The sequence below is a fragment of the Ensifer sp. NPDC090286 genome (genome assembly GCF_044769565.1).
GTDB lineage: Bacteria > Pseudomonadota > Alphaproteobacteria > Rhizobiales > Rhizobiaceae > Ensifer.
Genome location: NZ_JBIVYF010000003.1, coordinates 1 through 56141, shown reverse-complemented (window position 1 = coordinate 56141; position 56141 = coordinate 1). Strand labels below are relative to the sequence as shown.

Here is a 56141-nt window from a genome sequence, read left to right as displayed (position 1 = left end):
GATGATCTCGCCGCTCCTGGCAAAGCGCACGAGCAGTGCAGCCATGACGTCGGTAATCGTCGTCGACGACGGCGTCTGTGGAATATCGCGCGAACGGGCGCCGGCAAGCGCCTTGATCTCGCGGCGAAGCGCTTCTTCGCGCGCCGAGCGCAACGAGGCGGCCTCGTCTTCCTGGCTCGCTTGTTCGGCTTCTGCCGCTTTCACGGCGCTGCTGCGCGCTGCCAGTCCCGGCGGGTTGTGATGTTCGACGAGCGCATCGACGACGAGGGGAGAGAGGTTCGGGCGGCGGCCGATGGCGGCGGCATGTTCCGGCCCGCGCGCGCGGATGATCGTTATCAGCGTCCGGTCCGCGATCGCCTTCGAGCGGGTCAGGAAAATCGCTGCGATGGCAATCGGCATGCCGCCGATCAGCGCTGCGACAGTCTCCGGAATTTGCTGGCATTGCGAAAGGGCTGCTGCCGCCTGGCGGCGGGCTTCGTTGCTGGAGCCGAGGAACAGCGGCTCGAACAGCTCGGCAAATTGCTTCATGTCGGACTTGCGGGGGAAACGCAGGCTTTCGAAACCGGTGACGGTCGCCATCAGGACGACGTCCTTCAAGCGGCCAGTCTGTGGCCTTTCCAACTCACGAAAGCGATCCGTCACGATAATTCCCTGCACGCAAAACATGATCGCCATTGCCGGCGATCCGGAACGGCACACGTCGCAAAAATTAGAAGAAAAGCGTTAGCGCACTGTTAACTATGGATGTTGGAGCTTTATTCAGGCTTGCGGCACCCCCAGGGCGCGCGATGCGCCCACGGATCGCGCTATCGCACGGCAAAACTCGGGGACATCCGCAGCCGTAGCCTTAAAAAATCCACATGCTGTCATGAGTTATCGCGGCGACGGTGAAGGGCCCGGACGCCCGCCGACGTTTGGGGCCATGTGAAGAGGGGCCTCTCCATGGGAGATATGGAACTGTGAAGAAATTTATTCTGCGCGCAGCGGCGGTCTGCGCGCTCCTTGTGGCCCCGGCGATTGCGCAGGCTGCCGAGGGTTTTGCCACCGCCAACGTCAACATGCGCTCCGGCCCGAGCACGCGCTACCCGGCGGTATCGATGATCCCGGTGGGCGAATCAGTCGAAATCCACGGCTGCCTTGCCGACCTTCCCTGGTGCGACGTGTCGTTCTATGGCGGCCGCGGCTGGGTTGCCGGGCGTTACGTCCAGGCCGACTATCGCCGCAACCGCGTCTATGTCGAGCCGCGCTACTATCGCCCGCTCGGCATTCCGACTGTCGTATTCCAGTTCGACAGCTATTGGGATCGCAACTACCGCGGCCGCGACTTCTATCGCGAGCGCGACCGTTGGCGCCGCGGACCGGATTGGGTCGATGACCGGCGTGATCGCCGCGACTGGGAGCGGCAGCGCGAGCGCGACCGCCGTGACTGGGAGCGCGATCGCCGAAAGGAACAACGCGACTGGGAACGCAAGCAGCGCGACGAGGACAAGTGGCGCGACGACGACTGGCGCCGTCAGCGGACGGAACGCGAGGACCGCCGTGACTGGGAACGCCGTAGCGATGGCGGCGTGCGCGTCCGGCAGGACGACGGCACCGTTTATGAACGCGCTCGCCCGGCTCCGATGGTGCGCTGCCAGATCGACGATCCCTACTGCGAGAACTGATCCTTGCGCCGCGCATCGACGCGGCCCGGTCTGATGAAAAGTCTGAGTGGAAAGAGCGGGCGGCCCTGGTCGCCCGTTTTGCGTTTCGCAAGACCCGCTTTCAACCGACTTTGGCGGAACCAAACGCCAGCCGGCGCGTTGAGCCCGCGCAGACAAGGGAGCGTTGTAATGGTCGAAAAGAAACTGCAGGCGGTGGAAAAAGTTGCCGTGAGTGAAGCGGAATCAGGCGCTCGCGCCGAGGTCGATGCACAGATCGCCGAGTTGCGCGCGGAAATCGCCCGGCTGACGGAAACGGTCTCGGCGATCGGAACGAGTACGAAAGCGGTTGTGCAGAGCGAGGCGGATCTCCTCGCAGAGCGCGTGAGAGAGCGTGTGCGCGACGAGCCGCTATCGACCCTGGTCGCCGTTGCGGGTGTATCCTTCCTGTTCGGTTTGATGTCCCGCCGTTAGCGGGAGAGGCGAGGCTTCGCCCGGATTGCCGCTGTTACCTTGGATACATCGCCAGGGCCGGTCGGCAGACATACTGAACGCAGGTTGGGGTTGCAGAGCGTGTATTAGTAATCTGTTAACCAACCTGTGGCTCAATCGAAGTGGACCCGGTATTATCGGGCTGTGTCGTGAACCAGAACAGCAACATCCGGGCGACCGGAAGAAGGAGCAAACGAGAAAGGCGCGCCTGTCCAGGGAAGATCTGGGAAAATGCGCTGGCCCGAGAAGGGCAGGGTGAAATCTGTACGGTAGTTCATCCGTCTCAAGACTTTGTGGAGACGAGCATGGCAGACGTGATCAGAATTCAGGACCGCAAGGTCCGTATACCGCCGCACCGGCCTCCGGCCATTTCGGGTGGAGCGAAAGTGCTGCTGTTCACCGGCATCCGCTACGAGCGCCTCGATCGCGACCCGCAGCCGACCGCACCGGACGGACGCCGCATCAAGAAGCAGTGAGCCCCAGCGCTCCAGCGCAATAGGCGACCGAAACGGTCGCGTTAAAGTCACTGTTCTTGCCCGGTACCTCGGGCCTATCCCCATGCACCGCTGCGCTTGACGCGGAATCGGATCGTCGCCGCGTATCTCGGCGCAGATTTTAAGCTTGCTGCTGTTGCCCGACGTCCATCCAAGGATCGTCTAGCGACGGAACGGTTCGCAGGTCGATTCCGCAAGGAAGTTGCGGACCTGCTCTTCGAAGCTGTCGACCGGCGCCATCGCTCTCAGCACGGCGAAGCCATCCTGTTCCTTCATCTCGATCATGATCGATTGTGCAAGCGCCTGCGGCGGAGACTTTCGCAGCTCGACCAACTGGATCGGCGTTGCGACGACGAGGTCGAGCTTGCCGTTGACCGCCGTGTGGTCGTTCATGCTGAAGACTTCGTTCGAATTGCCGTCGAAGACGGCGAGCGACCAGAACGGCACGTTGCCGCTGGCGAGGAAACGCGCCGGTCCGTCCGAGATCGAGAAGCTGCAGACCGCGGTTCTCAGATAAGGATCGTCGTTGGCAAGGCCGGTCGGACCTGGCGTGCTGGTCAGCGCAAAGAAACTGTCCATCTCCAAAAGCCCGAGGACGCGGGTATAGGCGTCACGGCCCGTGAACTGCGGCAGCGCCAGCACGATGATGATGTGCAGCAGCGCAGCGCCGACCAGGCCGAGGATCGTGGCAAAGAGAACGCTACGCATCGCCGCAACCCGTCTTGGTGATCACCGGCATGGCGAGATCGATCAGGCCGGACGAGCCGGCCGTCGGCGTATCGAGCAGCGTCAGCACCAGCCGGAACGTGCCCGCGTGGCGCACGGCCAGCCAGTTGTCGGGCTGCGCGTTCGGCGACACATGGATGGTGAAGTTGCTGTTTTCACCGCGCAGCACTGTCCAGGAGTTGAGCGCGGAGGGGAGGTCGGAGCCGGGCCGCAGCGGCAGGCCCTCTGCATTCGCGGCGTAAAGCGTCCAGAAGCGGGCCTGTGGGGTCAGCCCAGCAACATCATAGGAGCAGGCCGCCTGGAGCTTTTCGCCCTTGCTGTCGGCCTGGGCGCTGAACATCAGCCCTTCGGCGCCGCCATAGAGCAACTCGCCCGCGCGCGCCCGATGCGCCTTGGCATAGGGGTCGGCATTGGCCGTCTGCGCCTCGGGAAAGGCGACCCAGGGGCCGATCGCGATCGAGCCGAAGCCAACGGTCGCTTTCAGCGCCCATACCGCCGAGGCAATGCCGCCGCCGAAGGCGATGGCAAGGGTAAGCGCGACGAGGAAGGGGATTCGAAACAAGGGCGACTCTACCGGATATGGTCCCGCGGCGTAGCACCGCCGGGCTGATCCACTATGTCGCCGAAATCCGCGGCCGGCGCAACGGCGACGGCCTCGAACCGGACATCGCAACCGGGATAGGAAAGCAAGGCGGGCATGCCCGAAACGTCAGTTGCTGGCTGCATCGGGCTTTGCCTGTCCGGACCTTGGTTCTTCCGCGCCGAGAGAGGCAAGCTTGCCGCCGGCCTTCTCGGGTGCCTTCAGTGCTGGTGCCTTTTCGAAGGTCTCGCCGATGCTGCGCAGCAGCCGGGTGACGTCGGTCGAAAGCGACCGCGGCCGCACCAGCGGCGGCAATGCGTTTTCATCCGGCTTCGCTGACGCCACCTGCGGCGGCTGCTTTGCCGGCGCCGTCGGCGCGGTGATCCCCGGGATCGTCCGGTGTTCGATGCCCTGCTCGGCGTAATCCATCAGCCGCTTGAAGGTCATTGCCGGCAGCGAACCGCCGGTCATGTTGTTGGTCGAGGTGTAGTCGTCGTTACCGAACCAGACCGCGGTCGTATAGTCGCCGGTGAAGCCCACGAACCAGGCGTCGCGATAGGCTTGCGTCGTACCGGTCTTGCCGCCAACGACGATGCCGTTGTCGAGCGCGGCCTTGCGCGCCGTGCCGATGATCGGGATCTGCGTCAGCATGGAGTTCATCGACGTGTTGGCGGTTTCGGAGAGGATGCGCCGCGCCGGCGGCGCATCGCGTCCGAAGTCGTAGAGAATGTCGCCGTCATAGTTGAGGATCTGGCTGATCCCGTGGCGGCGTGACTGCATGCCGCCGGCCGGGAACACCGCATAGGCGGTCGCCTGGTCGAGCACGGTCACTTCCGATGTGCCGAGCGGCATGGTCTTGTCGGTCCGGATCGGGGTCTCGATGCCCATGTCCTTGGCCGTCTGGGCGATCAGGTCCGTGCCGAGCTTGTCCTTGGCGAGGCGCACGGGAATGGTGTTGATCGACTTGGCGATGGCCGTCAGGATGGTGATGCGGCCGGCATAGCTGCGGCCATAATTCTGCGGCGACCATCCGCGCCAGGTGATCGGCGCGTCGACGACGACCGTCTCCGGCGTCATGCCTTTTTCCATCGCTGCCGCGTAGGTATAGACCTTGAAAGATGAACCCGGCTGGCGCAATGCGCGGGTGGCGCGGTTGAACTGACTCTCGCCATAGTCGCGGCCGCCGACCATGGCGCGCACGGCGCCGCCGTTTTCGACCATCACCAGCGCACCCTGCTTGACGCGGAAGCTCTCGCCATATTGGCGCAGGCTCGATTCCACCGAATCCTCGGCGGCATTCTGCAGACCCATGTCGATAGTGGTGCGCACGATCAGCGAATGCTGCGCGAAGGGGCGGGCGATACGCTGGACTTCGTCGAAGGCCCAGTCGAGGAAGAAGTCGGGCGCCTTCACCTGGGCGCGATCGATGACTGTCGCCGGATTGAGCCGCGCGGCTATCACCTGGCCCTCGGTCATCAGGCCGCCCTGGACGAGGTTGGTCAGAACCTCGTTGGCGCGCCCGCGTGCGGCCGGCAGGTTGACGTGCGGCGCGTAGCGCGCCGGCGCCTTGAAGAGGCCGGCAAGCATCGCCGATTCCGCCAGGCTGACATCGGTGATCGACTTGCCGAAATAGAACTGCGCCGCGGCCGCCGCACCGAAGGTACCGCCGCCCATATAGGCGCGGTCGAGATAGAGCCGGAGGATTTCCTTCTTCGACAGGTTGCATTCCAGCCAGACGGCGAGGAACGCTTCCTTGATCTTGCGTTCGATCGTCCGCTCGTTCGACAGGAAGAGGTTCTTGGCGAGCTGCTGCGTCAGGGTCGAGCCGCCCTGAACGACACCACCGGCGCGCGCGTTCTCGGTCATGGCGCGGGCAAGCCCCAGGAAGTCGATGCCCCAATGGTCGAAGAAGCGCCGGTCCTCGGTCGCCAGCACCGCCTTGATCAGGTGATCCGGCAGCTCGTCGATCGGTACGGAGTCTTCGTGGATGATGCCGCGATGGCCGATCTCGTTGCCGTAGCGGTCGAGGAAGGTGACGGCGAAATCGCTCTGGGCGCGCCAGTTGCCCTTGGTTTCCTCGAAGGCCGGAAGGGCGAGCGCCAGCATCAGCACGGAGCCGACCGTGCCCCAGTTCATGCCTTCGCCGAGCACCTCGAAGACGGCCTTCTTCCAGCCCGTGACGCGGAAGCGGCGGAAGAAGATGGTGGTGTCTTCCCACCATTGCCCCAGCTTGAAGCCCGCATTCCAGACCGTGGAATCGATCCAGGAGTCGATCCTGAGAAAGATGTGCCGTTTCTTCGGCCGATTATCGTCTTTCCTCGGTTCCCGCACGGTCTCAACCACCTGAAGGCTCTACGGCATCATGCCGGCGCCATGTAATATTTGCACGGCGTCAAATTCCAATCTACTTGCATATCGCGCCACCGGCCTTAAAAAACCGGCAATTTTCTGCGAAATTTCTGTATCGCGAGCGATTTGACGAAAGTGTGATGACGATGGGCGAAATGCCTTTCTGGAAGGCGAAAAGCCTTGAAGACATGACCGATACCGAGTGGGAAAGCCTCTGTGACGGCTGCGGCCTCTGTTGTCTCAACAAGCTCGAGGATTGGGACACGGGCGAGATCGCCTGGACCTCGATCCGCTGTACGCTTCTCGACGGCGAGAGCTGTCGCTGCAAGGACTATCCCAACCGCCAGGCGACCGTACCCGACTGTATCCAGCTGACGCCGAAGGCCGTGCGCGAAATCACCTGGCTGCCGCCGACCTGCGGCTACCGGCTGGTGGCCGAAGGGCGCGATCTCTACTGGTGGCATCCGTTGATTTCGGGCGATCCGAACACGGTTCACGCCGCCGGCATTTCCGTGCGCGGGCGCACCGTTGCGGAAGACGGCATCGATGTCGACGATTACGAGGATTATCTCGTCACCTGGCCGCTGGAAGTTGGACAGGAAAACGCGGAGTAACAAGGGGTTAGCCGAAGTGGTGGAATCGTTTTGGCAGTGCGGCGCCGGCAGGGCTGTTCTGCCGCAACGAACCTCTAGTGGCTGCCGCCGTTCTTCTTGACGAGGCTTTTCGGCGCAACATTGCGCCACGCCGTTTCCATCGACTGCTTGACGAGATCCTCGTCGGCCTGGACGAAATAGAGCGAGGTCCAGCCACGGTCGCCCCAGCCTCCGGGCACCGCGGCGCAGACGCCGGGCTCCATCTCCAGTAGCATGCGCTGCTGATCGGGCGTGAACTTGAAAACGGCGCGCCCGGCTTCCGGCAGGCTCATGAAAATACGTTTCCCAACGCGGAAATCTCGCGTTCCGAAATGCGCATTTTCCTCCGTTCCAGGCAGGCTCAGCGCGAGTCTTTCGATCTCTTCCGTCAGCATGAAGAAAGATTAACATGCTTTTGCCGAATGGCAAAAAGGCTGAAAATCACTACAAAAATTGCAAGGGGTGCCGTTGATGCGCGCGCTCGACAAGGGCGCTAGGGGAGCCTGATCGGGCTGCCTGGATGGGCTTTGGCATCGGTGGTGCCTCGCCGGGCGCACTGGGGTGGAAACGTCGCGACCGGCGGTGATAGCCTCACCGCCGGTCCGCTAAGGACTCACCGAAAAGCGCTCTGAACGAGCGCTGTCGGGCGACAATCTAGGGAAATGGAAGGGCAGGGCCGGTGACGCGCAGGCGCGCCACACAGGCGGGCCTTATTCCGCCGGTGCGACCGGCTTCGGCGTTGCGTCGCTCGCGGCGCGCATCTCACGCCATTCGCTCTCGAAACGGTCGAGTAATGATTGCGGTACTTTGGACTGCTGAGATGCGGGCTGGTTGTTTGCGAGCGTCTGCATGCGATCCTCCCGGGTTCTGTGACGGTTTCGTGATGTATGATGTGGCGGACAATTTCACATCGCAAAGGCTTTGTAAATCAGTGGCTTAAATCATTTAAACGATTGAAAAATCTTTAAATCGATTAATTTTTCGTTTATACACAGCACGCATCGCGCCTGGTCGTCAACAGGTTTAAGTTGCAGCTATTTTTGAAGTAATTTGCGCGCATAGATTGTGGCAAAAGGGATCGGCCGGTTCGCAGGGCTTTGTCTAAGAAGACGACACTGCTGCGGGCGTGATCGGTGCCGTGGTGACGCATTGCCTCGGCGGGGCCGAGGGCCGTGATGGCCGCGCCTTGTTTGAAAGGGCGCCGAACCTGAATCAGTTTCTGAAGTGTTTGAATCACGCTGCGAGCGACAGCCGCCAAGCGATTCAAAAGAATCGGCAAAATGGGTGCGCAGCCAAGCCGCCCTCGATCGGGAACGGCGCTGTTTAGGTCAGCAAAAAGATCCTAGCGAAACATGCTTAACGAAAGCTGACGGTGGGGCTGTTCCGTCTGGTGGCCTTGGGTTCTGGGCCGCGTTCCTCGCGTGATCGCGCCGCTCAAACTGTCGCAGGAAGCGGCTATGGCTAGGCAACGGATTGACCGATGCGGGTTTCCTCCAGGGAAGAATCGCCGCAATCTAAGGTCGGATTTCGCGGGAGGTGATGCGTTTCCCGATAGTGCTTGCCGGTCCGAAAGGCCGACATTCATTTGCCATTCAGCCTCGTTCGTTTATTCCTTCTGCCATGATGCTTCCCAAGTCGAAAGTGCGTTCATGTCTTCACCAGTGATCATAGCCGCGCTTGCTGCAGGCCTCGCCGGCTTCAGCCCGCCAGCGATCAGCGTGCCGTCGGATATTGTCGTTCGTGTGGCCGGCGATTGCAGTGCGGCAGCCGCGCAGGTCGTTGCCGACACCGGCGGCGAGTTGCTGTCGGCGCAGCCGACGTCCGACGGTCAGTGCGTGATCACCGTGCTTGTTCCCGGCAATGGCGGCAGGCCGAAGAAGGTAACCGTCAAGGTGCCGATGTAGGCTATCCCTGCAGCGCCGCGTGCCGTATCAGGCGTACGAAGGTCGCTGTAGCACTTTGAATGGCTGCGTGTTCTTATCCTTGAATTGGCCAGATTTGGCGACACATGCAGCAGGATGGCCGCGAGAGGAAGTAAAGACGGATGCGCATTCTGATTGTCGAGGACGACGCCAACCTGAACCGGCAACTCGCCGAGGTGCTGAAGGAGGCCGGCTACGTCGTTGACCAGGCCTATGATGGCGAGGAGGGGCACTATCTCGGTGACGCCGAGCCCTATGATGCCGTGATCCTCGACATCGGCCTGCCGGAGATGGACGGCATCACCGTCCTTGAAAAATGGCGCGGCGACGGCAAGACCATGCCGGTTCTGATCCTGACCGCGCGTGACCGCTGGAGCGACAAGGTGGCTGGCATCGATGCCGGCGCCGACGACTATGTCGCCAAGCCGTTCCACGTCGAAGAAGTTCTCGCCCGCATCCGCGCGCTGATCCGGCGCGCTGCCGGCCATGCGAGCTCGGAGATCGTCTGCGGCCCGGTCCGCCTCGATACCAAGGGCTCCAAGGCAACGGTCGATGGCGTGGCATTGAAGCTGACGTCGCACGAGTTCCGGCTGCTATCCTATCTCATGCACCACATGGGGCAGGTGGTTTCGCGCACGGAACTGGTCGAGCACATGTACGACCAGGATTTCGATCGCGATTCCAATACGATCGAAGTGTTCATCGGCCGGCTGCGCAAGAAGATCGGCAACGATCTGATCGAAACGGTGCGCGGTCTCGGATACCGTATGCAAGCGCCGGGCAATGGCAATTAGATCGCTCACCGCACGCGTTCTGGTGGTCTCCACCGTCTGGGCGGTGGTGGCGCTCGTCGTGATCGGCGTGGTGATCTCCGAGCTCTATCGCCAAGGCTCCGAGCGCGGCTTCAAGGACCTGCTGCGCGCCCAGCTCTTCAACGTCGTCAACTCGATCTCCGTCAACGAGAGGACGGTGCTGTCGGGCAGTCCGCAGCTTGGCGATCTCCGGTTTTCGCAGCCGCAGACCGGCTGGTACTGGATCGTCGATCCGATTGGCGAGTTCGACACGCCGCCTTTGATCTCGACCTCGCTCGGCAACGGCAAGCTGCCGATCGCCAGCGTCGACGAGGTGCCCTTCGATACCGGCTATGTTCGCTTCTACACCACCAAGGACCCCTTCGGAAACGAGGTCGAGGTCTCCGAGACCGAGGTCGTTCTCGACATCCAGGGCCATACGGCGCGCTTTCGCGTGGCGGGCAACCGCGATGTGCTCGAGGCCGACATCAACCGCTTCACCCGCAACCTGACGATCGCGCTCTCCATCTTCGGTCTTGGTGGGCTCGGCGTGAACGCGCTCACCATCCTCTTCGGTCTTAGGCCTCTCGACGAGGTCCGGCGCTCGATGGAAAAGATCCGCGCCGGCGAAAGCGAACGGTTGGATGGCGCATTCCCGCGCGAGATCCAGCCTCTCGCCAACGAGGTCAACGCGCTGATCGACAGCAACCGCCGCATCGTCGAGCGCGCCCGCATGCAGGTCGGCAATCTCGCCCATTCGCTGAAGACGCCGATCGCGGTGCTGCTCAACGAGGCGCGGGTGCTCGAGGCATCGCATGGCGAACTGGTGCGCACCCAGGTCGATGCGATGCAGACCCAGGTTCAGTCCTATCTGAGCCGCGCCCGGATCGCGGCGCAGCGTGAGTCCGTGCTGGCGCGGACCGAAGCGCAGCCGGCGCTCGAACGCCTCGTGCGCGTCATGCGCAAGCTCAATCCGGAAAAGCAGGTTCATCTGTCTATCAACCCGCCGGGGCTGGTTCTTGCCATGGAGTTGCAGGACGTCGAAGAGACCGTCGGCAACCTGCTCGAGAATGCCGCCCGCCACGCCCGAGCCGAGGTATGGCTGAACGTCAGACCGGCGCCGAGCGAGGTTCATGCCAAGGAACCAGGACGGCAGTGGATCGTTCTCGATATCGACGACGACGGGCCGGGGCTCAACCCCGACCAGATTGCCGTGGCGATGAAGCGCGGCAAGCGGCTCGACGAAAGCAAGCCGGGAACCGGGCTCGGTCTTTCGATCGTCAGCGAGATCGTTCGGGAGTACCAGGGCACCATCACCTTGTCGCGGCGGGACGAGGGAGGCTTGCGGGCGGAACTGGTTTTGCCGGCGGCCGTTTAGAGGGTGCGGGAGAAATACGTGGGTCTGGCGTCGCTCGCTTGCGAATCCATCGTGATTTAGGGGTCACACCCGTGCTTGAAAATGTCACACCCGCAGGGCCCGCCGTTGCCTCGGCACGCGGGGAATGCCAAAAGAAAATCAAAGACTAGTCGTCACCGTGCTCGAATGGAACGAGCTTAAGGATGCGGCTTCGGATAGGATGATTGAGTGTCGCGGATCATGAGGAACCAGGCAGAAATGACACGGGCTATTGTCGTCGGCGGCAGGATCGTTGTGGTCGCTTCGGCCGTCGCGCTGGCCGGATGCGGCACGACGGGCAGCAAGGGCGCGGCCGGCAGCCTCGGCTCGACGGCGACGCGCGGTGCCACCTCGACCAATTACATCGCAGCACTCCAGGGCGGGGTCATTGCGCGTCTCACCGATCTCGACATCGGAGCATCGGACCGCCAGCGGGCGCTGGAGGCGGAGTACCGCGCACTTGAGGCGGCCCCCGGTGGCCAGCCGGTGACCTGGGACGGGCGCGGCGTCAACGGTTCGGTCGTTGCAGCCGCCCCCTATCAGGTCGGGTCGCAGAACTGCCGCCAGTATAGCCACACGGTTACCGTCAAGGGCCAGCCGAAGACGGCGCGGGGCGCTGCCTGCCGCAACCCGGATGGCAGCTGGACGCCGCTGACCTGAGGCTTGGCGGACCGGGGTCTTCCGGCTGCGCCCGGGCTGCTCGATCCGCCGTTGCGGCGAAACGCCTCAAATCTCCGTCATAAGGGGTTTTCGTGTTGGAATGGCATGGGGGCCATAGTATTGAGCTTGCATGTTGTTCTGGATCCTCGTCGCCACGCTGACGGCGGCTGTCGCTGCCGTGCTCATCCTGCCGCTGCTGCGGGCAGGGGAAGCCCCGTCGTCTCCCCACAGTCATGACATCGAGGTCTATCGCGACCAGCTCGAGGAGTTGAAGCGCGACCAGGACAGCGGTCTGATCCGCGGCGATGACGCCGAGCTTGCGCGCGCCGAAGTGGCGCGCCGGTTGCTGGCCGCTGGCGAGAGCGACAGCGAGACGGCGCCGGCCGCTGCGCCGCGGCGCAGTGTCAGCCGTCTGGCCCAGGCCTTCGTGCTGCTCTGTCTCCCGGCCGTCGGCCTCTGTCTTTACTTGCTGACCGGAAGCCCGGGCCTTCCGGCGCAGCCGCTCGCCGCGCGCCTGGCCGATCCCAATGGCGACATCAACATCCTGATTGCCAAGGCCGAGAACCACCTGGCGATAAACCCGAACGACGGCGCCGGCTGGGATCTGCTTGCGCCGATCTACATGCGCAACGGCCGTGTCGAAGATGCAGTCGATGCCTATGACCGGGCGATCCGCCTGCTCGGCCCGACGCCGGCACGTCTTGGCGGCTACGCCGAGGCGATGGTCGTACAGTCCGACGGCGTCGTGACGAGCAAGGCGCAGGACGCGCTGAAGCAGGCGCTGGCGCTCGACCCCAATGACCCGCGCTCGGAATTCTATCTTGCCCTCGGCCTCAAGCAGGAAGGCAAGAACGCGGAAGCACTGACCGCCTTCAACCGGCTGGTCGCGACGTCGCCGGCCGACGCACCCTGGCTGCCGCTCGTCAAACAGCACGTGGCTGAATTGGGGGGCGCTGGCGCAACCAGCGCTGCGGCGCCCGGCAATCCGAGTGCCGATGACGTGGCCGCTGCCGAAAGCATGAGCGCGGGCGATCGACAGGAAATGATCCGGGGCATGGTCGGCAGCCTGGAAAGCCGGCTGAAGGAAAATCCGGACAATCTCGAAGGCTGGGCGCGGCTGATCCGCTCCCATGTTGTCCTTGATCAACGAGACAAGGCGCTGGCCGCGCTAAGGGAGGGCCTGAAAACCTTCCCGGCCGATGGCGACGGCGGCAAGCAGCTGCTGGCGCTGGCGCGCGAGCTCGGGATTGCCACCGACGGAGTAACGCAATGACGCGCAAACAAAAAAGACTGGCGATCATCGGCGGCGGTGTCGGCTTCCTGGTGCTTGCGGCTTTCCTCGTGATGTTCGCCTTCAGCCAGGCGATCGCCTATTTCTATGTGCCGAGCGACCTCGAAAAGGCCGACGTGCCACCGGGAACCCGCATCCGCCTCGGCGGCGTCGTCGAAGCCGGCTCCGTCAAGCGCAGCGACGGCAAGACGGTGACCTTCACCGTCACCGATACGCTGAGCGGTGTGCCGGTCACCTATACCGGCATCCTGCCCGACCTGTTCCGCGAGGGGCAGGGCGTGGTAACGGAGGGAACCTTCGTTGCGGGGAGCTCCGTCTTCGTGGCCGACTCGGTTCTCGCCAAGCATGACGAGACCTATATGCCCAAGGATGTCGCCGACCGTTTGAAGGCCCAGGGCGTCGAGCTCAGCGGGAAGGAAACCATCAAGTGATCATCGAGCTCGGACACTACGCTCTGGTTCTGGCGCTGGCGACTGCGGTCATCCAGGCAGCCCTGCCGATCCTCGGCGCACGGCTGAACGATCGCGGCCTGATGGAGCTGGCCTCCAGCGCCGCCGTCGCCTGCTTTCTGCTCGTCGCTTTCGCCTTTGCCGTCCTCACCTTCGCCTATGTCACCTCGGACTTCTCGGTCCGCAACGTCTGGGAAAACTCCCATTCGCTGAAGCCGCTGATCTACAAGATCTCGGGCGTCTGGGGGAACCATGAAGGCTCGATGCTGCTTTGGCTGTTGATCCTGACGTTCTTCTCGGCGCTGGTTGCCGCCTTCGGGCGCAACCTGCCTGAAACGCTGAAGGCAAACGTGCTTGCCGTCCAGGCCTGGATCGCGATGGCCTTCGCGCTCTTCATCTTGCTGACGTCCAATCCGTTCGCGCGATTGATGCCGGCGCCGGGCGAGGGCAAGGACCTGAACCCGATCCTGCAGGATGTCGGTCTCGCGATCCATCCGCCGCTGCTCTATCTCGGTTATGTCGGTTTCTCCGTCTGCTTCTCCTTTGCCATCGCGGCCTTGATCGAGGGCCGGATCGACGCGGCCTGGGCGCGTTGGGTCCGCCCCTGGACGCTTGCCGCCTGGACCTTCCTCACCGCCGGCATTTCGATGGGCTCCTACTGGGCCTATTACGAGCTCGGCTGGGGCGGCTGGTGGTTCTGGGATCCGGTCGAAAACGCCTCCTTCATGCCCTGGCTTGCGGGAACCGCGCTTTTGCATTCCGCGCTGGTCATGGAAAAGCGTGAGGCGCTGAAGATCTGGACCGTGCTGCTCGCGATCATGACCTTCTCGCTGTCGCTGCTCGGCACCTTCCTCGTGCGTTCGGGTGTCCTGACCTCGGTTCACGCCTTCGCCACTGACCCGACCCGCGGCATCTTCATCCTCGCCATTCTCGTCTTCTTCATCGGCGGTGCGTTCACGCTCTTCGCCCTGCGCGCTTCGCACCTGAAGGCCGGGGGCATCTTCGCGCCGATCTCGCGTGAGGGTGCGCTGGTCTTCAACAATCTTATCCTGACGACGGCGACCGCGACGGTTCTCACCGGCACGCTCTATCCGCTGGTGCTCGAAGCGCTGACCGGCGACAAGATCTCCGTCGGCCCGCCCTTCTTCAACATGACCTTCGGCCTGTTGATGCTGCCGCTGCTCTTTGCGGTGCCCTTCGGCCCGCTGCTTGCCTGGAAGCGTGGCGACTTTGCCGGCGTTTCGCAGCGGCTCTTCGCAGCGGTCGCCATCGGCCTGCTCTTCGGTGTCGCCTACTATTACTTCATGAACGGCGGGCCGGTTCTGGCGCTCTTCGGCATTGCCCTCGGCGTCTACGTGATTGTCGGTTCGTTGACGGACCTGGCGCTGCGCTCCGGCCTCGGCAAGGTCGCAGGCAATGTTGCCTGGCGGCGCTTCTCCGGCCTGCCGCGTTCTGCCTTCGGCACGGCGCTTGCGCATATCGGCCTTGGCGTCACCCTGATCGGCATCGTCGCCGTCACGGCCTTCGAGACCGAAACAGTCGTTGAGATGAAGCCGGGCATGACGGTCGATGCCGGCGGCTACACCCTGCGCTTCGATGGTATGCGCAATGGCAGCGGCCCGAACTATTCCGAGGAGTCCGGCCACTTCACCATCAGCCGCGGCGGTGTCGCAATTGACGAGGTCTGGTCATCGAAGCGCCTCTACCAGGCGCGCCGCATGCCGACGACGGAAGCCGGCATCCGCACCTTCGGCTTGAGCCAGCTCTATGTCTCGCTCGGCGACCAGATCAGCGAAGGCGGTATCGTCGTGCGCATCTGGTGGAAGCCGATGATCCTGTGCATCTGGGGCGGCACCCTCTTCATGATGGCGGGTGGCTTCGTCTCCCTGAGTGACCGCCGCCTGCGCGTCGGCGCGCCGGCCAAGGCCAAGCGACCGAAGACGGTGCCGGTGGGGGCTGCGGAATGAACCGCCTGCTCCTGGCACTCCTGCTTCTGTTCGCGCCTGTCGGCTCGGCCTTTGCCGTCAACCCGGATGAGGTGCTTGCCGATCCCGCGCTCGAAGCGCGGGCGCGGGCGATCTCGGCGGAGCTGCGCTGCATGGTCTGCCAGAACCAGTCGATCGACGATTCCAACGCCGAGCTTGCCAAGGACCTGCGCGTGCTCGTACGCGAGAGGCTGGCGAACGGCGACAGCGACACGGCCGTCATCGATTACGTCGTGTCCCGCTATGGCGAATTCGTATTGCTGAAACCGCGCTTCGAGACGAAGACCCTGATCCTCTGGGGCATGCCGGCGACCCTGCTCCTCGTCGGGGCGATTACGCTTGTTATCGCTTCTCGCCGTCGCGGCGCCCAGGCCAAGGGCGCGCCGCTTTCCGAGGACGAAAAGGAAAAGCTGGAGAAGCTGCTTCAGCCGTAATGCGGCGCTCGCCGAACGCGCATCCGTTGCACCGGCCCCGCACTAATCTTTTGATATCGCTGGAGATCCCCGCCAGTGGCGGGCAATGCCGTTCGCGCCAACGCGCAATTCCCGGTAGGCCCTTGGTCGAGCCCGGGCCAGCTCTTCACAACATTACCAAAAATTCATTTTCCGGACAGAACTCAGTAAGGTCCCATCCGTTACATCTTTGGTCATCGGCTGTTCCTCCAGTCAGCCAAAACGAATTCCGCCTTCCCTGAGGCGGTTTCGCAACCAGGTTTCGGTGCCGTCTTCGACGGCATCAAGGAAGAGAAAAGGCAAAACGGATGTTTACGACCAAATCCCTGCGTCCCTCCCTCAAGACCGTTCTGAAGACCTCGACTGTCGCCGGCCTTGCCGCCGTCATGCTGACCTCGGGTCTGCCGGCCAGCATCTCGCAGTCCTTTGCCGATCCGGTGAAGGTAGAAGCGCCGTCGGTGCCGAGCTTCGCCAACGTCGTCGAGGCCGTTTCGCCGGCGGTCGTTTCGGTTCGCGTTCAGTCGCGCGCCAATCCGGTGTCGGAAGACGGAAGCGGTTTCGACTTCAATTTCAACGGTCGCGGTTTCGACGATCTGCCGGAAGACCATCCGCTGAAGCGTTTCTTCAAGGAATTCGGCCCGCGCGGCGACGACCGTGCCGACCGCGGCCCGGGCCGTCGTGGCCCGCACGGCGAAGGACGCCTGCGTCCGACCGCTCAGGGCTCTGGCTTCTTCATCTCCGATGACGGTTACCTCGTCACCAACAACCACGTCGTTTCCGACGGCTCGGCCTTCACCGTCATCCTCAACGACGGCACCGAACTCGACGCCAAGCTGGTCGGCAAGGACAGCCGCACGGATCTCGCCGTGCTCAAGGTCGATGACAAGCGCAAGTTCACCTATGTCAGCTGGGCCGACGACAGCAAGGTCCGCGTCGGCGACTGGGTGGTTGCCGTCGGCAATCCCTTCGGTCTCGGCGGTACGGTAACCTCGGGCATCGTCTCGGCGCGTGGCCGCGACATCGGCTCGGGCCCCTATGACGATTACCTGCAGGTCGACGCGGCGGTGAACCGCGGCAACTCGGGTGGCCCGACCTTCAACCTCTCCGGCGAAGTCGTCGGCATCAACACGGCGATCTTCTCGCCGTCGGGCGGTGGCAACGTCGGTATCGCCTTTGCTATCCCGTCGACCGTTGCCAAGGATGTGGTTGCCGACCTGATCAAGGACGGTTCGGTTTCCCGCGGCTGGCTCGGCGTGCAGATCCAGCCCGTCACCAAGGACATCGCCGAATCGCTCGGCCTTTCGGAAGCAAGCGGCGCGCTCGTCGTCGAGCCGCAGGCCGGTTCGCCGGGCGAAAAAGCCGGCATCAAGAAGGGCGATGTCGTAACCGCGCTGAACGGCGACACGGTCAAGGATCCGCGTGACCTTGCCCGCAAGGTTGCGGCGATCCGCCCGGGCACCACGGTCGATCTGGCCCTGTGGCGCGACGGCAAGGCGGAAACCGTCAAGCTCGAAATCGGCACCCTGCCGAAGGACGACAAGGAAGCGGCCAAGAGCCAGGACGACCAGTCCGATGAAGCCCAACCGTCGAGCGAGCAGGCACTGGCCGACCTTGGCGTCTCGGTCGTGCCGTCCGATGATGGCAAGGGCGTCACCATCGCTTCGGTCGACGAAGATTCCGATGCCAGCGATCGCGGCCTGAAGCAGGGCGAAAAGATCGTCTCGGTGAACAATCAGGAAGTGAAGTCCGCCGACGATATCCTGAAGGTCATCAACACTGCCAAGAAGGACGGTCGTAGCAAGGCGCTCTTCCAGATTGAGGCCCAAAACGGCAGCCGCTTCGTGGCCCTTCCGATCGACAAGGGCTGATCGCGGCAGTCAGATGATTGACCGGAGCGCCGCGATTTCCAGGTGATATCGCGGCGCTCGCCGTTTGGAGCGGGATGTGAAAAGGTGTGTGCGGTTTTCCGCCCGCATCCCGCTCTCCCTCACGAGAGCACTCGCCAACCCGGTTGTCGAAAGTCGAAACCGGTTGAGACAGACAGGGGTCCGGGACTATGGTCGCGCGTATGAAGATTCTCATCATTGAAGACGATCTCGAGGCGGCAGCCTATCTGGCGAAAGCCTTCCGCGAGGCGGGCATCGTGTCCGACCACGCCAGCGATGGCGAGAGCGGCCTGTTCATGGCCAGCGAGAACAATTACGACGTTCTCGTGGTGGACCGCATGCTGCCGCGTCGAGACGGTCTCTCTGTCATCACCGAGCTTCGCCGCAAGGACATCCACACGCCGGTGCTGATCCTGTCGGCGCTCGGCCAGGTGGACGACCGGGTCACGGGTCTGCGCGCAGGTGGCGACGATTATCTGCCGAAGCCCTATGCCTTCAATGAGCTGCTCGCCCGCGTCGAGGTGCTCGGCCGCCGCAAGGGCACGCCGGATCAGGACATGGTTTACCGCGTCGGCGATCTGGAACTCGACCGCCTGTCGCATTCCGTGCGCCGGCAGGGAAAGGAAATTCCCCTGCAGCCGCGCGAATTCCGCCTGCTCGAATATCTCATGAAGAACGCCGGCCAGGTCGTCACCCGCACGATGCTGCTGGAAAACGTCTGGGACTACCACTTCGACCCGCAGACCAACGTCATCGACGTGCATGTCTCGCGGCTGCGCTCGAAGATCGAGAAGGACTTCGATGTGCCGCTGCTGCGCACGGTGCGTGGCGCCGGCTACATGATCAAGGATGACCGGGCGCCCGCATGAGCAAGCTTCGCGTTCTCTTCAGAACGACCGCGGTCCGGCTTTCCGCCCTCTACCTCATCCTCTTTTCGCTCTGTGCCGCCTTTCTCGTCATCTACGTCACCGGCATGTCGGAGCGGCTGCTGCAGCAGCAGACCCGTGATGCGGTCACCGCCGAGGTGGCGCAGATCGAGCAGGTCTATAGCCGCGCCGGCATGAACGGCTTGTTGCGCTCGCTCGAGCGGCGGGCACGTCAGCCGGGCGCCAATCTCTACGTGATCGCGGGACCGAGCGGCGAAATCCTCGCCGGCAACGTCGCGAGCCTGGAGCCGGGCCTGCTCGACAGCGAAGGCTGGACCGAGCGTCCCTTCGCCTATCAGCGCTATACCGACGAGAGCAAGAAGGACACCCATGTGGCGCTTGCCCATGTGCTGGTGCTCGACAACGGTCTGCGCATTCTCGTCGGCCGCGACCTGCAGGAGCCGCAGAAGTTCCGCGCGCTGGTGCGCCAGGCGCTGATGGTGGCGCTCGGCGTCATGGGGCTTGGCGCGCTCGTTATCTGGTTCGGCATTGGGCGCAACGCCCTGAAACGCATCGACCGCATGTCGGAGGCGAGCACCAAGATCATGGCCGGCGATCTGTCGCAGCGTCTGCCGATGAGCGGCTCGGGCGACGAATTCGACCGGCTGTCGGAATCGCTGAACGCCATGCTCAGCCGCATCGAGAAACTGAACGAAGGGCTGCGACAGGTCTCCGACAACATTGCCCACGACCTGAAGACCCCGCTGACGCGGCTGCGCAACAAGGCGGAAGCAGCCCTTGCCCGCAAGGGCACGAGCCAGCGCGGCGCGCTGGAGGAGATCATCGGCGAATCCGATCAACTGATCCGCACCTTCAACGCCCTTCTGATGATTTCGCGCGTCGAGGCTGGCTCGTCTGCCGCCGAGATGAGCGACATCGACCTTTCGCAGATCGTCGCCGATTGCGTAGAGCTCTACGAACCGGTGGCCGAAGATGGCGGTCTGAAACTCGAAGCCGACGTCGCCCCGGGGCTGGTGATTTCAGGCAACCGCGAACTGATCGGCCAGGCCCTCGGCAACCTCATCGACAACGCCATCAAATATGCCGATGGCGCCGAGAACCCCCTGATTAAGGTCTCGCTGGAAAAGCGCGAGGGGAGTGTGTTGCTGTCGGTTGCCGATCACGGTTCGGGCATACCGGCGGCGATGCGCGACGAGGTGATCAAGCGCTTCGTACGCCTTGATGAGAGCCGCTCCAAGCCAGGCACCGGCCTCGGTCTGTCGCTGGTCGAGGCAGTCATGGAAATGCACCATGGCGCGCTGCATCTCGCCGACACGGTTCCGTCCGCCGAAGGCGGCAAGGGTCTGACGGTTCAGATGGTTTTCCCGATGGCGGCAACCTGATAGACCGGTTCTGGGAGAACGGGGTGGAGTGAGGCAGTGTGCACGGTCGTTGTGCGCCGTCCGCTCCGGCCAGAGGGAGACGGCATGCAGGAACAGATGCAGAAGTGCTGGGCGGTCGAGACGACACCGATCCGTCCGGCCACACAAGCCGATGCCAAGACAGCGCTTTCGGTGTTGAAGGATATGGCCAAGGGCCACGAAAAGGTTGCAAGCCTGCTTGCGTCCGACACGCCGTTCAAGACCTTCATCGTCTCGGCCTTTGCCCTTTCCCCCTTCCTTCGCGATACCGGCGACAGCCGACCGGCTATTCTCGAAGAACTTCTGTCGACCGAACTCACGGCTTTCCTGAGCGAGCGCGTGCGCCGCGCCCGCGATGCCTGGAAGCCGAACGAGGGCGGTGCGGCATTGCCGGATACCGAGATCATGGCGCGGCTGAGACGCGCCAAGCGTGAGCTCGCCTTCGCGGTTGCTCTCGCCGATCTCTCCCGCCATTTCGACGGGCGCGAAACCACCCGCTGGCTCAGCGAATTCGCCGGCGCTGCCGTCTCCGCGACGATCGACCACCTGCTCTTGAGCGCGAACGAGAGCGGCAAGCTGAAGGTCAAGGACGTCGCAAATCCGAGCGCCGGTTCCGGTGTCGTCGTGCTCGGCATGGGCAAGCTCGGCGCCTTCGAGCTCAACTATTCCTCCGATATCGACCTCGTCGTCTTCTACGATCCGCAATCCGGCATCATCGTCGACCGCGACGATGCCTCGGAAACTTTCGGTCGGTTGCTGCGCCGGTTGATCCGCATCCTGCAGGAGCGTAGCGGCGACGGGTACGTCTTCCGCACCGACCTGCGCCTGCGCCCGGATCCAGGTTCGACGCCGCTCGCGATCCCGGTCGAAGCGGCGATGCTCTATTACGAAAGCAGGGGGCAGAACTGGGAGCGCGCCGCCTTCATCAAGGCGCGGCCGGTCGCCGGCGACATCGAGGCCGGCAAGCACTTCCTCAAGGACCTGGTCCCCTTCGTTTTCCGCAAATATCTCGACTATGCGGCGATCGCCGACATTCATTCGATCAAGCGGCAGATCCATGCCCACAAGGGGCACGGTGAGATCGCGGTCAAAGGCCACAACATCAAGCTCGGCCGCGGCGGTATCCGCGAGATCGAGTTCTTCGTCCAGACCCAACAGTTGATTGCCGGTGGCCGCATGCCGGACCTGCGCCAGCGCGCAACGGAGCCGATGCTGCGGGCGCTCGTCAAGGCCGGCTGGATCGACGAGGAGACGGCCGACGAACTTGTCGAAGCCTATTGGTTCCTGCGCGATGCCGAGCACCGGATTCAGATGGTGCGTGACGAGCAGACCCATGTCCTGCCCGAGACCGAAGCGGAGCTGAAGCGCATCGCCTACATGCTTGGCTTCGAGGATACGGCCGCCTTCTCCAAGGCCCTGTCGCGCGTGCTGAAGACCGTCGAGCGCCGCTATGCCCAGCTCTTCGAACAGGAAGCCAAGCTCTCGACCGAGACCGGAAACCTCGTCTTCACCGGCCAGCGCGACGACCCGGATACGTTGGAGACGCTGAAGAAACTCGGCTTCCAGCGGCCGTCGGACATCTCCCACACGATCCGCACCTGGCACTATGGCCGCTACCGCGCCACGCAGTCGGTCGAGGCGCGCGAGCGCCTGACCGAGCTGACGCCGGAACTGCTGCGGGTCTTCGGCGAAAGCCGGCGCGCCGACGACGCGCTGCTGCGGTTCGACAACTTCATCTCCGGCCTGCCGGCCGGCATTCAGCTCTTCTCGTTGCTCGGCAACAATCCGGGCCTCCTGTCGCTGATCGTTAATGTCATGTCGTCGGCGCCAAGGCTTGCCGAAATCATCGCCGCGCGCCCGCATGTCTTTGATGGCATGCTCGATCCCGGCCTGCTCGCCGAACTGCCGACGCGGGAGTATCTGGCGCCACGCATCGCCAATTTCGTCGGCGGTGCAAGGCACTATGAGGAGGTGCTCGATCGCCTCAGGATCATCGCCGCCGAGCAGCGCTTCCTGATCGGCATCCGGCTTTTGACCGGCGCCATCTCCGGCGCGCAAGCCGGCCGCGCCTTTACCGATCTTGCCGACCTCATTATCGCTGCGGCGGTGAAGGCGGTCGAGGATGAAGTCCGCTCCGTTCATGGCAATTTCCCTGGCGGCCGTATCGCCGTCGTCGGCATGGGCAAGCTCGGCAGCCACGAGCTGACCGCGGGCTCGGACGTCGACCTGATCCTGCTCTACGACTACGACGAGACGGCAACCGAGTCCGACGGCGCCAAGCCGCTCGATCCGACGCGTTACTTCACGCGCGTGACGCAGCGCCTGATCGCCGCACTTTCCGCGCCGACGGCGGAAGGCATTCTCTACGAGGTCGACATGCGGCTTCGTCCCTCGGGCAACAAGGGCCCGGTCGCAACCCGGATCAACGCCTTTGCCAAGTATCAGCGCGAAGAGGCCTGGACCTGGGAGCATCTGGCTTTGACCCGGGCGCGCTGCATCTGCGGCGACGACCGGCTGATGGCCGAGGCCAACGGGATCTTCGCCGAGATCCTCGGGCGCAAGCGCGATGTTGCCAAGGTCAGCGCCGACGTGATCTCCATGCGCGAGATGATCGATAGCGAAAAACCGCCGAGCGACATCTGGGACTTCAAGCTGATCCCGGGCGGTCTCGTCGATATCGAGTTCATCACCCAGTATCTGGCGCTCGTGGCACCGGCCAAGGGCGTTCAGCCGTTGACATCGGGCACCAATACCGCCGACGCGTTGAAGCTGCTTGGCGATGCGCTGATGAACCCGAACGATCTCGATGTGGCGCTGGAGGCGCTGCATCTTTTCACCGAACTGTCCCAGATCGTGCGGCTTTGCATCGAGGGCGAGTTCGAGCCGAAGGAAGCGCCCGCGGGCCTGATCGATCTCGTCTGCCGGGCAGGGGACTATCCGGACCTTAAAACCCTGGAGGGAGACGTCCGCAGGCTTTCCAAGTCCGTGCGGCGCGTCTTCCAATCGGTCGTTTCGGGGTGAATGGGGCCGCGCGGAAAGCGGAAGGCGCGCGGACGTCCGCGCGCTGATTGAGACCCTGCCTTAGGTTCGGTCCGGGATCCTGACCGAGATGATGGTCCCGACATTCTCTGTCGAGTGTATTCTCATGCTGCCGCCGTGCAGGCGCGTGAGTGAGCGCGAGATCGCGAGCCCCAGGCCGGATCCGCCCTTGCTCTTGGCGTACTGGCTCTGCACCTGTTCGAAGGGTTGGCCGATCTTCTGAAGCGCGTCGCGCGGAATGCCGATGCCGGAGTCGGCGATGGTGAGCGTCACCGCGCCCGTCACCTTGCGTGCCCGAAGCGAAATCCGCCCGCCCTCATTGGTGAACTTCACCGCATTGGACAGGAGGTTGAGCAGCACCTGCTTCATCGCCCGCCGATCGGCGACCATGGTCAGGCCCGACGAGATCTGCTGCACCAAGTGGATGTTCTTCTGCTCGGCCGGAATGGTGGTGAAGCGCAGCGTTTCCTCGATGAGGGGCGCGAGATCGATCGTCTCGCGGCTGATGCGCATGTGCCCGGCCTCGATCTTCGACATGTCGAGGATGTCGTTGATGACGTTCAAGAGATGCTTGCCGCTCTCATGGATGTCGCGCGAATACTCGTTGTACTTCTCCGAGCCGAGCGGCCCGAACATCTGGTTCTGCAGGATTTCCGAGAAGCCGAGGATGGCGTTGAGCGGCGTGCGCAGCTCATGCGACATGTTCGCGAGGAATTCGGACTTGGCGCGATTGGCCGCTTCCGCGCGGTCCTTTTCGACCTGGTAGTTGGAATTGGCGACCGAAAGCTCGGTCTTCTGCCGCTCCAGCGTCATGCGCGAGGCCGAGAGGTCGCCGATGGTCGCCATCAGCCGCCGTTCGGATTCGCGCAGGCGTACCTGGTGGCGCTTCAGGAGCGTGATGTCTGTGCCGACGGAGACGAGGCCGCCGTCGCGCGTGCGCCGCTCATTGATCTGCAGCCAGCGCTCGTCCGCAAGCTGGACTTCGCTCGTCTGCGACTGGTTGCTGTGGTCCGGGTCGGCGATCCGGCGCTCGACCACTGGCCGCGCTGCCGCCGTATGCACGGCAATGCGTTCGGTGCCGGGAACCAGCACATGATCCGGAAGCTTATAGGCCTCCTGGAAGTGGGTGTTGCACATCACGAGGCGGTCGTGCTTGTCCCAGAGCACGAAGGCTTCGGAGGTACATTCGATCGCATCGGCGAGCCGCTGGTCGGCCTCGGCGTAGCGCTGGGCAAGCCGGTGCTGTTCGGTCACGTCCATGGCGATGCCGATCAGATGCGCCCGGCCCGAGGCGGTGCGGATAATCTCGGCGCGGGCGCGCAGCCACACGTAGTGACCATCCGCATGGCGCATGCGGAACACCTGGTCGATCTGGCGCGCGTCGCCGCGGGCGATCGTGCGGGCGACGCTGTAGATGCCGTGATCGTCAGGATGCATCAGACGTGCGGCGTCGCCGAAGGAGAGCACGCTGCTTTCGCCGGGCATACCGAGCATTTCGTACATCGAGCGCGACCAGAACAGCCGACGGTTGGCGAGATCGAAATCCCAAAGTCCGCAGCGGCCGCGCGAGAGCGCCGTCTCGACCCGCAGGTTCGATTCGGCAAAGACGGAATCGGCATCGCGGGCGCGTTTTGCCTGGATGTAGTAGGCGTAGAGCACCATCAAGAGGATGGCCGAGATGCCGGCAAAGAGCGTGACGTTCAGCGAAACTTCGTCTCGCCAGGTCGTCTCGAGCTGGGTGACCGGCGTTGCGGCCAGCACGACGCCAGCCGCATCGGGCAGCTGCGCCAGCGCCACGATGTGGTCGGCGCCGGCGATCGCCGTTTTCATGATGCTCGAATGTTCGCCGAAATATTGCAGAGTTGCGATGTCGGGCGCGGCCGCGGCGAGCGTGCGTCCGATGAGCGGCCCACCGCCCTCCGTGCTTGCGAATATCCGTCCGTCCTTGCGCACCGCGAGGATGAACGTGCCGGGATCGAGCATGCCGGTCGGCAGAAACTGGCTGAAGCGTTGCTCCGCCTCGGCGCGCCGGCCCTCGTCAAACAGCGCGACGCCGTCCGTCTGGAAGGCGGCAACGGCGATCGCCGCCGCAAGGCCGACGGTCTGGCGCGAGCTTTCCTCCATGCGGGCGTGCTCGTCCATGATGCTGGACATGCGCGAAACCGCCACGATGATCAGGAACGCAATGATCAGGATCGGGATGGAGCGCTTGAGAATGGGCTCCGCGTTTGCCAGGCGGCGCGAAGCCGGCCCGGCAAAGATCTTCGCCTGCGAGATAAACTCCTGCTCCAGGCCGGTGACGCCTGGAAGCTTGAGTCGCAACCGCCCGTCGGCTGCGCTCGCTGGTCGCGCGTCCGCCATCTTTCCCAATGCTCTAAACCCTCTGATGATTCGGCGCGCCGCTCGCCCGAATCTGACTCAATGAATCACAGGGCGATTCGCCTTGTCCAGAGGCGCTGGTAAAGATTTGTTAACCATTTCTTATCGTTGGAAAATAATAGGCCGGGCCGCGCTACAGCGCCGCGCGTCTTAGTCAGACGCGCAAAGGCCGCTGTAACACTTTGATTTGCTGCATGTCTTTTCCTTAAATCGAGGTCGATTTAAGGAGACATGCAGTAGCGGCCCGGCCCCAGGAAAATCAGGCTTTGGCGATGCTCAGGCCTTGAGCATGCGCTCGACGATGTCGCCGACATCGGCCGAAAGTTTCGACGCGCCGGCGATCTCCTTCAGCGCCTTGCGGGCATGCCCGGCACGCTTGTCCTCCAGCGAACGCCAGGAGCGCATGGAGGTCAGGATGCGGGCCGCAAGCTGCGGATTGCGCGGGTCGATGTCGAGGATCTGGCGCGCGAGGAAGCGGTAGCCTTCGCCGTCGGCGCGGTTGAAGCCGGTCGGGTTGGCAAAGGCGTAGGTGCCCACCAGCGAGCGCACGCGGTTCGGATTGTTGCCGTTGAACAGCGGCTCGTTCATCAGCGCCTTGATGCGATCGAGCGTGCCAGCGCCCGGGATCGTCGCCTGCACGGCGAACCACTTGTCGATGACGAGCGCGTTGTCGGCGAAACGCGTGCGGAATGTTGAAAGCGCCTCTGCCGCCTCGGCCGAATCCGGGAAGCGGTGCGCGAGCAGCGCCAGCGCATGGCTGAGATCGGTCATGTTGTTGGCCGCCGCAAAGGCCTTCGCCGCACGCTCAGGGCCGTCGTCGGCCTGAACGAGGTAGGTGAGTGCGGTGTTGCGCAGTGCCCGCCTGCCGGCGCTTGCCGCATCCGGGCTGAACTCGCCGCCGGAGACGAGCTCGTCGGCGAGCTTGAGGAAGGTGTCGCGTCCGGCGACGGCAACGGCCGTCAGGATCTGCTGACGGGCCGCGTGGATCGCGTCCGGATCGTTGTTAGTGCCGATCTCCCGGGCGATATCGGATTCGCTCGGGAGTGCCAGCGCCTGCGAACGGAAGGCCGGCTCGAGGCTGTCGTCGGCGGCGGCCCGGATCAGGCCGTTGATCAGCGCCTTGTCCGCGGTGACCGGCTTGCCGGCGCGGATATTCGCCGTCGCCTCGACGAGATTGCCAAGCGCGATGGCGTTGAGCGCCTGCCAGCGGGCGAAGAGGTCGCTTTCGTGGTGCGCGATCAGCGCGAGGTCGTCGGCGCTCTGCTCGATATGCAGGTTGATCGGCGCGGAGAAGCTGCGGTTGAACGACGGAACCGGGCGCGAGGGGATGCCCGAGAAGACCACCGTCTGCTTGCGCTCCGTCAGATGCAGGACGTCGTCGGTCATGTCGGCGCCGGAAACGGCGGTAAGGGCAGCTTCGCTGCCGTTTTCGAGCAGCAGGCCCATCTTCAGCGGAATGTGCATCGCTTCCTTGGCGCTCTGTCCGGGCGTCGGCGGCACGGTCTGTTCGAGCGACAGGGTAAAGGTCTGCTTGGCGGCGTCATAGGCGCCCGAAGCGGTGACCAGCGGCGTTCCGGCCTGGTGATACCAGAGTGCGAACTGGCGCAGATCTCGACCGCTTGCCGCCTCGAAGCAGGCGACGAAATCCTCGATCGTCACCGCCTGGCCGTCGTGCCGGTCGAAATAGAGATCCATGCCCTTCTTGAACAGATCGCGGCCGAGAATGGTCGCGATCATGCGGGTGACTTCCGATCCCTTTTCATAGACCGTCGTCGTGTAGAAGTTGTTGATTTCGCGGTATTTCGTCGGACGCACCGGATGGGCGAGCGGACCTGCATCCTCGGGGAACTGCTCCGACTTCAGATGACGCACTTCGGCAATGCGCTTGACTGCGCGCGAGCGCATGTCGGCGGAGAATTCGTGGTCGCGGTAGACCGTCAGGCCTTCCTTCAGGCAGAGCTGGAACCAGTCGCGGCAGGTGATGCGGTTGCCGGTCCAGTTGTGGAAATATTCGTGCGCGATGATCGCCTCGATATTGGCGTAGTCCGCATCGGTCGCCGTTTCCGGGTCCGCAAGCACGTATTTGTCGTTGAAGACGTTGAGGCCCTTGTTCTCCATGGCGCCCATGTTGAAGTCGGAGACGGCGACGATCATGAAGATGTCGAGGTCGTATTCGCGACCGAAGGCCTCTTCATCCCACTTCATCGAGCGCTTGAGCGCATCCATGGCGTAGGAGGCGCGGGGCTCCTTGCCGTGTTCGACATAGATCTTCAGCGCAACGTCGCGGCCGGACATGGTCGTGAAGGTATCCTCGACCACGCCGAGGTCGCCGGCGACCAGCGCAAAGAGATAGCTCGGCTTCGGATGCGGATCGAACCAGGCGGCGAAGTGACGGCCGTCGCCCATGTCGGCGCCGCCGAGATAGTTGCCGTTCGAAAGCAGGAGGGGAGAGGACGCCTTGTCGGCGATGATGTTGACCGTGTAGACGGCGAGCACATCCGGACGATCGGGGAAATAGGTGATGCGGCGGAAGCCTTCGGCCTCGCACTGGGTGCTGTAGACGCCGTTGGTGCGGTAGAGCCCCATGAGCTGCGTATTGGTCTCGGGCGAAAGCAGCGTGGTGATGGTGATTTCGAACGGGGCGGTTTCGGGCAGGCCGCGGATCGTCAGCGTATCGTCGGCGACATCGTAGAGCGACGTCGCAAGCTCTTCCTGGTCGAGCAGCAGGCCGGTCATTGTCAACTCGTCGCCATCAAGCACGAGCGGCGCGGCACTGTCGACACCTTCGCGGCGATGGAAGATCAGCCGGGCCTCGACCTTGGTCTCCTTCGGGTCTAGCTCGAAGGTCAGATCCACTCTCTCCAGAACGAAGTCGGTCGGCCGGTAGTCTTCCAGATGAATGATCTGGCCAGTATTTGTCCGCATGGTCAGTCCCGCTTGCACCGTTCTACTGGAGAATTTGTAGAGGGCGCCTGTGATGGTGAAAAGGCCAAGGGGCGAAAAGCTGGGCTGTGCCACACGATTGTGATGCCGGCGACCGCACTTCCGGCAGAAAAGACATGGCGTCCGTTAATCTTCCCGCTCCCTTATCGGACCGATGTGTACCGAAGTGGGACTAACAAGACATGAATTGGAAAGGTTTTTTTCGGGGCAGCTAAAGAAAAGCCGGGCGTCCTACTGTCGAAGGTTAATCGATCAAGAAAAAACGTCATTCATCACGAAGTTTGATCCGACTTTCATGCGAAGCGTCGCTAAGGTGGTGGGGTCCTGCAGCGGTTCTCTCCGCTGAAAAATCTCCAAACCAGCCCGCGTGCCTGCTGATTGCCGGTCAAGGCTGTTCGAAAAGTGCCCTCAATGAATGCGGAAGTCGAAAGCCCGATGAAGGGGATCCTGCTCAAGGTCCTTTCCGTCGTCATTTTCGTTTGCATGTCGACGCTGATCAAGGCGGCCGGAAACGAGATCGCCACCGGCCAGATCACCTTCTACCGCTCGGCCTTCGCCATGGTGCCGATCCTCGGTTATCTCGCTCTTCGCGGACAGTTGCGCGACGCTTTCAAGACCAAGGACATCACCGGCCATATCGCTCGCGGCTTCATCGGCATTCTCGCAATGAGCTTCGGCTTCTACGGTCTTGTGCATCTGCCGCTGCCTGAAGCCATCGCCATCGGCTATGCCATGCCGCTGATCGCGGTCGCGTTCGCCGCAATCTTTCTCGGCGAATCCGTCCGGCTCTATCGCTGGTCGGCGGTCGTCATCGGGCTCGTCGGGGTGATGATCATCACCTGGCCGCGGCTGACGCTGTTCGAAGAGGGGGGCTTCGGTTCGTTCGAGGCCATGGGGGCAGTCGCGGTGCTGGTCTCGGCGGCGCTCGGCGCCGTTGCGATGGTGCTGGTGCGAAAGCTCGTCAAGAATGAGCGTACCCACACGATCGTGCTCTACTTTTCGCTGTCGGCTTCGGTCTTCTCTCTCGCGACCTTGCCTTTCGGCTGGCCGTCGATTTCGCGCGAAGCCTTCCTGCTCTTGATGTTTGCCGGTTTCTGCGGCGGTGTCGCCCAGATCCTTCTGACCGAGAGCTATCGCCATGCCGACATGTCGACGATCGCACCGTTCGAATACACCTCGATCGTGCTCGGCCTAATCATCGGATACTTCCTGTTCGACGATATCCCGACGGCCACCATGCTCGTCGGCACGGCCATCGTCGTCGGCGCCGGCATCTTCATCATCTTTCGCGAGCACCGGCTCGGCCTCGAGCGCCGGGGCGCCCGCAAGCATGTGACGCCGCAGGGCTGAGCCACGGCCTACGGTCGCGGGTTTTCCCAGGCCGGGACCGTGTCGTCGTCAATCAGCGGTTCCTGTGCCGCCTGCAGGGCAGCCGGGCTCGTCACATCGGGGCCGGGTGTCGGCATGACGCTCGTTGCCTGGAAGTCGGTCTTGACGACGAGCCCCTTGTGCTGTTCGCGCCGCAGAATGCGCCAGGCGGCATAGCCGCCATAGAGCGCGAAGTAGACGGCAAGGACGAGAAACAGCGCCGCCGGGCCGAAACGGTCCATGACCGGACCGACCATGAGCGGGCCGGAAATCGTGCCGAGCCCGTAGGTGATCATCAGGCCCGAGGACGTCTCGACATATTCGTTTGGCTTGGCAAGGTCGTTGGCATGCGCGACGTTCAGCGCGTAGATCGGGAAGAGAACCGATCCGACGAAGGCGGCGATGATGTACAGAACAGCGGGCTGGCTGCCGATCGATGCCGACATCACCAGGCACGAGATGACGCCGACGATGCCGCAGCCGACCATGACGATGCGCCGGTCGATCTTGTCGGAAAGACGCCCGATCGGGATCTGCGAGAGGGCGCTACCCGTCAATAGCGAGGCGAGCAATGTGGCGCCTTCCGCCGTCGAAAGTCCGATCTTCTGGGTAAAGACGCCGCCAAGGTTCAGCCAGGCGCCCGACAGCGCGCCGGCGAGGAAGCCGCCGACGACGGCAACCGGCGAGCGGCGAAAGAGGGCGGGGATATCGAACTTCGCCTGCGCCGGCGGCGCCGGCATGGGGGATGAGGAGAGCGCCGTCGGCAGCAGCGCCAGCGAGAACAGCACGCTGCAAAGCATGAACAGCGATGTGTTGGTCGGATCGCCGAGCGGCACCATGTATTGTCCGCCGATCGTGCCGACCATCGTCGTGATCAGGTAGAGCGAAAAGAGCAGGCCGCGGTTTTCATTGGTGACGCGCTCGTTGAGCCAGCTCTCGATGACGAGATAGCTGCCGGAGATGGCAAAGCCGGCAATGGCGCGGAACACGATCCAGGCGCGCCAGTCGACGATGAGGCCGCAGAGCAGGATCGCGATGGAGAGCAGGGTGATCAGCGCGGTGAAGACGCGCACATGGCCGACACGCAGTACGAATTTCGGCGTGACGACGCAGGAGAGCGTGAAGCCGACCGTATAGCCGGTGGCAATCACCGAGACCGTCAGCGTCGACCAGTTCTCCGCGACGGAGCGTACGGGGATAACATAGCTCTGCAGGCCGAAGCCGACCATCATGAGCAGGGTCGACACCATCAGGCTGAAGACGGAAGCGAGGCTGGCCAGCATCGGCGCTCCTGGAAACGTGGCGCTTCGTCATTTGTCCGATGACAAGCAAACGCAGATGGAGCGAGGAACGGTCTGGCGGGACCGGATGAGCCTGACACTCCTTAGTCGGGACGAGTGTGGCTCTATCCAGTTTTCTACGCCCTGTCGATTGCGACAGGCGATGGCAAAAAGGCGGTGTGTTGGTCTTCGGGCAGCGATCAGTTCGGCAGCAGCGGGCTTACGGCCATGCGATGGGCGCGGCGTGCATCCTGCTTGGTGCTGAGAACGGTAAATTCGCGCGAGGCGCGCACGGCCGTACCGATGTCGGAGATCGAATCGAGCAGGACCTTGAGGCTGGCAATCGGCTTGGTCATGGGTTCGTTCCTTTCTTCGTGTCGGGTCAAACGATGCGTCACGCGATACGCAAGGCCGCGTATCGCGTGGGGATCAGCGCTGGATGAAGTCGGCGAAAATCTGCGCCGGACGGGTGGTCCGGGCGAGGCCGATCGCGGTCATCTGCTCGTTGGCTGCCGTGCCAAAGCGGTTGAACGGCGTCCGTTGAGCAGCGCCGGTGTGACGGAGCGTCTCAAAGCTGCTGTGGATCGGACGAAAGCGGGCAGTCATGGTTCAATTTCCTTAAATTCCATTCCTCCCGTGTCAATATATTGCGCTGCAACATATCATTTTGCAATGCGTCAAAATGCGCCGCTGATATGCGCAGGCCGCATGGCTTTCTTCATACTTTGTTCATGAAACGGGCAGGCGGGCGGGAGCACCATCCGGGCAGGTGCTTTCCTCGGGATCAGCCGTGAATGCGGGCCTTGAAGGCAAGCAGATCCTGCCAGACGAAGCGCTTGTTGATCGGCGCCGTCACCAGGTCCTGCGGATGCAGGGTGGCAAGGGTCGGCACGTTGATGCCGCCGATCGCAAGCTCGCGCCATTCGCCGCGAAGCTGGTGGATCGTGTCGTTGCCGCCGAAGAAGAAACGGGCGGTGAAATTGCCGAGCAGAAGCAGATGCTTGGGCTCTGCCAGTGCGATCTGGCGTTCGATGAAGGGGCGGCAGATGTCGGCCTCGCGCGCCGTCGGCACGCGATTTCCCGGCGGGCGCCAGGGCACGACGTTGCTGAGCAGCACGCCTTCGCGTGTCAGGCCGATGCCGGCGATCATCCGGGTCAGCATCTCGCCGAGGCGGCCGGCAAAGGGCTGGCCGTCGCGATCGTCGTCGGCATAGGGCATCGGGCCGACGATCATGATGCCGCTTGCCGCATCGCCCTCGGCAAAAACCAGATTGCGGGCGCTGTTCCTGAGATTGCAGCCGGCAAAACCTTCCATCGCGGTCCGCAGTTCGGCGAGCGACCGCGCCGATTCGGCGGCAAAGCGCGCTTCTTCGATCGCCTGCGCATCGGGAATGGCAACCGCTGGGGCATTCGCGACCGGGGCCGCTGCGCGGGAAGGCGTGGGGGCAGCGGCCGCCGGTGTCTGGCGCGCAGCCGGTTGCGAGGCGGGTGCCTCCGCCCGGTTGCTGGTTACCGTCGCGCGGGCACTGCCGCGCGCTGCCTTCATCGCCTCGAATTCGGCGAACCGATCGACCGGCTCCTCTTCCAGCAGCCATTCGACGCCCGCATCGCCGTGGAAGGCGAGGAGGGCGGCAAGCTGCGCCGGAGAGAGGTCGTGGGCGGAAATCATGGCCGCCAACCTAGCCCATAAGCGGCCGGACCGGAACCGCTTTTCCGGCGCTCGGCCCTCCTATCCAAGGTCATGCACATCGGGCCTGCGCGTCGGCTCAGGCTGCGTTGGCGGTCCAGTGGGCGATGTCCTCGTGCTCGCCGATCAGCGCCAGGCCGTGGGCGATCGACAGCAGTTCGCCGCCGCTCTCGATCCGGTCGGCATCGAAACGCCGCTCGAAGATGCCGCGTACGGCTGGAACGAAGGAGGTGCCGCCGGTCAAGAACACCTTGTCGATCGTCTCGGGTGCCGTTGCGGTCGACTGCAGCACGTCGTCGAGTGCGCCTTCGATGCGGGCGAGCTCCGGTGCGATCCAGCCTTCGAAATCGCTGCGGCGAACGGTGCGGCGCGACATTTCGCCGAGCGGCGCGAAATAGAATTCGGTCTCGTCCTGCTTCGACAGCTGCATCTTGGTTGCCGAGATCGCGTTGTAGAGCGGGTAACCTTCATCATGTTCGATCAGGTCGACGAAGGCCTCCAGCTTTTCCGGCTCCAGGCTCTGGCGCACCAGCTTCTTCAGATCCGTGAAATCTTTCAGTGTCTTAAAGATCGAAAGCTGATTCCAGCGGCCGAAATTCGCGTAGTAGTTCGACGGTACTTCAAGCAGCTTGTCGAAGCTCTTGAACAGACTCCCCTTTCCGATCAGCGGCGAGACGACGTTGTCGATGATGCGGAAGTCGAAGTGGTCGCCGGCGATGCCAACGCCCGAATGGCCGATCGGGGTTGCCGTCAGGCGTCCGGCCTTGGTCTCGAAGCGGATCAGCGAATAGTCGGTCGTGCCGCCGCCGAAGTCGGCGACGAGCACCGTCGCGTCTTGCTTCAGGTTCTGGGCGAAGTAGAAGGCCGCTGCCACCGGCTCGTAGACGTAGTGCACTTCCGGGAAGCCGAATTCGGAGAGGGCCGCGCCATAGCGCTCGAGCGCCAGCGCCGGGTCGGGGCTGGAGCCGGCAAAGTGCACCGGACGCCCGACGACGATGCGGCTGTACTGGTCGGCCCAGCCGTCGCCGGCATAGTCGCGCAGCTTGGTCAGGAACACGCGCATCAGGTCTTCGAAGCTGTGGCGCTTGGCAAAGACCTGCGTGCCTTGGAAGAGCGGGCTTGCGGCAAAGGTCTTGATCGACTGCAGGAAGCGACAGTCGCCGGGATTGTCGATGAAGGCGCGGATGGCGGCCTGGCCCGCCTCGACCTTCAGCGCCTGGGCGCCAAGCTTGGCATCCTTCATGAAGGAGAGGGCAGTACGCATGGCGTCGGTCGAGCCGGCGAGGCTGTCGAAGTGCATCGAATGGGTCGTGTCGCCCGCGGCAACCGCCAGAACGGAATTGGTGGTGCCGAAATCAAAGCCGAGTGCCTTGACCATGAGTGTCTCCTTGCGTCTGGCGTCGCTTCGCCGCCCGGAGCAAGCCGGCAGGCGCGCGACGCAACATGAATTCCGTGGGCCGCTCTCAGGGATCGATGGGCGGCCGGCTGCAAAGCCGAAAGACACGCCGTCCGGACGCCGAGAGGCGCCTTGCCGCGTGCCGATTGCGAATGGGGTGTGCCAGCGCGTACCGCTGGAAGGGTGCGGCGGCCTCCTCGCACGGCTCTTCGGCAAAAGCAAGGCCGCATGGCCCGTAGCTTTGCTGCGCGACAAATTGATATATTTACGTTTACGTACACGTCATATAGATATTTGCCCTATACTCATGACCTCATGCGCAAAAGCGGGCATCGTCTGTCGCATCCCGGCTCGACAAGCCAAACTGCATTTGCCATGACGGAATGATATGCCCTGGGAACTGAGCCGGCAGAAGACCGGTGAGACTGGAGAGACGGTATGACCGAACAAGACCTGCCCGAACGCGAGAGCATGGAGTTCGACGTTGTGATCGTGGGTGCGGGACCGGCGGGTCTGGCCGCGGCGATCCGGCTGAAGCAGGTCAATCCGGAGCTTTCGGTGGTCGTGCTCGAAAAGGGTGCCGAGGTCGGTGCGCATATTCTGTCCGGCGCCGTCGTCGATCCGATCGGCATCGACCGGCTGCTGCCCGACTGGCGTAAGGACGCCGACCATCCGTTCAAGACCGAAGTGAAGGACGACCACTTCCTGTTTTTGGGACCGGCCGGCTCGATCCGCCTGCCGAACTTTTTGATGCCGCCGCTGATGAACAATCACGGCAATTACATCGTCTCGCTCGGAAACGTCTGTCGCTGGCTGGCGACAAAGGCGGAAGAACTCGGCGTCGAGATCTATCCGGGCTTTGCCGCAACCGAAGTGCTCTACAACGACGAGGGTGCCGTCATCGGTGTCGCCACCGGCGACATGGGCATCGAGCGGAACGGCGAGCCGGGTCCGAACTTCGCCCGCGGCATGGCACTGCTCGGCAAGTACACGCTGATCGGCGAGGGCGTGCGCGGCTCGCTCGCCAAGCAGCTGATCGCCAAGTTCGATCTCTCCAGGGACAGCGACGTCCAGAAGTTCGGCATCGGCCTCAAGGAACTCTGGCAGGTGAAGCCGGAAAACCATCGTCCGGGCCTGGTGCAGCACTCCTTCGGCTGGCCGCTCGGCATGAAGACCGGTGGCGGCTCGTTCCTCTACCATCTCGAAGACAACATGGTCGCCGTCGGCTTCGTCGTGCACCTCAACTACAAGAACCCCTATCTCTTCCCGTTCGAGGAGTTCCAGCGCTTCAAGACGCATCCGGCCATTCGCGGCACCTTCGAGGGCGGCAAGCGGCTTTCCTACGGCGCGCGTGCGATCACCGAGGGCGGCTACCAGTCGGTGCCGAAGCTCTCCTTCCCCGGCGGCGCGCTGATCGGCTGTTCGGCCGGCCTCGTCAACGTGCCGCGCATCAAGGGCAGCCACAATGCGGTGCTTTCAGGCATTCTTGCCGCGGAAAAGCTGGCGGCGGCGATCGAAGCGGGTCGGGCCAATGACGAGCCCATCGAGATCGAACGCGGCTGGCGCGACAGCGCCATCGGCCAGGACCTGAAGCGGGTCCGGAACGTCAAGCCGCTGTGGTCGAAGTTCGGCACGGCGATCGGCGTCGGGCTCGGTGGCTTGGACATGTGGACCAACCAGCTGTTCGGCTTCTCGTTCTTCGGCACGCTGAAGCACGGTAAGACCGATGCGCAGTCGCTCGAGCCGGCCGCCCAGCACCAGAAGATCGACTATCCGAAGCCGGATGGGGTTCTCACCTTCGATCGGCTGTCCTCGGTGTTCCTGTCGAACACCAACCACGAGGAGGACCAGCCGGTCCATCTCAAGGTGAAGGACATGGATCTGCAGAAGCGCTCCGAACACGACATCTATGCCGGCCCGTCGACGCGTTACTGTCCGGCCGGTGTCTACGAGTGGGTGGAGAAGGACGGTCAGGACGTCTTCATCATCAACGCGCAGAACTGCGTGCACTGCAAGACCTGCGACATCAAGGACCCGAATCAGAACATCAACTGGGTGCCGCCCCAAGGCGGCGAAGGTCCGGTCTATCCGAACATGTGATGTTCGGGAGGGTCGTAAGACCTGCGGCCCATTGAGGTTTACAAAGGCGCCGGCGGCCATTGGTCACGGCGCCTTTGTCGTTTCACGCCTTTACCCAGATACGATCGACGAAATCGGCAATCAGCGGCGCAATCTCCGGCAGGTTTTCTTCCAGGGCGAAGTGGCCGGTGTCGAACAGGTGGAGCTCGGCCTCGGGAAGGTCGGTGAGGAAGGCGCGGGCGCCCTTTTCCGTGAAGAAGGGATCGTTGCGTCCCCAGGTGATCAGGGTCGGTGGTTGTTCACGGCGCAGCCACTCCTGCCATTCGCCGTAACGGGCAAGGTTGCTCTTGTAGTCGAAGGCCAGGTCGATTTGCGGCTGGCGGCGGTCCGGGCGATCGAGGAAGTGCTGATCCATGGTCCAGCCATCCGGTGCGATCAGGTCCGGATCCCTCGTCCCGCCGACATATTGCGCGCGGGTCATCTCCAAGGTCAAAAGCTGCCGCACCTGGTCTTCAGCGCCTTCGTCTTCGGGCATGAGCGCAATGAAGTCGCGGGCAATGTCCGAAAGCCCCTCCAAATAGGCATTGCCGTTCTGGACGATCAGCCCGGCAATGCGCTCGGGGCGCCGGCTTGCAAGCCGAAACCCGACGGGGGCGCCGAAATCGAAGGCGTAGAGCACGAAGCGCTTCAGCGCGAGCGCATCGACGAACGCCTCCATCACATCCGCCAGCTTGTCGAAACTATAGGCAAAACTGCCGCCATCGTTCGTCGAGGTCGGCGCGTCACTATGCCCGAAGCCCGGATAGTCAGGTGCGATCAGCCGGTAGTCGCTGCCAAGTGCGTCCATTAGCCGACGGTACTGGTGCGAAGACGAGGGGAAACCGTGCAGCAGCAGGAGCGTCGGGGCGTCGGCCAGCGCTCCGGCCGGCACGCTCTCGCGGTAGAAGACGCGGACGCCTCCGGCCTCGATGAACCGGTGGCGGATCGATGGAATGCTATGCCTGTTCATTTAACACTCCTATTGTCGATATCTATGCATTAGAATTGCGCCGGAAAACCTAATGTGTCAATATCGAAATCATGCATTATGTGAGGGCCGCATGGATCTGGTTCCGTTTGTCGGAGAGCCCCTTGCTCTCGATCTCGTCAACACCCGCCCTTTGACCGCGAGCGGTCGTACCGATCTCCTTGCGGCTGATGGCGGGATGGTGCATTGGCTGGCGTTGGAGAGGGGTCGTCTGCCTGATCTCGCGCTTGCCGGCATCGGTGCGGCCGGCACCGACGATCTCGCGCCAGTCCTTGCCGTCCGTTCGCATGTGGCGTCGGCGATCGCGCATGTAATGGACGGGCAAGCTGTTTCGGCAGCGGACATCGAGGGCCTTAACGCGGCGATGCGGGCGGCACCGGTCGTTCGCCGCCTCGATTGGACCGATCCGCCGCGGCTCGTCAGCGAAAGAACGGCGGAGCCCGTGGTTCAATTGGCCGGTTTCCTCGCCGAGGACGCTGCGGCATTGCTCGCCGGCGCGGACGCCAGGCTGATCCGCAAATGCGAAGCCGAGGATTGCGTCATGCTGTTCGTCGGCAGCAATGCGAGGCGGCGCTGGTGCTCGGCGGTGCGTTGCGGAAACCGGGTGCGTGTGTCGCGCTATTACCGGCGCAGCAAAACGCCCTGACGCGCACTTCGACGATGCGCAAATATTAGGAAAGGCACCCGTTGACGCAAATGGGAAAGTCCTTGCCGGAAAAGCCCGTTAGCTTTCATGGTGTCATCGGCTTGACGCCGACGGATCTGCAGGCCGTTCGGTCCCTGTTGTCTTGAGTTGGACCGAGCCCTGTGACGCTGTCGATCCCCGCGGTGAGATCGGCAGTGCGACGGGATGCACCGCCAAAACAAGGGAACGGAAATGAAGAAGCTTCTTGCAACGACTTGCCTGGCCGCAGGCCTCCTCGGCCTCGCTGGCGCAGCTTCGGCCGCCGAATGCGGCGACGTGACGATCGCCAACATGAACTGGCAGAGCGCCGAGGTGCTGGCGAGTGTCGACAAGATCATCCTGACGGAAGGCTACGGATGCAATGCCGAACTGGTGGTTGGCGACACCGTGCCGACGATCACCTCGATGATCGAAAAGGGACAGCCGGATGTCGCACCGGAAGGCTGGGTCGACCTGCTTCCCGACGTCGTCAATCGCGGTCTTGAGGAAGGCAAGCTCGTCGGCGCGGCGATCGCGCTCTCCGATGGCGCCGTGCAGGGCTGGTGGGTGCCGAAATACATCGTCGACGCCAATCCCGACATCAAGACGATCGATGACGCCCTGAAGCACAAGGAACTGTTCCCGGATCCGGAAGACGCAAGCAAGGGCGCCGTCTTCAACGGCCCGCAGGGCTGGGGCGGCACGGTCGTGACGACGCAGCTCTACAAGGCCTATGGCGGCGAAGCGGCTGGCTTCACGCTGGTCGATACCGGTTCGGCCGCAGGCCTCGATGGCTCGATCGCCAAGGCCTATGAGCGCAAGCAGGGCTGGGTCGGCTACTACTGGGCGCCGACGGCTCTTCTCGGGAAGTACGAGATGGTGAAGCTCGAGCATGGCGTGGCCGCCGATCCGGCCGAATGGAAGCGCTGCAACACCGTCGCCGACTGCCCGGATCCGAAGAAGAACGACTGGCCGAAGGACAAGGTCCAGACGCTCGTGACCAAGGGCTTCGCCGATCGTGCTGGCCCGGCGATGGACTATCTCAACAAGCGCGCCTGGACCAACGATACGGTCAACAAGCTGATGGCCTGGATGACCGACAACCAGGCGAGCGGCGAGGAGGGCGCCAAGCACTTCCTGCAGGAAAACGCCGATATCTGGACCCCGTGGGTTTCGCCCGAGGTTGCCGAAAAGGTGAAGGCCGCGCTCTGATCGCCACGGTCATAGCCAGCGGGCGGCGCAGTCAGATGCGCCGCCTCTTCGTTCGAGGTCCGGCAAAGGCAAAACAACAATCGCGGCCGGCGAAATCTGAAGGGGAAATGGAATGGACTGGTTGACCCAGTTTCCACACATGGATGACGAGAGCCTGAGAGCCTTGAAAAAGGCGATCGACGAGGGATTTCGTGGCTTCACGCGCGCCTATGGCGACGCGATCGAAGGCTTCTTCGAGCCCTTGCAGTTCTTCCTCATCCAGTCGGAGCGCTTCATGACGAAGACGCCCTGGCCGATCATCCTGATCTTGATCGCTTTCATCGCCTGGGTGGCAAGCCGCAACTGGAAGATCGTCGCCGGCTGCATCGGCACGCTGCTTTTGATCGGCTACTTCGACATGTGGGACGACACGATGAAGACGGTCTCGATGATCTTCGTCTGCACCGTGCTGTCGATCGCCATCGGCATCCCGATCGGCATCGTCATGTCCCGTTCGGACCGGTTCCAGAACATCGTCAACCCGATCCTCGACGTCATGCAGACGATGCCGAGTTTCGTCTATCTGATCCCCGTCGTGATGCTGCTCGGCATCGGTAAGGTGCCGGGGCTGATCGCCGTTGTCATTTACGCGATCCCGCCGATGATTCGCCTGACAAACCTTGGCATTCGCCTCGTCGACAAGGACGTGCTGGAGGCGGCAGATGCCTTCGGTTCGTCGGGGTGGCAAAAGCTCAAGAACGTGCAGATGCCGCTCGCCTTGCCGACGATCATGGCCGGCATCAACCAGACGATCATGATGGCGCTGGCCATGGTGGTCATCGCCTCGATGATCGGCGTTCAAGGCCTCGGCCAGCCGGTGCTGAAGGCGATTGCCAACCAGTACTTCACCCTCGGCATCTTCAACGGGATGGCGATCGTCGGCATTGCCATCATCTTTGACCGCGTCAGCCAGGCCTATGGCCATCGGCTGCAGAAGCATCGCGAGATCATCCACGGCTGAGCCTTGGCGATCGCAGGAAATGCAAGGCCCCGGACGCGAACAGCGCCGGGGCCTTGCATTTCGGAAGACTTCCAGGCTCTCAGTTGCGGGCGGAGAGGATGCCGGTCGAAAGTGCGACGCCGGTTGCGGTGACGACGGCCGCGAGGATCTCGAAGGGGCCGATCTGTTCGCCGAGCAGGATGGCGCCGCCGATCATCGCCAGAACCGGTGTCAGCGCCGTGAAGGCGGCAGCCTGCGTGCCGCCGAGGCTCTTCACGGCAAAGCCGTAGGCTACCATGGCGACGAGGCCGGACAGGATGCCCTGGCTGGTGACCTGCAGGGCGATCTCCTGGAGCGGAACGCCGGCGAGGTTGGTTCCGAAGCAGGCGGCGAGTCCCAGATGGATCAGGAACGACCAGATGGCGATCAGGGCGCTTCCCTGTAGCGGGCTGAGGCCGGAGCGGCGGAAGGCATGGGTATAGATCGCCCAGAGGGTGGCAGCCGCCGGGAGCAGCGCGTATCCGCTCCAGCCGGTCGATGCCGCGCTGCCGAGGCTGCGCGTCAGGAGGATGGCGACGCCGGCAAGGATTGCGGCAAAGCCGAGCACGCGCATCCGGTCCGGCCGCTCGCCAAAGATCGTGATGCCGATGAGGGCGGTCGCAAGCGGCATCGAACCTCCGAGCAGGACGCCGACCGAGGAGGCGGGAACGGAGTGGATCGCAAAGGCGGAGACCTGAAAGAATAGGGCGCCCGAACCGGCGACCATAAGAGCCAGCAACAGGACCGGCAGGTTGCGCGGCAGCAGCCCGGTCTTCAGCCAGACCGGGGCTAGCAGCAGCGCCGGCACGCCGTAGCGGATCAGGCCGAGATCGATCGTGCCAAACGCGGTGCCGGCGGAATGGCGGGTCGCCAGTATCCAGCCCGCCCAGATGAGGACGGTTATGAACGCGCCGGCATAGCCGGCGGCGACAGGCGTCGTATTGCCGCGATCGAGAGCGAGCGCAACCATTTGAATTTCCTTCCCGAATTGGATACCTGAGAGGCTTTGGGGTCTGGAAGGAAGATTACGCCCTGACAGCGAGGCATGTCCTTGCGATTTGTGCCCGAAATAGACTACTGTCAGCAACAATGTGCCAATAACAACACCTGAAGTTTGTAAAAATGCCAAGCCTCGATAAATTCGATCTCGCCATCCTTAGAATCCTTCAGGAGGACGCGCGCGCAACGAACGTCGAGATTGCCGAGAAGGTCAATCTTTCGCCGTCGCCCTGCCTGAGGCGCATCCGCAACCTGGAAAAATCCGGCATTCTGCGCGGCTACAGGGCGGACATCGATCGCAAGGAAGCCGGTCTCGGGCTGACGGTCTTCGTCGAAATCAAGGTCGGGCGCCATAGCCGCGAGAGCGCACAGCAGCAACAGGAGGCGCTGCTCGCCATCCCCGAGGTGGTGTCCTGCTTTCTGATCTCCGGCAATGCCGATTTCCTCGCCGAGGTTGTCGTCGAGGATCTGCCCGCCTACGAGAAGCTCCTGACCGAGACGCTGCTGGCCTTGCCCGGCGTCACCGACATCCGGTCCAATTTCGCGATCCGCTCGATCAAGACAGGCGGGCCGCTGAAGCTGCCGGAGCCGCGCTGATCGCTGCGCTGCCGTGGCACTTCGCTTCCGTTGTGCCGGCCGTGATGGAGCGCGTGAAGGGGCCGGCGCTCCCGTTAAGTTTCGGTAAGGTTCTGGAATTGGCCGCAATCGCGCTTATCTGATCGCGGTGAGCCGCATTGCCGCGGCAATGGAGCCGACGAGCCGTTCATGAAAATCAAGGCAATCTTCAATCGCGACGGCGGAACATTCCGCACGACGGACATGGCCGCCTATGGCCAGAAGGTCGAGGAAGTCTTCCAGGCCGCGGGCCACCAGATCGAGATTGCGGCGGTTTCCGGAAGCGAAATGCAAGAGGCGTTGGAGCGGACCTGCCGCCGAGACGACCTCGATGCCATTCTCGCCGGTGGAGGCGACGGCACGATCTCGGCCGCCGCCGGCGTCGCCTGGAAGAACCGAATGCCGCTAGGCGTCGTTCCCGCCGGAACGATGAACCTCTTTGCCCGCACGCTGAAACTGCCGCTCGATATCTGGAAAGTGCCGGAAGTGCTGGCAAATGGAGTGATCATCGACGGTGACATCGGCAGCGCCGATGGCCGCGCCTTCGTGCACCAGTTCTCCATGGGACTGCATGCCCGCATGGTGCGCTACCGCGAATCCTACAGCTTTCGCTCAAGGGCGGGAAAGATCGCGGCCAGCACCCGCGCTGCGGTCGGGGTGATTCTCAACCCTCCGGATTTCGAGATCGAGTTCGACGTCGACGGTCACAAGGAGAGCCGCCATGTATCTGCGGTCTCGGTCTCCAACAATCCGTTCGGCCGCGATACCCTGATGTATGCGGACGACGTGACTGCCGGTCATCTCGGCTTTTACACGGCGCCGCCCCTGGGCCCGCCGGGTGTCGCCAAGCTCGCCCTCGATGTGATGCGTGGAAAATTTCGCGACAGCCCGCTGATCACGGCCATGAACGGCCACGCGCTCGATCTGCATTTCCCGAAGGTCGAGCGCAAGATCAACTGCGTCATTGACGGTGAGCTTCTGCCCATGGGCCGAGACGTCGCGCTTCGCATTCACCCCGGCGAACTCAAGCTGCTCGTCGGCGCGGATCGCGACGGATCGTCGATCCAGAAGTAGCCGAAACTGTAGCGGTCCTCGAGCTTGCCGTGCAGATAAGGCAACGCGAGCTGCTGCGGCTGTATTTGCGCTTCCGGCACGCCGAAGGATTTGAGGACATCGACGAGTGGCGCCGGTGGCGCTGCATCGGCCTTGCCACCATTGGTCCAGACGACAAGAAGCGGCCCGGCCAACTGATCGATCGCCGGGCTGCTGTTGTTGCCAGGCACGTAAACCTTGGCGCCGTGCAGGCGTGTTCGCAGGTTGCCGGCCACCTGCTTGTTGGTGGCCAGAACCATTGTCGGTTCGTGTCCATGCTGCTGAACGACGGTGTCGACGAGGGTGCTGTAGGGAATGCTCAATCTCGAAACCTTGCCGAACCAGGGCCGGACGACGGCGCGGGTCGATACCACGACCAGCGTCGTCACGATGACGAAGCCGATAAGGAGGGCGACGGGCCGGACGCTGCGTGTGGTGTCGACGCCGGACGCCTCGACCTTGAGAGCCAGATAGAGCGGCAACAGGGCGAGGAAGAGGACCAGCCACTTTTCCCGCATATGGGTGGCGCCGGCAACCAGCATGATGACGAGAACGGCGCCGAGACAGAGGACCAGCATGCGCCCGACGACCCGGGCCCAGAGGCTGTCGGCGCGCCAGATCGCAAGCAGGTCCTTGCGAAACACGAGGGCGAAGACGACGAGAATAATGCCTGAGCCGCGAAGCGTCGAGGCAACGAGCGCGACAATCGCCTTGAACGCCTTCGACACGAAACCGGCTTCCTGCCCCGTTCCCATTTCCTTGAAGGTGTTGCTCGACGCGGCGCCGATATTTTGCAGGACCCAGTAGCCGTGCGGCAGGGCAATCAGCGCGCATAAGGCGATTGCGACAAGGATGCGCCAGTCGAACAGCCGGGCGCGAAGTTTCGGCTCGGGCAGGATCGCGACGATCGCGGCGACCGGAACGATCACGAAATTGTACTTTGAAATGACGCCGATCCCGACGGCGACACCTGTCAGTGCATAGGCAAACAGGGTCGGTCGGCTCATGGTCCGCAGGAATGCGTAGAGGAACAGCGAAACGGCAAATAGCGCGGCGACCGTGTGCGAGAGGTCACGCTGGGCAAGCAGGAAGATCGGCGGGAGCGCGAGGACGCCCATTGTCGCAATGGCTGCCAGGCGCCGGCCGCCGAGGACCTCACGGGACGCGAGGCCGAAGAAGAGACAACAGAGGAAAAGCAGACCGTTCTTGAGCACGGTCATCGTGGCCACCGACGGGCCAATCAGCGAGGTCAGCCCGTATTGCAGCCAGTTGTAGAAAGGCGGTTGCGAACCGTAGCCGAGCATCAGGAACTGCGAGACATAGGCCTGCTCGGATTCGTCGATCTCGAGCGATGTCGAGGCGGAAAGCCTGAGTGCGATGCACAGCAGGAAATAGCCCGCAATCAGCGCAAGGACCAGGTTTGGCCGGCGGTTGACGACCTCAAGCATCTGTCTGGTCCCGCACGAAGACCTGCCGGACGATATAGCTCGTCGTGCCGTCGTCGCTGAAATAGGTGCGCGCCATCATCTCCGCGAGAATGCCTGTGGTGATGAGCTGCACCGACGAGAGGAACAACATCACCCCGACGATCAGCATCGGCCGGGTTCCGATATCGTTGCCGAGCACGAACTTGTCGAAGCCGAGATAGAGCAGAATCAGGCCGCTGAGTGCGCCCGCCGCAAGCCCGATCGAACCGAAGAAGTGTCCCGGGCGCGCCTTGTAGCGCATGAAGAACAGCACCGACAGGAGATCGAGAATCACCCGGAAGGTTCTGGAGATCCCGTATTTGGACTGGCCATGCTGCCGCGCGTGGTGGGTAACGGGCATTTCGCCGATGCGGCTGCTCGGCACAACGCCTGCGACCCAGGCGGGGATAAAGCGGTGCATTTCGCCCATCAGCTTCACCTGCTTGATGATCGACGCGCGATAGACCTTCAGGCTGCAGCCATAGTCGTGAAGCCGGACGCCGGTGATCTTGCCGATCAGCCGATTGGCGCACCAGGACGGGATTTTCCGAAGGAACAAGCCATCCTGGCGGTTCTTTCGCCAGCCGACGAGCAGGTCGAGCTGACGCTCCTCGATCGCGGTGACCATCTCGGGAATATCGGCCGGATCGTTCTGCAGGTCGCCGTCGAGCGTGGCGATCAGGCGGCCGGTGGCAGCGTCGATGCCGGCCTGCATGGCTGCCGTCTGTCCGAAGTTCTTCTGCAGTTCAACGATCTTGAGGTCGATGCCGGGATCGGAAAGCGCCTTTCTTGCATTCACGAGCGTTCGATCGGTGCTGCCGTCGTCGACGAGGATCAGTTCCCAAGGGGACGGAAAATTCGTCAGTGCATCGCGGACCCGCGTAATCAGCGGCTGAATGCTGTCTTCTTCGTTGAATACGGGAATGACGACGGATAGCTCTATGGAATGCATGGGAACCGCTCATACATACGGCGCTCGCGCTGCCGCAAGAATTGGACTGTGCTTACATAAACATTTTCTTGCACAGATATCGGTGATAACCAACGTTCAATCTTGCCCTTCAACACGGGAAATCGAGGCCTGATGACATCGGATTGCGAGCCTGACCGGCGATCCTGGCTCGTCCGCAACCGGATGACATTGCTGTCGGCGGGCGCCATTGCAGCCTACGCGGCCTTCGTCGAATGGTTCTGGGGCTGGCCGGCGCTCTTGCGTCAGTGGTCCGAAATCGGCCTTGGTGCCGCGTCTGCGGCCCTCTTGCTGCTCATCGCGACCTACTTCATCCGCTGCTATCGCATCTACGATTACTTCCCGAACGAAACCTCGGGGCGCTTCCTGCCGCTGTTTCGCGTCACCCAGGTCCACAATCTCCTGAACATCATGCTGCCTTTCCGGGCCGGCGAAACCAGCTTTCCGCTGCTGATGCGTTCGGAGTTTTCCGTCCCGCTCGCCAGGGGCACGGCCGCCCTTCTGGTCATGCGCCTGCTCGACCTGCATGCGCTCCTGGTCGTGGCCGTCGTCGGCTTGGTCTTCGGCAGCGGGTCGGTCGCGCTCTGGCTCGTCTGGTTTGCAGCGCTCGTCTCGCCGTTTCTCTTTTTTCTCTTGAAGGACCATGCGATCGCGCTGGCGCGCCGGCTCCTGCCGGCAAAGCTCGAGCCGGTCGTCGAGGAATTGGAGGCGGGCCTGCCGGGCACCGTGGCTTCCTTCCTGCGCGCCTGGGGCATGACCATCCTCAACTGGGCGGTCAAGGTGATCGTGCTCGCCTGGGTGCTGGCGTTCATGGGGGTTACGCCGCTTGCGGCCAGTTTTGGCGGCGCGCTCGGAGGCGAGCTTTCGTCAGTGCTGCCGATGCACGCGCCGGCCGGCGTCGGCACTTATCCGGCGGCAATTGCGGCCGGCGCCGTTTCCTTCGGCGCCCCCGCCGGTCGGGCGGGCCTTGAACTGCTGGCGACCGCCGGCGTCAACGCGCATCTTCTGATCATCGTGTCCGCGGTCGCGGGCACGCTGTTGTCGATGGTTTTGGGGAAACGTCGCTAAAGCGCCATGCCGTGGGGGCAATGTCCTGGCGACGTTCCGGCCTCTACTGGAACGAGGTTTCGTAGAAGCTTCTGAGCTTGCGGGAATGCAGTTTTTCCGGTGGCATCGCCGCGAGCTTCTGCAGCGCCAGGATGCCGATCTTCAAATGCTGGCTGACCTGCGTCTTGTAGAACGCCGTTGCCATGCCCGGCAGCTTCAATTCGCCGTGCAGCGGCTTGTCGGAGACGCACAGCAGCGTTCCATAGGGCACGCGGAAGCGGAAACCGTTGGCGGCGATCGTTGCCGATTCCATGTCGAGCGCAATGGCGCGCGCCTGCGACAGCCGCTTGACCGGGCCGCGCTGGTCGCGAAGCTCCCAGTTGCGGTTGTCGATGGTGGCGACGGTTCCCGTGCGCATGATCTGCTTGAGATCGTAGTCGCGATAACCGGTCACTTCGGCCACAGCGTCCTGCAGCGCCACTTGCACTTCGGCAAGCGCCGGCAGCGGGATCCAGACCGGCAGGTCGTCGTCGAGCACGTGATCCTCACGCATATAGGCATGGGCAAGCACGTAGTCGCCGAGCCGCTGGCTGTTGCGCAAGCCGGCGCAGTGGCCGAGCATCAACCAGACGTGCGGGCGCAGCACGGCGATATGGTCGGTGATCGTCTTGGCGTTGGACGGACCGACGCCGATATTGACCATCGTGATGCCGCCGTGGCCCTTCTTCTTCAGGTGATAGGCCGGCATTTGCGGCAGCCGGGGGAGGGTGAAGTCGGTCTCCGGCTTGCTGGCACCGGCAGGTGTCACGATGTTGCCGGGCTCGACGAAGGCGGTGTAGCCGTTGCCGCCTTCCGCCATCTGCTGCCGAGCCCAGGCGCAGAACTCGTCGACGTAGAACTGGTAGTTGGTGAAAAGCACGAAGTTCTGGAAGTGATTGGCGCTCGTTGCCGTGTAGTGGCTGAGCCGCGCCAGCGAATAGTCGATACGCTGCGCGGTAAACGGCGCGAGCGGCGACGGTTCGCCCGGACCTGGCTCGTAGGAGCCGTTGGCGATTTCGTCGTCCGTGGTCGTCAGGTCGGGTGCATCGAACAGGTCGCGCAAGGGGATGTCGATGGCGTTGGCGGCCGATGCCTCGACATAGGCGCTTTCGCCGAAGGCGAAATGCAGCGGGATCGGAGTGGCCGATTCCGAGACGGTGACGCCAAGGCCGTGATTGCGGGTCAACAGCCCAAGTTGCTCTTTCAGATAGTGCCGGAAGAGTTTTGGCCGGGTGATCGTCGTCGTATAGACGCCGGGCGCACTGACATAACCATAGGAAAGACGGGAATCGACATGGCCGAAGCTGCTCGTCTCGATGCTGACCTGCGGGTAACAGGCGCGATAACGGGTCAGCGGCTTGCCGCCCTTGCCCAGCTCCTCGAACGCGTCGCAGAGGAACCGGGTATTGCGTTCGTAAAGCGCCTCGAGGCAATCGACGGCGGCCGCAGGATCATCGAAATACTGCGGCTCAAAAGGCTCGGGCGTTGCTGTGGAAAGGACGGAGTGTGCAGAGATTCGCTTGTTCATGTCGCATTATAGGCTGCGGCTTCTGACAAGCAAACGACAAGATGGCAGCACCCACAACCGCGAGGCGACTTGGGGTTCGTCGCTCAACGCGGTCCGGCGAGGATGATCGCACTGCCGATCAGCGCGACCGCCATGCCGGTGAGATCCCAGCGGTCCGGCCTGACACCTTCCGCCAGCCAGAGCCAGAGCAGCGACGCGGCGATATAGACGCCGCCATAGGCCGCGTAGGCGCGGCCGGCAGCCTCGCTGTCGATCAATGTGAGCAGCCAGGCAAAGAGCGCCAGCGACACCATGCCGGGAGCGAGCCAGAGGGCAGATTTGTCGAGCTTCAGCCAGGCCCAGAAGGCAAAGCAGCCGGCGATTTCGGCAAGGGCGGCGAGGGCATAGATGAGATAGGCGGGCATCGGTTCGGGTCTGGTGGCCTTGGCTGTGACGAATCCTCTGGAGACCCAAGGATAGGTAAGCGGCGCGCGGATGCGCAAGCCGGCCAAAACAAAAGGGCGCGATGCGCGCCCTCTACAGCTCGTGGTTCCGATCCATAGTGATCCGTCAGGTCATGGCCTGGCGCTGCAGGGTGACGAAGAGGACAAGGCCCGCGCCCTGCTTGCCGATGCCGGTGCCGCTGGCCTTGGAATAGGCGAGCGCCCCGACCGGCGCCATCAGCAGGCTTGCGAGCGTCAGGACGCGCAGCGACAGAAAGGCCGAAGTCGAAAGTGCTGCCAGCATGTTCGTCTCTCCATCAGACCACGAAGTGATCGGTTTCGGTTAGGGCTCTGGAACTTAGCCCGCCTGGCTGCGTTAGAGCTTGGCCTGGCAGTACTGTGCCGTGTGAACGGTGCAATCGGTCAGCGAACCGAGATAGGTATTGCTGCGGCGACGTTCGGTGTCAGCGCTGACCGCGGCGGCAAGAGAGACAGCGAAAACGACCATCAGAAGGCTGATGATGGTGAGGCGCCGAGCGAGGATATCCATGGTTCTGTCCGTTGTTTGGAGGCAGGTTCAAATCGATTGAGTGTGTTTTCGCATACCCAAACTGAATTGATGCTGAGATGTCCGTTCATCTGGCGTTCATCTTCGGTTGCACGTCCATGGAACCAAGAGGTGGCCGACCCCGGCGCTGGTGCCCGGGAGAAACGGGCGGCGTAGGCTCGGGCCATTTCAAAACACCCCTTGAAGGTGCCGCCGAAAAGCCGCTCGGTCCGTCATTTGCGCACATGAAAAAAGGGCAGCCATGGGCTACCCTTCATTGTCTTCGTCATGACTGCGATTTCTGCCGCGCGCTCTATTCTATTAGAGACGGGTCCAGGTCTGCGATTTGCACAGCACCTTCAGCACGCAGCCCTTCATCTTCAGCGAATTGCCGTTAACCGCGCCGGAACCGCTATAGGTCTTGTCGGTATCCGGATCGGTGATTTCGCCCGAATAGCTGCCGTCGGCGCCCGAAAGATTGCCGATGCGCTTGCCGGCGTGCTTGCCGGTCTTCAGCGTGATGCAGAAGGCGCCGCCGCAAGGGGCGATTTCCGCCGTGGCGCCGCTCGCCGTCTTCCAGTTGCCTAAGATCGGTTCCGCCGCCGTGGCCGTTCCGGCAATGCCGAGAGCCAGCGTCGCGGCGATGAGCAATGTGCGTAGCATTCGTGTCCTCCAGATCGAGCCTGCCGGCGTGGTCCGCTCCGCCGACAGCCCTAGATGTCCTCGTATGAAAAGGCAGTCTCCTCACCGCCGCGGGCAAGATAGCTTACGCGCACGTAAAGGTAAACAAGCCGAATCGCGGCTTTCGCCGCTTTTTCCTGGACGGTTTTAAGCGCTGCTTGCGCAAGGAATTGCGCGAACTTTGCGGGCGCCGATCTTTTCGTGGTTAGCGTTTGGTTGAAATCGTCGATTGAATTTTTCGTAAATTTTGAGGCGAATGCGCCGGATTTTCGGCCTTCCGATGTTTAACAAAAACTCAAGTTTACCAAGCGTTTGAACTTTGTTTGTCGCAAATTAAGCATGCATTTTAAGCGCCCATTGAAGCCCGTCAGGCATAGTGAAGCCATAAGACGAGCGGAACGAAACGCTCCGAAAAACCACCGAGGACGACACCGCAAAAAGACGGCGCGCTTCGGAAAGGCCCGCAAAGAGGCAAGGTCGAACAGGGACCAAAACAAGTGCTGATCTGGAGCATGGTCCGCCCCAAACGGGCGGGCCGCTTCGGAAAAACCAACCAGGCAAGACAGGGACACGACAATGGCACGCTTTGATATGCAGATTGCTTCGGATGCCGCGATGGGTGGTGACAACCAGGCGGAAACCTTTTGCGACATGGGTCTGGCCTATGCGACCGGCCACGGACGCCCGGTCGACCTCGTCGCCGCCCACAAGTGGCTGAATATCGCGGCGATCAAGGGTTGCGACCGCGCCGTCGATCTGCGCGCGGACCTGGCGATGACGATGAGCAAGCCGGATCTCGCAGCAGCGCTGCGCGCCGCTCGCGAATGGATGACGGTTCACTGATCGGACGGGCGGCGCCCGACGGCGCCGCAAGCTGGGCCTTGAGAAAAGGCGTCAGGCGAGTTTCTTCAAAACCGCAGGCATGGCTGCTTCGAGCAGGGCCATCTCCGTCTCTGGTCCGGTGCTGATCCGGATGCAGCGATTGAGCGGCGCGACCCCGGGCATCCTTATGAAGATGCCGTGGTCGCTCATCAAGGTATCGACGATCGCGCGGGCATGGACCGCGTCCCGGCCGCAATCGACGGCCACGAAGTTGGTGGCCGAGACGAGCGGCGCAAGGCCATTTTGCGTGGCGATGGCGGCGATACGCTGCCGCGACTCTGCAATCTTGGTCGTCACTTCCTTCAGATACGCCTGGTCCGCAAGCGCTGCGATCGCCGCGGCGACACCGATCCGGTTCATGCCGAAATGGTTGCGGATCTTGTCGAAAGCTTGGGCCGTGCCCGGCGTGCTGATCACATAGCCGACGCGCGAACCCGCAAGCCCGTAGGCCTTCGAGAACGTGCGCGTGCGCACCACGTTCGGCATGTCGATCAGGGCGTCAATCGGCGGCAGCGCATCGGCCGGCGCGGTTTCGCAATAGGCTTCATCCAGAATGAAGAGCGTCGTCTCGGGCAGGGCCTTAGCAAATTCAACAATGCGTTCGGCCGACCACCAGCTTCCCATCGGATTGTCGGGATTGGCGAAATAAACGAGCGGCGCGTTTTCCTGCTTCACAGCTGCCAGCAACCCGGCGAGGTCTTCCCGGTCGCTCGCATAGGGCACGGTGACGAGCCGACCGCCATGGCCGACGACGTGGTAGTTGAAAGTGGGGTAGGCGCCAAGCGAGGTGACGACCGGCATGCCCGGCTCGATCACCATGCGGACGATCTGGCCGAGCAGCCCGTCGATGCCTTCGCCGATCGCGAGATTGGCCGGACTGGTTCCGAGATGGGCTGCGAGCGCCTCTTTCAGATCGTGATTCTCAGGGTCGGCATATTTCCAGGTTCCGCTCGCCGCTTCCCGCATCGCCGAAAGCACGCTCTCGGCCGGACCGAAGCCGCTTTCATTGGCGCCGATGCGCGCCGCGATCGCGCGCCCGCGCTGGCGTTCGATCGCCTCCGGCCCGACGAAGGGGATGGTGGATGGAAGGGATTGGATGAGCGGCGTGAAGCGAGAGAATGCGGACATGCTGAAGATAAGGCCCCGTTCGAATGACGTAGCGGAGAACTTATCGCATGCTTCGTCAAAGCGGAATCGTTGCCGAAAGAAAAGCTGCCGGAATCCGCGGCCTTTCGCCTTGCAGTCGGCGTCGGCCTATCGCCGCGGCTTGGCGTTCTTCACTTGCCCGGTGAAGAATTCCTGTCGGATGATTTCGCGCAGCAAGGTCTGCTCGATCGGCTTGATGAACTGCACGCCGATGCGCTCGCCATTGCGATAGACCTCGGCGCAGCCGATCCGAAGCGACGTGCCGACGATGTGCAGATAATAATGTTGCGGCAGGCCGATATTGGTGTCGACGGCAAAGCTGGCGCCGCCGCGCGATATGTCGATCATCCGGCAGGAGCGGACCGAGACGCTTCCGAGCCCCGGCTGCACGGCAGTCAGCGTGCCCGCATGGCCGATGGAGAAACGCTCGTAGCGCCGCTCGTAAAAAGGCGAGGGGACGCAGGAATACATCGTCTGGTTCTGCATGCGTCTGTCTCCGCCAGTGCCGGGTCGGACGGCGCGATCAACCCCTGACCGCATACCAAGACCCCGGACAATTCATTTGTCCCACATCATTTCGGTGGGCGATTTCCACCGATGCTAGAATCAGTTTTGCAGAAGAAACTTGCAATCCCCTGAAATCGATCACTAAAAATCTAATGTCGGGGCTTGTCTGGATCAAAGGGATCAAAGGCCGCCGCTGGAAAACTGGATGCGGATCAGGCGTCTCAGAAAGTCGGCCGAAAGCAGCATGTTGAACCGCACCCCGAGTTCCGTGCCTTCGCGATGGACCTGCGAACACCCGATTTCCTCTTTGAACCCCTCTATCTCGAGGAAAAAGTGTTTCGGTATCAGGATCGCCGCGTTGAAATCCAGCATCGCGCCGGCAACCGAGATATGGCGCAGCAGGCATTGGTACTTGGTCTTGGCCTTCAGGTGCTGGCCGATGACGAGGATCCGGCACGGCCGCTCGATGAAATAATGCTGATGGGTCGTGGCGAGCTGGCCGGGCTTCCCCTCGGCGACATGCATTTTCATCGACATTGCAAGCTCCGTATCAGCGCAGCCCTTGGCGGATCTGTGGTGTTCTTAACGGACTCACCGTTTCGCCACCGTGATTGAGCTAAGCATGGCGACTTGCTTCGACCTTGTGCCATCGGCAGGCGTCATCGCTAAAATATGGCGTGCGCCGACATTGAAAGCCCCAACCTCATACGTAATACTTTCGTCAGGCAAGACGGGGAGCGCCGATGGCAGCTTCCGAGGGCAATCGGGCGAGGCGTCGTCTGTCGTTGAAGCTGGGCAAGGCGGAAAACGATGGCCGATGCCGGAGGGAATAGCATGGCCTTGGGGCTTTCGCGGCGGTGGCTGCCGCTTTCGATCATCTGTGTGGCGCTGTTCGTGTCGATGCCCGCCGGGGCATGGGCGGCAAAGCGCGTCGCGCTGCTGATCGGTAATGAGAAATATGCAGCGACGTCGCCGCTGAACAATCCCGCCAACGACGTCGAGCTGATGAAGGCTTCCTTCGAGGACGCTGGATTTGATTCGGTGACGACCGTGCACGACGTCGGTCGCCAGGACATGGTCAAGGCGCTGCGCGACTTCGAGGATCTCGCGACCGGTGCCGAGGTTGCGATCGTCTATTATTCCGGCCATGGCATGGAGATGAACGGCGAGAACTTCCTGCTTCCCGTCGACGTGCAACTGAAGACTGACAAGGATGTCGAGGACGAGGCGATCGACCTCGATCGGGTCCAGCGTTCGCTCGAAGGCGCAACCAAGCTCAAGCTGGTGATTCTCGACGCCTGTCGCAACAATCCCTTCGAGCAGAGCATGACGCGCTCGATCTCTACCAGGGCCGTTTCGCGTGGACTGGCGCGCGTCGAACCCGAATCGGCCGATCTTCTCGTCGCTTTCGCTTCGAAGGCCGGCACGGTCGCGCTCGACGGGGAGGGCAAGAACAGCCCCTTCGCCACAGCGCTTGCCAAATATCTGACGGAACCGGGCGTCGATGTCCGCATCGCGCTCGGCAAGGTGCGCGACGAGGTGGTTTCGGTGACCAATCGCGGCCAGGAGCCGTTCGTCTACGGCTCGCTCGGCGGCGCCCAGATCTTTCTGAACATCAAAGAAGTGAACATCACCGTCACTAACAATGGTGGACAGCTGTCGCCGAACAGCCAATCGGAAGCGGCTGCCGACTGGCAGAACATCCGTGATCTCGCAGACAAGGACTTGCTGACCGCCTTCCTGGCCAAGCATGGCTCGGACCCGGTCTATAAGATGCTCGCCGAAAAGAAGCTGAAGCTCCTGAGCGAAGCCGAGCAGACATCGAGCGTGACGCCGGACGAGATTGCCTGGGAAGCATTGAAGCAGTCGACCGATGCGGCGGCGCTGACGCGCTTCATCGAGCGCTACCCTGACAGCAAACACAAGGCAGAGGCCGAGCAGCAGATTGCAGCCCTCGAGCCGCAGAAGGGCCTCAACGTCTCGCCGACCGGCAAGGACACCCAGGCTTCGCGCGACTGCTATCTGCTTGCCGGCGAGCCCCAGTCTATGCCCGGTTTCCTCGGGGTCAACTTCCTGAAACTCGACGCGGAGCGGGCGCTCACTGCCTGCGCTCAGGCGGTCAACGAGAACCCTGACGATATGATGCTCGTCAATATGTTGGGTCGCGCGCAGGACGCCGGGCGCAACTATATCGAGGCGCGGCGCAACTACCGCAAGGCCGCCGACGGCGGCAACATGTATGCCTTAACCAATCTCGCCTGGTTTTCGGTCTACGGGACCGATGGGCCGGTGGATGTCGACGAGGGCAAGCGCATGTTCGACCAGGCGGCCCGCGCCGGCAATGCCTATGGCCAGGCTTCGCTCGGTTGGCTCTACCGCGAGGGCTATGGCGGCATCGCACAGGACTATGCGGAAGCCGCCCGGTGGTATGAACTGGCCGCCAATCAGGGCTACGCCAATGCCATGGCGACGATGGGCTGGTTCTACCGCGAGGGCCTTGGCCTGCCGAAAGACCTCGGACAATCGCTCGCCTGGTACAAGAAAGCAGCCGAAAGCGGCGACGCCAACGCGATGTCGTCGCTCGGCTGGGCCTATCAGAACGGGCTGGGGACCGAGCAGAGCTACCCGGAGGCCAAGGTCTGGTACGAGAAGGCGGCCAATGTGGGCGATTCCTATTCCATGGCGCTGCTCGGCTGGTTCTACGATATCGGCAACGGTGTCGCCCAGGACTATGTGCAGGCGCGCACCTGGTACGAGATGGCGGCCAATGCCGGCAGCGCCTATGCGATGGGCAACCTCAGTCGCCTCTATGATTATGGACTCGGCACCAAGGCGGACGCGAAGGAGGCGGTTCGCTGGGCTGCGGCCAGCGTCGAGGGTGGTGATCCGGCCAAGCTCGATGAACTGAAGAACCAGCCCAACAACTTCACGCCGGCCTTCCGCAAGGAATTGCAGAGCCTCTTGAAGGACCGCGGGTATTATGGTGGCCCGGTCGATGGCGAGTTTGGTGCCGCTACACAACAGGCAATCGAACGGCTCGCGCGCAAATCCTAAGCAGCAGACGACTGCGCCGACATGGAATCACATTGCTGCGTACACGGGCTTTTGCCTAGGGAGCTGACGGCGAACACAACGCGGTGCGGCCGGACTTGCCGATCGGCCCACACGAAAATGCGAGGTTTTCCCGGAAACCGACAAAAAAATCTTGCATTGGCCGCGGAGTGACACTAGTCAGGCGCTAACGGAGAGGTGGCCGAGTGGTCGAAGGCGCTCCCCTGCTAAGGGAGTATACCGGAAACGGTATCGAGGGTTCGAATCCCTTCTTCTCCGCCACTATCCCAAGCAGCCCATATTTCTTGTGCTCCGCCCTTCGAGCGAGCTTCTGGTTCCGGCTATCTCTCGCAGAATTTTACTCATTGTGGTTCGCCGGTCGTGGCGGCAGTTCGCTATGATCGCTTGCGCATTCTTAATGTTGCGCGGTGCTGGTCTTCACAGCGTCCAGAATCACTTGTGCACGGCGTTTCGCGAATCTCTGCGTTGATTCTGGCGATTCCTGGGGCCTCCATCCTTTCTTCACGAAGCGCTTTTTTGGAGCGAATGCTGTTTTAGGCATTCTGCGGGTCATCTGAATCGAAGTTCGCGTCCAGCTTTTCCCCTGTTTTAGGCGGGTTTCTGCCTCTTTCTGAAACAGGCGGCCCCTGACTTCCTTGTGCTAACCCCCCGTCAGCAAAGGGTTTTCTTAATGCTTTGTTAATTTTCTTCGGGGGTCTGCGGCGATTTTGTGTCGTTTCAGCAACAGGGCTCGGCGAAGGGCGATGCAAAGGAGGTGAACTCGCCAGTTGGACGTTGCGCCGGTGATCCGGTCTTGTATTTTCAACTCCGGAAGCAAGGGCGGTTGATCGTCCGACTTCTTGAACGTTGGGGATGGGGCAGGGAAAGCTGTCCTTCAGCAAAATACCCAGACCCGTTTGAAACTTTTGACTGGAGGTCAGAAATGAACATCAAGAGCCTTCTTCTCGGCTCCGCTGCAGCTCTCGCAGCAGTTTCCGGCGCGCAGGCAGCCGACGCAATCGTCG

General features: G+C 62.7%; 51 protein-coding genes, 1 tRNA gene and 1 pseudogene (1 of these 53 running past the window's edge). 28 read left to right on the top strand and 25 right to left on the bottom strand.

Annotated elements, in window-relative coordinates:
* Positions 1-666, bottom strand: the 5' portion of a protein-coding gene (locus ACIQUG_RS15470) for a DUF2336 domain-containing protein (RefSeq protein WP_402323725.1). 408 nt of this gene lie to the left of the window's left edge; only the first 666 of its 1074 coding nucleotides appear in the window; the start codon lies at positions 664-666; its stop codon lies off the left edge, out of view.
* 293 nt (positions 667-959) lie between these two features.
* Here ACIQUG_RS15470 and ACIQUG_RS15465 point away from each other — a divergent pair, with 293 nt between their 5' ends.
* The 3 genes from ACIQUG_RS15465 (at position 960) to ACIQUG_RS15455 (ending at position 2608) form a co-directional block, all read left to right on the top strand.
* A complete protein-coding gene (locus tag ACIQUG_RS15465; protein ID WP_402323072.1) occupies positions 960-1664 on the top strand; it encodes an SH3 domain-containing protein in 705 nt (234 codons plus the stop codon).
* Positions 1665-1832: 168 nt separating this feature from the next.
* A complete protein-coding gene (locus ACIQUG_RS15460; protein WP_043620087.1) occupies positions 1833-2114 on the top strand; it encodes a hypothetical protein in 282 nt (93 codons plus the stop codon).
* 323 nt (positions 2115-2437) lie between these two features.
* The gene (locus ACIQUG_RS15455; RefSeq protein WP_164475067.1) at positions 2438-2608 is read left to right on the top strand and encodes a hypothetical protein; all 171 of its coding nucleotides are present in this window, start codon (positions 2438-2440) and stop codon (positions 2606-2608) included.
* Between the two features lie 180 nt (positions 2609-2788).
* Here the strand turns inward: ACIQUG_RS15455 and ACIQUG_RS15450 are convergent, their stop codons facing one another.
* The 3 genes from ACIQUG_RS15450 to ACIQUG_RS15440 all read right to left on the bottom strand — a co-directional run bounded on the left by ACIQUG_RS15450 (position 2789) and on the right by ACIQUG_RS15440 (position 6275).
* Complete coding sequence (locus ACIQUG_RS15450) at positions 2789-3334, bottom strand: membrane protein (RefSeq protein ID WP_043620085.1); 546 nt, start codon at positions 3332-3334, stop codon at positions 2789-2791.
* Complete coding sequence (locus tag ACIQUG_RS15445) at positions 3327-3914, bottom strand: DUF1214 domain-containing protein (RefSeq protein WP_192447460.1); 588 nt, start codon at positions 3912-3914, stop codon at positions 3327-3329. Before ACIQUG_RS15445 ends, ACIQUG_RS15450 begins: the two co-directional genes overlap by 8 nt.
* Before the next feature lie 147 nt (positions 3915-4061).
* On the bottom strand, positions 4062-6275 hold the full coding sequence (locus tag ACIQUG_RS15440; RefSeq protein ID WP_402323071.1) for a transglycosylase domain-containing protein: 2214 nt from the start codon (positions 6273-6275) through the stop codon (positions 4062-4064).
* Positions 6276-6427: 152 nt separating this feature from the next.
* Between ACIQUG_RS15440 and ACIQUG_RS15435 the strand changes: the two genes are divergently transcribed.
* Positions 6428-6895: a YcgN family cysteine cluster protein gene (locus tag ACIQUG_RS15435; RefSeq protein WP_402323724.1), complete on the top strand. Its 468-nt coding sequence runs from the start codon at positions 6428-6430 to the stop codon at positions 6893-6895.
* Between the two features lie 74 nt (positions 6896-6969).
* Here the strand turns inward: ACIQUG_RS15435 and ACIQUG_RS15430 are convergent, their stop codons facing one another.
* Both ACIQUG_RS15430 and ACIQUG_RS15425 read right to left on the bottom strand, forming a co-directional pair.
* Positions 6970-7308: an MmcQ/YjbR family DNA-binding protein gene (locus ACIQUG_RS15430; protein ID WP_043620081.1), complete on the bottom strand. Its 339-nt coding sequence runs from the start codon at positions 7306-7308 to the stop codon at positions 6970-6972.
* Between the two features lie 315 nt (positions 7309-7623).
* Positions 7624-7764, bottom strand: a complete 141-nt coding sequence (locus tag ACIQUG_RS15425) for a hypothetical protein (protein WP_192447458.1) — start codon at positions 7762-7764, stop codon at positions 7624-7626.
* 798 nt (positions 7765-8562) lie between these two features.
* Here ACIQUG_RS15425 and ACIQUG_RS15420 point away from each other — a divergent pair.
* The 12 genes from ACIQUG_RS15420 (at position 8563) to ACIQUG_RS15365 (ending at position 23053) form a co-directional block, all read left to right on the top strand.
* Complete coding sequence (locus tag ACIQUG_RS15420; protein ID WP_043620079.1) at positions 8563-8817, top strand: hypothetical protein; 255 nt, start codon at positions 8563-8565, stop codon at positions 8815-8817.
* 140 nt (positions 8818-8957) lie between these two features.
* A complete protein-coding gene (feuP, locus tag ACIQUG_RS15415; protein ID WP_034789361.1) occupies positions 8958-9629 on the top strand; it encodes a two-component system response regulator FeuP in 672 nt (223 codons plus the stop codon).
* The gene (locus tag ACIQUG_RS15410; protein ID WP_043620078.1) at positions 9619-11004 is read left to right on the top strand and encodes a HAMP domain-containing sensor histidine kinase; all 1386 of its coding nucleotides are present in this window, start codon (positions 9619-9621) and stop codon (positions 11002-11004) included. The genes feuP and ACIQUG_RS15410 overlap by 11 nt, the downstream gene beginning before the upstream one ends.
* 237 nt (positions 11005-11241) lie before the next feature.
* Positions 11242-11682, top strand: a complete 441-nt coding sequence (locus ACIQUG_RS15405) for a membrane protein (RefSeq protein WP_043620076.1) — start codon at positions 11242-11244, stop codon at positions 11680-11682.
* A gap of 130 nt (positions 11683-11812) precedes the next feature.
* Entirely contained in the window at positions 11813-12955 is a 1143-nt protein-coding gene (gene ccmI / locus ACIQUG_RS15400; protein ID WP_402323070.1) for a c-type cytochrome biogenesis protein CcmI, read from the top strand.
* Positions 12952-13404, top strand: coding sequence for a cytochrome c maturation protein CcmE (ccmE, locus tag ACIQUG_RS15395; RefSeq protein ID WP_402323069.1), 453 nt, complete (start codon positions 12952-12954; stop codon positions 13402-13404). Before ccmI ends, ccmE begins: the two co-directional genes overlap by 4 nt.
* Positions 13401-15389 (top strand): heme lyase CcmF/NrfE family subunit, encoded by a 1989-nt coding sequence (locus ACIQUG_RS15390; protein ID WP_043625716.1) that lies wholly within the window; start codon positions 13401-13403, stop codon positions 15387-15389. Before ccmE ends, ACIQUG_RS15390 begins: the two co-directional genes overlap by 4 nt.
* Positions 15386-15841, top strand: coding sequence for a cytochrome c-type biogenesis protein CcmH (locus tag ACIQUG_RS15385; RefSeq protein WP_402323068.1), 456 nt, complete (start codon positions 15386-15388; stop codon positions 15839-15841). The genes ACIQUG_RS15390 and ACIQUG_RS15385 overlap by 4 nt, the downstream gene beginning before the upstream one ends.
* A gap of 326 nt (positions 15842-16167) precedes the next feature.
* Entirely contained in the window at positions 16168-17727 is a 1560-nt protein-coding gene (locus tag ACIQUG_RS15380; protein WP_402323067.1) for a Do family serine endopeptidase, read from the top strand.
* A gap of 188 nt (positions 17728-17915) precedes the next feature.
* Complete coding sequence (locus tag ACIQUG_RS15375) at positions 17916-18614, top strand: response regulator transcription factor (protein ID WP_043625726.1); 699 nt, start codon at positions 17916-17918, stop codon at positions 18612-18614.
* Positions 18611-20014, top strand: coding sequence for a sensor histidine kinase (locus tag ACIQUG_RS15370; protein WP_402323066.1), 1404 nt, complete (start codon positions 18611-18613; stop codon positions 20012-20014). Before ACIQUG_RS15375 ends, ACIQUG_RS15370 begins: the two co-directional genes overlap by 4 nt.
* A gap of 84 nt (positions 20015-20098) precedes the next feature.
* A complete protein-coding gene (locus ACIQUG_RS15365) occupies positions 20099-23053 on the top strand; it encodes a bifunctional [glutamine synthetase] adenylyltransferase/[glutamine synthetase]-adenylyl-L-tyrosine phosphorylase (RefSeq protein WP_402323065.1) in 2955 nt (984 codons plus the stop codon).
* Between the two features lie 60 nt (positions 23054-23113).
* Here the strand turns inward: ACIQUG_RS15365 and ACIQUG_RS15360 are convergent, their stop codons facing one another.
* Positions 23114-25441, bottom strand: a complete 2328-nt coding sequence (locus ACIQUG_RS15360) for a PAS domain-containing sensor histidine kinase (RefSeq protein WP_402323064.1) — start codon at positions 25439-25441, stop codon at positions 23114-23116.
* Between the two features lie 285 nt (positions 25442-25726).
* Positions 25727-28375, bottom strand: a complete 2649-nt coding sequence (pepN, locus tag ACIQUG_RS15355) for an aminopeptidase N (protein ID WP_402323063.1) — start codon at positions 28373-28375, stop codon at positions 25727-25729.
* 429 nt (positions 28376-28804) lie between these two features.
* On the opposite strand from pepN, the gene ACIQUG_RS15350 reads away from it, so the two are divergent.
* Positions 28805-29743 (top strand): DMT family transporter, encoded by a 939-nt coding sequence (locus ACIQUG_RS15350; protein ID WP_402323062.1) that lies wholly within the window; start codon positions 28805-28807, stop codon positions 29741-29743.
* Between the two features lie 8 nt (positions 29744-29751).
* Here the strand turns inward: ACIQUG_RS15350 and ACIQUG_RS15345 are convergent, their stop codons facing one another.
* From ACIQUG_RS15345 to ACIQUG_RS15325, 5 genes are all read right to left on the bottom strand, one after another.
* Complete coding sequence (locus tag ACIQUG_RS15345; protein WP_402323061.1) at positions 29752-31044, bottom strand: MFS transporter; 1293 nt, start codon at positions 31042-31044, stop codon at positions 29752-29754.
* A gap of 197 nt (positions 31045-31241) precedes the next feature.
* Positions 31242-31397 (bottom strand): hypothetical protein, encoded by a 156-nt coding sequence (locus tag ACIQUG_RS15340; RefSeq protein WP_402323060.1) that lies wholly within the window; start codon positions 31395-31397, stop codon positions 31242-31244.
* A gap of 73 nt (positions 31398-31470) precedes the next feature.
* A complete protein-coding gene (locus ACIQUG_RS15335; protein ID WP_156134297.1) occupies positions 31471-31647 on the bottom strand; it encodes a hypothetical protein in 177 nt (58 codons plus the stop codon).
* A 178-nt stretch (positions 31648-31825) separates the two neighbouring features.
* Positions 31826-32710, bottom strand: a complete 885-nt coding sequence (locus ACIQUG_RS15330) for a uracil-DNA glycosylase family protein (protein WP_402323059.1) — start codon at positions 32708-32710, stop codon at positions 31826-31828.
* Between the two features lie 97 nt (positions 32711-32807).
* Positions 32808-34106: an Hsp70 family protein gene (locus ACIQUG_RS15325; protein WP_043626896.1), complete on the bottom strand. Its 1299-nt coding sequence runs from the start codon at positions 34104-34106 to the stop codon at positions 32808-32810.
* A gap of 456 nt (positions 34107-34562) precedes the next feature.
* Between ACIQUG_RS15325 and ACIQUG_RS15320 the strand changes: the two genes are divergently transcribed.
* Entirely contained in the window at positions 34563-36224 is a 1662-nt protein-coding gene (locus tag ACIQUG_RS15320; protein WP_402323058.1) for an electron transfer flavoprotein-ubiquinone oxidoreductase, read from the top strand.
* 82 nt (positions 36225-36306) lie between these two features.
* Here ACIQUG_RS15320 and ACIQUG_RS15315 read toward each other — a convergent pair whose 3' ends face one another.
* Positions 36307-37212, bottom strand: coding sequence for an alpha/beta fold hydrolase (locus ACIQUG_RS15315; RefSeq protein ID WP_402323057.1), 906 nt, complete (start codon positions 37210-37212; stop codon positions 36307-36309).
* 91 nt (positions 37213-37303) lie between these two features.
* Here ACIQUG_RS15315 and ACIQUG_RS15310 point away from each other — a divergent pair, with 91 nt between their 5' ends.
* The 3 genes from ACIQUG_RS15310 to ACIQUG_RS15300 all read left to right on the top strand — a co-directional run bounded on the left by ACIQUG_RS15310 (position 37304) and on the right by ACIQUG_RS15300 (position 40106).
* Positions 37304-37876, top strand: a complete 573-nt coding sequence (locus ACIQUG_RS15310; RefSeq protein ID WP_402323056.1) for a CGNR zinc finger domain-containing protein — start codon at positions 37304-37306, stop codon at positions 37874-37876.
* A 231-nt stretch (positions 37877-38107) separates the two neighbouring features.
* A complete protein-coding gene (locus ACIQUG_RS15305) occupies positions 38108-39106 on the top strand; it encodes an ABC transporter substrate-binding protein (RefSeq protein ID WP_402323055.1) in 999 nt (332 codons plus the stop codon).
* A 112-nt stretch (positions 39107-39218) separates the two neighbouring features.
* Positions 39219-40106: a proline/glycine betaine ABC transporter permease gene (locus ACIQUG_RS15300; protein ID WP_043611179.1), complete on the top strand. Its 888-nt coding sequence runs from the start codon at positions 39219-39221 to the stop codon at positions 40104-40106.
* Positions 40107-40185: 79 nt separating this feature from the next.
* On the opposite strand, the gene ACIQUG_RS15295 is transcribed toward ACIQUG_RS15300, so the two are convergent.
* Positions 40186-41094: a DMT family transporter gene (locus ACIQUG_RS15295; protein WP_402323054.1), complete on the bottom strand. Its 909-nt coding sequence runs from the start codon at positions 41092-41094 to the stop codon at positions 40186-40188.
* Positions 41095-41246: 152 nt separating this feature from the next.
* Between ACIQUG_RS15295 and ACIQUG_RS15290 the strand changes: the two genes are divergently transcribed.
* Both ACIQUG_RS15290 and ACIQUG_RS15285 read left to right on the top strand, forming a co-directional pair.
* Positions 41247-41720, top strand: a complete 474-nt coding sequence (locus ACIQUG_RS15290) for an Lrp/AsnC family transcriptional regulator (RefSeq protein ID WP_113189672.1) — start codon at positions 41247-41249, stop codon at positions 41718-41720.
* A 168-nt stretch (positions 41721-41888) separates the two neighbouring features.
* Entirely contained in the window at positions 41889-42812 is a 924-nt protein-coding gene (locus tag ACIQUG_RS15285) for a diacylglycerol/lipid kinase family protein (RefSeq protein WP_402323053.1), read from the top strand.
* On the opposite strand, the gene ACIQUG_RS15280 is transcribed toward ACIQUG_RS15285, so the two are convergent.
* A complete protein-coding gene (locus ACIQUG_RS15280) occupies positions 42749-44278 on the bottom strand; it encodes an ArnT family glycosyltransferase (protein WP_402323052.1) in 1530 nt (509 codons plus the stop codon). The genes ACIQUG_RS15285 and ACIQUG_RS15280 overlap by 64 nt on opposite strands.
* Positions 44271-45248 carry a glycosyltransferase family 2 protein gene (locus ACIQUG_RS15275; protein ID WP_402323051.1) on the bottom strand — a complete coding sequence of 326 codons (978 nt, stop codon included), beginning with the start codon at positions 45246-45248 and terminating at the stop codon, positions 44271-44273. Before ACIQUG_RS15275 ends, ACIQUG_RS15280 begins: the two co-directional genes overlap by 8 nt.
* Before the next feature lie 132 nt (positions 45249-45380).
* On the opposite strand from ACIQUG_RS15275, the gene ACIQUG_RS15270 reads away from it, so the two are divergent.
* Complete coding sequence (locus ACIQUG_RS15270; protein ID WP_402323050.1) at positions 45381-46334, top strand: lysylphosphatidylglycerol synthase domain-containing protein; 954 nt, start codon at positions 45381-45383, stop codon at positions 46332-46334.
* A 43-nt stretch (positions 46335-46377) separates the two neighbouring features.
* Here the strand turns inward: ACIQUG_RS15270 and ACIQUG_RS15265 are convergent, their stop codons facing one another.
* The 5 genes from ACIQUG_RS15265 to ACIQUG_RS15245 form a co-directional block, all read right to left on the bottom strand.
* Positions 46378-47880 (bottom strand): AMP nucleosidase, encoded by a 1503-nt coding sequence (locus tag ACIQUG_RS15265; protein ID WP_043611184.1) that lies wholly within the window; start codon positions 47878-47880, stop codon positions 46378-46380.
* A gap of 83 nt (positions 47881-47963) precedes the next feature.
* Entirely contained in the window at positions 47964-48284 is a 321-nt protein-coding gene (locus tag ACIQUG_RS15260; RefSeq protein WP_043611185.1) for a YnfA family protein, read from the bottom strand.
* Between the two features lie 145 nt (positions 48285-48429).
* Entirely contained in the window at positions 48430-48606 is a 177-nt protein-coding gene (locus tag ACIQUG_RS15255; RefSeq protein ID WP_402323756.1) for a hypothetical protein, read from the bottom strand.
* 72 nt (positions 48607-48678) lie between these two features.
* Positions 48679-48852: a hypothetical protein gene (locus ACIQUG_RS15250; RefSeq protein ID WP_043611187.1), complete on the bottom strand. Its 174-nt coding sequence runs from the start codon at positions 48850-48852 to the stop codon at positions 48679-48681.
* A 318-nt stretch (positions 48853-49170) separates the two neighbouring features.
* On the bottom strand, positions 49171-49512 hold the full coding sequence (locus ACIQUG_RS15245) for a DUF2147 domain-containing protein (protein ID WP_402323049.1): 342 nt from the start codon (positions 49510-49512) through the stop codon (positions 49171-49173).
* Between the two features lie 594 nt (positions 49513-50106).
* On the opposite strand from ACIQUG_RS15245, the gene ACIQUG_RS15240 reads away from it, so the two are divergent.
* The gene (locus ACIQUG_RS15240; RefSeq protein WP_043611192.1) at positions 50107-50373 is read left to right on the top strand and encodes a sel1 repeat family protein; all 267 of its coding nucleotides are present in this window, start codon (positions 50107-50109) and stop codon (positions 50371-50373) included.
* Positions 50374-50424: 51 nt separating this feature from the next.
* On the opposite strand, the gene ACIQUG_RS15235 is transcribed toward ACIQUG_RS15240, so the two are convergent.
* The 3 genes from ACIQUG_RS15235 to ACIQUG_RS15225 form a co-directional block, all read right to left on the bottom strand.
* Positions 50425-51540 (bottom strand): pyridoxal phosphate-dependent aminotransferase, encoded by a 1116-nt coding sequence (locus ACIQUG_RS15235; RefSeq protein WP_402323048.1) that lies wholly within the window; start codon positions 51538-51540, stop codon positions 50425-50427.
* Between the two features lie 126 nt (positions 51541-51666).
* The gene (locus ACIQUG_RS15230) at positions 51667-52044 is read right to left on the bottom strand and encodes a PilZ domain-containing protein (protein ID WP_043611195.1); all 378 of its coding nucleotides are present in this window, start codon (positions 52042-52044) and stop codon (positions 51667-51669) included.
* A gap of 201 nt (positions 52045-52245) precedes the next feature.
* The gene (locus ACIQUG_RS15225; RefSeq protein WP_402323047.1) at positions 52246-52602 is read right to left on the bottom strand and encodes a hypothetical protein; all 357 of its coding nucleotides are present in this window, start codon (positions 52600-52602) and stop codon (positions 52246-52248) included.
* 297 nt (positions 52603-52899) lie between these two features.
* On the opposite strand from ACIQUG_RS15225, the gene ACIQUG_RS15220 reads away from it, so the two are divergent.
* From ACIQUG_RS15220 to ACIQUG_RS15210, 3 genes and pseudogenes are all read left to right on the top strand, one after another.
* A complete protein-coding gene (locus ACIQUG_RS15220; RefSeq protein WP_402323046.1) occupies positions 52900-55119 on the top strand; it encodes a caspase family protein in 2220 nt (739 codons plus the stop codon).
* 189 nt (positions 55120-55308) lie between these two features.
* A tRNA-Ser gene (locus ACIQUG_RS15215) sits at positions 55309-55398 on the top strand.
* Positions 55399-55960: 562 nt separating this feature from the next.
* Positions 55961-56141, top strand: a pseudogene (locus ACIQUG_RS15210) (hypothetical protein); the annotation flags it as partial.

Bases quoted from the DNA above. Each gene is read 5' to 3' on its own strand.
- ACIQUG_RS15460 (WP_043620087.1), top strand. From the start codon at position 1,833: ATGGTCGAAAAGAAACTGCAGGCGGTGGAAAAAGTTGCCGTGAGTGAA.
- ACIQUG_RS15455 (WP_164475067.1), top strand. From the start codon at position 2,438: ATGGCAGACGTGATCAGAATTCAGGACCGCAAGGTCCGTATACCGCCG.
- ACIQUG_RS15450 (WP_043620085.1), bottom strand. From the start codon at position 3,334: ATGCGTAGCGTTCTCTTTGCCACGATCCTCGGCCTGGTCGGCGCTGCG.
- ACIQUG_RS15435 (WP_402323724.1), top strand. From the start codon at position 6,428: ATGGGCGAAATGCCTTTCTGGAAGGCGAAAAGCCTTGAAGACATGACC.
- ACIQUG_RS15430 (WP_043620081.1), bottom strand. From the start codon at position 7,308: ATGCTGACGGAAGAGATCGAAAGACTCGCGCTGAGCCTGCCTGGAACG.
- ACIQUG_RS15425 (WP_192447458.1), bottom strand. From the start codon at position 7,764: ATGCAGACGCTCGCAAACAACCAGCCCGCATCTCAGCAGTCCAAAGTA.
- ACIQUG_RS15420 (WP_043620079.1), top strand. From the start codon at position 8,563: ATGTCTTCACCAGTGATCATAGCCGCGCTTGCTGCAGGCCTCGCCGGC.
- feuP (WP_034789361.1), top strand. From the start codon at position 8,958: ATGCGCATTCTGATTGTCGAGGACGACGCCAACCTGAACCGGCAACTC.
- ACIQUG_RS15410 (WP_043620078.1), top strand. From the start codon at position 9,619: ATGGCAATTAGATCGCTCACCGCACGCGTTCTGGTGGTCTCCACCGTC.
- ACIQUG_RS15405 (WP_043620076.1), top strand. From the start codon at position 11,242: ATGACACGGGCTATTGTCGTCGGCGGCAGGATCGTTGTGGTCGCTTCG.
- ccmI (WP_402323070.1), top strand. From the start codon at position 11,813: ATGTTGTTCTGGATCCTCGTCGCCACGCTGACGGCGGCTGTCGCTGCC.
- ccmE (WP_402323069.1), top strand. From the start codon at position 12,952: ATGACGCGCAAACAAAAAAGACTGGCGATCATCGGCGGCGGTGTCGGC.
- ACIQUG_RS15385 (WP_402323068.1), top strand. From the start codon at position 15,386: ATGAACCGCCTGCTCCTGGCACTCCTGCTTCTGTTCGCGCCTGTCGGC.
- ACIQUG_RS15380 (WP_402323067.1), top strand. From the start codon at position 16,168: ATGTTTACGACCAAATCCCTGCGTCCCTCCCTCAAGACCGTTCTGAAG.
- ACIQUG_RS15375 (WP_043625726.1), top strand. From the start codon at position 17,916: ATGGTCGCGCGTATGAAGATTCTCATCATTGAAGACGATCTCGAGGCG.
- ACIQUG_RS15370 (WP_402323066.1), top strand. From the start codon at position 18,611: ATGAGCAAGCTTCGCGTTCTCTTCAGAACGACCGCGGTCCGGCTTTCC.
- ACIQUG_RS15365 (WP_402323065.1), top strand. From the start codon at position 20,099: ATGCAGGAACAGATGCAGAAGTGCTGGGCGGTCGAGACGACACCGATC.
- pepN (WP_402323063.1), bottom strand. From the start codon at position 28,375: ATGCGGACAAATACTGGCCAGATCATTCATCTGGAAGACTACCGGCCG.
- ACIQUG_RS15350 (WP_402323062.1), top strand. From the start codon at position 28,805: ATGAATGCGGAAGTCGAAAGCCCGATGAAGGGGATCCTGCTCAAGGTC.
- ACIQUG_RS15345 (WP_402323061.1), bottom strand. From the start codon at position 31,044: ATGCTGGCCAGCCTCGCTTCCGTCTTCAGCCTGATGGTGTCGACCCTG.
- ACIQUG_RS15340 (WP_402323060.1), bottom strand. From the start codon at position 31,397: ATGACCAAGCCGATTGCCAGCCTCAAGGTCCTGCTCGATTCGATCTCC.
- ACIQUG_RS15335 (WP_156134297.1), bottom strand. From the start codon at position 31,647: ATGACTGCCCGCTTTCGTCCGATCCACAGCAGCTTTGAGACGCTCCGT.
- ACIQUG_RS15330 (WP_402323059.1), bottom strand. From the start codon at position 32,710: ATGATTTCCGCCCACGACCTCTCTCCGGCGCAGCTTGCCGCCCTCCTC.
- ACIQUG_RS15325 (WP_043626896.1), bottom strand. From the start codon at position 34,106: ATGGTCAAGGCACTCGGCTTTGATTTCGGCACCACCAATTCCGTTCTG.
- ACIQUG_RS15320 (WP_402323058.1), top strand. From the start codon at position 34,563: ATGACCGAACAAGACCTGCCCGAACGCGAGAGCATGGAGTTCGACGTT.
- ACIQUG_RS15315 (WP_402323057.1), bottom strand. From the start codon at position 37,212: ATGAACAGGCATAGCATTCCATCGATCCGCCACCGGTTCATCGAGGCC.
- ACIQUG_RS15310 (WP_402323056.1), top strand. From the start codon at position 37,304: ATGGATCTGGTTCCGTTTGTCGGAGAGCCCCTTGCTCTCGATCTCGTC.
- ACIQUG_RS15305 (WP_402323055.1), top strand. From the start codon at position 38,108: ATGAAGAAGCTTCTTGCAACGACTTGCCTGGCCGCAGGCCTCCTCGGC.
- ACIQUG_RS15300 (WP_043611179.1), top strand. From the start codon at position 39,219: ATGGACTGGTTGACCCAGTTTCCACACATGGATGACGAGAGCCTGAGA.
- ACIQUG_RS15295 (WP_402323054.1), bottom strand. From the start codon at position 41,094: ATGGTTGCGCTCGCTCTCGATCGCGGCAATACGACGCCTGTCGCCGCC.
- ACIQUG_RS15290 (WP_113189672.1), top strand. From the start codon at position 41,247: ATGCCAAGCCTCGATAAATTCGATCTCGCCATCCTTAGAATCCTTCAG.
- ACIQUG_RS15285 (WP_402323053.1), top strand. From the start codon at position 41,889: ATGAAAATCAAGGCAATCTTCAATCGCGACGGCGGAACATTCCGCACG.
- ACIQUG_RS15280 (WP_402323052.1), bottom strand. From the start codon at position 44,278: ATGCTTGAGGTCGTCAACCGCCGGCCAAACCTGGTCCTTGCGCTGATT.
- ACIQUG_RS15275 (WP_402323051.1), bottom strand. From the start codon at position 45,248: ATGCATTCCATAGAGCTATCCGTCGTCATTCCCGTATTCAACGAAGAA.
- ACIQUG_RS15270 (WP_402323050.1), top strand. From the start codon at position 45,381: ATGACATCGGATTGCGAGCCTGACCGGCGATCCTGGCTCGTCCGCAAC.
- ACIQUG_RS15265 (WP_043611184.1), bottom strand. From the start codon at position 47,880: ATGAACAAGCGAATCTCTGCACACTCCGTCCTTTCCACAGCAACGCCC.
- ACIQUG_RS15260 (WP_043611185.1), bottom strand. From the start codon at position 48,284: ATGCCCGCCTATCTCATCTATGCCCTCGCCGCCCTTGCCGAAATCGCC.
- ACIQUG_RS15255 (WP_402323756.1), bottom strand. From the start codon at position 48,606: ATGCTGGCAGCACTTTCGACTTCGGCCTTTCTGTCGCTGCGCGTCCTG.
- ACIQUG_RS15250 (WP_043611187.1), bottom strand. From the start codon at position 48,852: ATGGATATCCTCGCTCGGCGCCTCACCATCATCAGCCTTCTGATGGTC.
- ACIQUG_RS15245 (WP_402323049.1), bottom strand. From the start codon at position 49,512: ATGCTACGCACATTGCTCATCGCCGCGACGCTGGCTCTCGGCATTGCC.
- ACIQUG_RS15240 (WP_043611192.1), top strand. From the start codon at position 50,107: ATGGCACGCTTTGATATGCAGATTGCTTCGGATGCCGCGATGGGTGGT.
- ACIQUG_RS15235 (WP_402323048.1), bottom strand. From the start codon at position 51,540: ATGTCCGCATTCTCTCGCTTCACGCCGCTCATCCAATCCCTTCCATCC.
- ACIQUG_RS15230 (WP_043611195.1), bottom strand. From the start codon at position 52,044: ATGCAGAACCAGACGATGTATTCCTGCGTCCCCTCGCCTTTTTACGAG.
- ACIQUG_RS15225 (WP_402323047.1), bottom strand. From the start codon at position 52,602: ATGTCGATGAAAATGCATGTCGCCGAGGGGAAGCCCGGCCAGCTCGCC.
- ACIQUG_RS15220 (WP_402323046.1), top strand. From the start codon at position 52,900: ATGGCCTTGGGGCTTTCGCGGCGGTGGCTGCCGCTTTCGATCATCTGT.